This window comes from Streptomyces sp. NBC_00259 (assembly GCF_036181745.1).
Lineage (GTDB): Bacteria > Actinomycetota > Actinomycetes > Streptomycetales > Streptomycetaceae > Streptomyces > Streptomyces pratisoli.
In genome coordinates, this window is record NZ_CP108080.1 from 512040 (window position 1) to 569710 (window position 57671).

A 57671-nucleotide genomic window follows, 5' to 3' on the forward strand; every position below is an offset into this window, starting at 1 on the left:
CCGGCCTGCGCTCGGCCCCGTAGGACTCCAGCAGACCGGGGCCGGCGGAGCCGTTCAGGACGAGGGCGAGCTTCCAGGCCAGGTTGTGCGCGTCCTGGATACCGGTGTTGGAGCCGAACGCGCCGGTGGGGGACATCTCGTGGGCGGAGTCGCCGGCGAGGAAGACACGTCCCTGGCCGTACCGTTCCGCGACGCGTTCCGCGGCGTGCCAGGGCGCCTTGCCGGTGATCTCGACGTCGATGTCCCCGGCGCCGACGGCCCGGCGGATGTGGGCGATGCAGCGTTCGTCGGTGAAGTCCTCCAGCGTCTCGCCGGTGTCGGGCTGCCAGGGGGCGTGGAAGACCCAGTTCTCGGTGTTGTCCACCGGCAGCAGGGCGCCGTCCGCGTCTTCGCCGGTGAGGTAGCAGACGATGAAGCGGCGGTCGCCGACGACATCGGCGAGGGCACGCGAGCGGAAGGTGATGCTCACGTTGTGGAACAGGTCGCCGTGACCCGTCTGGCCGATTCCGAGGTGGCCGCGGATGGGGCTGCGGGGCCCGTCGGCCGCGATCAGATAGTCCGCGCGTACGGTCCTGCGCTTGCCCGTCTCACGGTCCTGGATGATCCCGGTGACACCGTCCGCGTCCTGCTCGAAGGAGAGCAGTTCGGTGGAGTAGCGCAGGTCGCCACCGAGCTTGAGGGCGCAGTCCAGCAGGACCGGCTCCAGGTCGTTCTGGCTGCACACGCACCAGCCGGAGGGACTGAACCGGGCCACACCGTTGCCGGGGTCGATGTCCTTGAGCAGCCACTCACCGGCGTCACCGGTGAGCGACGGAGTCTGGAAGATGCCGTGGTTGTCCGCGAGGAGGGAGGCGGCTTCGTGGATGAGCGATTCGGTGCCGGCCACCCGGAACAGCTCCATGGTGCGCACGTTGTTGCCGCGGCCCCGAGGATGCCTCGACGTGCCCGCGTGTCTCTCGACCAGCATGTGCTCTACGCCGAGCCGGCCCAGGAACAGCGACGCGGACAGTCCCACCAGGGAGCCGCCCGCGATGAGGACAGGTACGCGCTCGTCGATGTGTTCTTCCATCAGTAGCTCCAGCTCCAGCCGCCGGTAGGGGGGAATGGAGTTTCCATGCCCTGGCGGGAGGGCCTCGATCGCCCGTTCACCCACCTGGTTCACACATCTCGCGCCACCCGTGGTACCGGCACAGGATCGAAGCCTGAAACCCCCGAGCCGGCGTGCACCGCACGCGGCGGCCCCACCGTCTCGAAGGAGATGCGTGCATCATGACAACGCTTTCCGAACGTATATCCCAGTCGGCCTTTGACGGCTCCCGGCTGCGTGTCGTACTGCTGCTCGACCTTCACGACGGCGCTCAGCAGAACTTCCTGAAGGCGTACGAGCACATGCGCAACCAGGTGGCCTCGGTCCCCGGTCACATCAGCGACCAGCTCTGCCAGTCGATCGAGAACCCCTCGCAGTGGCTGATCACCAGTGAGTGGGAGAGCGCACCGCCCTTCCTCGCCTGGGTGAACAGCGAGGAGCACGTCGAGACGGTACGGCCGCTCCACAACTGCGTGCGGGACACCCGGTCGCTTCGCTTCAGCGTGCTGCGCGAGACGGGCAAGCTGCACACCGCTGCGGGCACCCAGGAGCTGGGCGGGCTGCAGCCGTTCCCCCGAGTGGGTGACAACGTGGTGCGCCACGCCCTCACCTTCACCGTCAAGCCGGGCAGCGAACCGGTCGTGGCGGAGATCCTCGCGGGTTACGACTCGCCGGCGGCGAAGGTCGACGAGCACACCCGGCTGCGGCGCACCTCGCTGTTCATGCACGGCAACCGCGTCGTGCGGGCCGTCGAGGTGGAGGGCGACCTGATGGCCGCGCTGCGCCATGTGTCCCGGCAGCCCGAGGTGCGGGCCGTCGAGGAGGCCATCAACCCCTACCTGGAGCAGGACCGGGACCTCAACGACCCGGATTCCGCACGGGTGTTCTTCACCCGGGCGGCGCTCCCTGCGGTGCACCGCCTCGCGTCCACCGGCAAGGAGGACGACGACGTCAAGCGGCACGCGCTGTTCTACCCGGCCAAGCCGGGCTGCGGCATGGCGCTGGCCCGGCTGCTCGCCGGGCAGGACGAGGCGGCGGCCGACGATCCCTCGGCACCGATCGACAGCAGCACGATCTTCCAGCGCGACGACATCGTCGTACGGCTCGTGGATGTGCGCGGTTCCATCGACGCGGCGCCCCTGCAGGTGATCGGCGCGCACGGCCCGCGCAAGGCGTCCATGCTGGCGCGCCTGCTCGACAACGAGGCGCTCGGCGCCGGCGCACCGGCGGATGACGAGGACATGTCCCGCTTCCTGGCCCGCGCCGACATGCGTCTGATCACCGATCGCCACGCCCCCTGAAACGTGCGTCAGGCCGCAGAAGGAAGGCCACGCACACACCGAACCGCCGGCACCACGCCGTACGGCCACGTGGAGGAACCAGTCATGACCACACCCCATCGCATCGTCGACCTGAGCGAGACCCAGCCCAATCGCAGGCGCGGAGGCGACTTGCGCGCCATGCTCACGCCCACCGCCGTGGGTGCCACGAGCGGCTTCATGGGCCTGGCGATCGTGGAGCCCGGCGACCGCATCGGTGAGCACTACCACCCGTACTCCGAGGAGTTCGTGTACGTCGTCCGCGGCGAGCTCGAGGTCGACCTGGACGACGAGACGTTCTCGATCCGGCCGGACCAGGGTCTGCTCATCCCGCCCTATGTGCGCCACCGGTTCCGCAACGTGGGCAGCGAGGAGGCCCGGATGGTCTTCCATCTCGGCCCGCTCGCCCCGCGTCCGGAACTGGGCCACGTCGACACGGAGGAGACTCCCGGCGCGGAGGCCGCCTCGGCGCACCGGCCGCCCGAACGGACCGGGACGGCTTCATGACCCGGCGCGTAGCGGTCACCGGCGTCGGCATAGTCGCGCCGGGAGGTGTCGGAATACCGGCGTTCTGGAACCTCCTGGCCAACGGCCGCACGGCGACGCGCGGCATCACGCTCTTCGACCCGACCGGGTTCCGCTCGCGGATCGCCGCCGAGTGCGACTTCGATCCGCAGGCCAACGGCCTCGGCCCCGAGGAGGTCCAGCGCGCCGACCGGTATGTGCAGTTCGCCATGGTCGCCGCGCGGGAAGCCCTGCGGGACGCCGGTCTCGACCCGGAGAAGGAGGATCCCTGGCGGATCGGAGTGTCGCTGGGCACCGCCGTTGGCGGCACCACCCGGCTTGAGCACGACTATGTCAAGGTCAGCAGTTCCGGCCGGCGCTGGGACGTGGAGCCCAGCGAGGCGGAGCCGCATCTGCACCGGGCGTTCTCGCCCAGTGCCCTCGCCTCCGAGGTCGCCGAACAGACCGGCGCCCACGGCCCGGTGCAGACCGTGTCCACGGGATGCACCTCCGGGCTGGACGCGATCGGATACGCCTTCCACGCGATAGAGGAGGGCAGGGTCGACGTCTGCATCACGGGCGCGTCGGACTCGCCCATCTCCCCGATCACGGTGGCCTGCTTCGACGCGATCAAGGCGACGTCCCCGAACAACGACGATCCGGCCCATGCCTCCCGCCCCTTCGACGCTCACCGCGACGGATTCGTCATGGGTGAGGGCGGAGCCGTGCTCGTCCTGGAGGAGCTCGAACACGCCCGTGCCCGCGGTGCCACGGTGTACTGCGAGATCGGCGGTTACGCGACGTTCGGCAACGCGTACCACATGACCGGTCTCACCCGGGAGGGTCTGGAGATGGCCCGTGCCATCGACAGCGCTCTCGGCCACGCCCGCATCGACGGGTCGGACATCGACTACGTGAACGCGCATGGTTCCGGAACGCAGCAGAACGACCGGCACGAGACCGCCGCCGTGAAGCAGTCGCTCGGGAACCACGCGTACAAGGTGCCGATGAGTTCCATCAAATCCATGGTGGGTCACTCGCTCGGCGCGATCGGGGCGATAGAGGTCGTGGCCTGTGTGCTGGCGCTGGCCCACCAGGTGGTGCCGCCGACGGCGAACTACGAGACCCCTGACCCCGAGTGCGATCTCGACTATGTGCCACGCACGGCGCGCGCTCTGAAGCTGCGCAACGTGCTCTCGGTCGGCAGCGGATTCGGCGGATTCCAGTCCGCCGTGGTCCTGACCCGACCAGGAGGGAGGACACGATGAGTCCTCGGCAGGACCGGCGTGCGGTTGTCACCGGAATCGGTGTCGTCGCCCCCAACGGGGTCGGTACCGATGCCTTCTGGAAATCCACTCGGGAGGGCATCAGCGTCCTCGACCACATCACACGTGAAGGCTGCGATCATCTGCCGGTCCGTGTCGCCGGGGAGGTCCGCGGCTTCGATCCCCAATCCCTGGTCGAGGAGCGGTTCCTCGTCCAGACCGACCGGTTCACGCACTTCGCGATGGCCGCCGCCGACATGGCACTGGCCGACGCGCGGATAGCGTCCGGCGACTACAGCGAGTCCCCTTTCGCCGTGGGCGTGGTCACGGCCGCCGGTTCCGGCGGCGGTGAGTTCGGCCAGCGTGAGCTTCAGCGGCTGTGGGGACAGGGTTCGCGCTATGTGGGCCCGTACCAGTCCATCGCCTGGTTCTACGCGGCGAGCACCGGCCAGATCTCGATCCGCGGTGGGTTCAAGGGCCCCTGCGGTGTGGTGGCGAGCGACGAGGCGGGCGGTCTGGACGCCCTGGCGCATGCCTCCCGGGTCATCGGCCGGGGCACGGACGCCGTGGTCATCGGCGCCGCCGAGGCACCACTGGCGCCGTACTCGCTCGTCTGCCAGCTCGGCTACCGGGAACTCAGCATGAGCGACGACCCGGACCGGGCCTACCGGCCCTTCACCAAGAGCGCGAACGGTTTCGTGCCCGCGGAGGGCGGAGCGATGCTCGTCGTCGAGGAGGAGGCGGTGGCACGCCGCCGCGGTGCGGAGATCCGTGCCGTGGTGGCCGGCCACGCGGCGACCTTCACCGGGGCAGGCCGGTGGGACCGGTCCCGTGAGGGGCTGGCCCAGGCGATCCGTGGAGCCCTGGCCGACGCCGGGTGTGCCCCCGAGGAGGTCGACGTCGTCTTCGCGGACGCGCTCGGCATCCCGGAGGCCGACCGGGCCGAGGCCCTGGCGATCGCCGACGCCCTGGGCGCGCACGGCGGCAGGGTGCCGGTGACGGCACCCAAGACCGGCACGGGGCGGGCGTACTGCGGAGCACCCGTGCTGGACACGGCCGCCGCGGTGCTCGCCCTGCAGGACGGTGTCGTCCCGCCCACGCCCAACGTCTTCGACGTGTGCCACGAGCTGCAGGTCGTGACCGGCGGGCCCCGTCCCGCCGAACTGCGCACGGCCCTGGTGCTGAGCCGAGGGCTCATGGGCTCGAACGCGGCGCTCGTGCTGCGGCACGGCGCCACCACCCTGTGAAGAACGCGCGAGAAGGAGCACTCCTCATGACCATGCAGATCTCCAAACTGACCATCGAAGAGCTGGCCGCTCTGATGAAGAAGGGCGCCGGTATCTCCGTCGACCCGAAGGAGATGGGTGGCCGGCCCGAAGCGCGGTTCGACGAGTACGGCCTCGACTCGCTCGGTCTCCTCGGCATCGTGGGCGAGCTCGAGAACCGGTACGGCCGCGCACTCCCCGCCGACGCGGACCGCTGCAAGACCCCGCGCGAATTCCTCGACCTCGTCAACACCTCTCTCATGGCAGGAGCATGAAGTGTCCGGGCACACAGAGAACAAGATCACCATTGACGCTCCCCTGGACCTCGTCTGGGACGTCACGAACGACATCGAGAACTGGCCCCAGCTGTTCAGCGAGTACGCGTCCGTCGAGATCCTGGAGCGCGAGCAGAACAGGACCAAGTTCCGTCTGACCATGCATCCGGACGAGAACGACAAGGTCTGGAGCTGGGTGTCGGAGCGCGTCACCGACCGCAAGGCGCTGACGGTCCGTGCCCGCCGGGTCGAGACGGGCCCCTTCCAGCACATGGACATCGAGTGGAAGTACACGAAGACGCCGCACGGCGTCCTCATGCACTGGACCCAGGACTTCGCGATGAAGCCGGACGCTCCCGTCGACGACGACTGGATGACCGACAACATCAACAAGAACTCCAAGGTCCAGATGGAGCTCATCAGGGACAAGATCGAGCAGCGCGCCCGCGAACGCCAGGCCGTCTCGGTCACCTCCGACTGACCACCGACCGAAGGGAATCCCCCTGATGCACCACGCGCTCATCGTCGCCCGCATGGCGCCGGATTCGGCGGCGGACATCGCCAAGGTGTTCGAGGCCTCCGACCGGGGCGAGCTGCCGGACCTCGTCGGGGTCACCCGACGCAGCCTGTTCCAGTTCGGCGACGTCTATCTCCATCTGATCGAGGCCGACCGGCCTCCGGGGCCGGCGGTCGCCAAGGTGGCGGACCACCCGGAGTTCCGGGGCATCAGCGAACAGCTGTCCGCCTTCGTCAGCGCGTACGACCCGAAGACCTGGCGGAGCCCCAAGGACGCCATGGCCCACGAGTTCTACCGCTGGGAGCGTGCGGCGAAAGCCTGATCCCGCCCACGACAGGTCGCCGGCTCCGCGTAAGGACGCGGAGCCGGCGACCGGTTGCGATCCCCCGGATGCGGCCGACGGGTCAGCCGCCGGGGGTGATGCTCTCGAACGCGTGCAGATACGCGTTGACGGGACGGACGTCGCCGACGATCAGGCCGGCGTCCCCCATCCGGCTGATCATGCTCTCCTGGGTGTGCTTCGCGCCACCGACGTTGAGGAGCAGCATCAGGTCCATCGACGTGGTGAACTTCATCGACGGGGTGTCGTCGACGAGGTTCTCGATGACCACCACCCTCGCTCCCGGGCGGGCGGCCTTGACGACGTTCCCCAGGGTTCTGCGGGTGCTGTCGTCGTCCCATTCGAGGATGTTCTTGATGATGTAGACGTCGGCCTCGACGGGAATGGCCTCCCGGCAGTCCCCGGGGACGATCCTGACGCGGTCGGCGAGCGCGCCGCCGTCGCGCAGCCGGGGGTCCGCCTTGGCCACGACCCGGGGCAGGTCGAGCAGCGTTCCCCGGATGCCGGGGTACTTCTCCAGCAGGCTCGCCAGGACGTGGCCCTGGCCGCCGCCGATGTCGGCGACGGTGGCCGCTCCCGTGAGGTCGAGCAGCTGCGCCACATCGCGGGCCGACTGCATGCTGGACGTGGTCATGGCCCGGTTGAAGACGTGCGCCGAGTCGTGCGCGTCCTCGTGGAGGTAGTCGAAGAACCCCTTGCCGTAGAGCCTGTCGAAGACGCTTCTGCCGGAGCGCACGGCCTCGTCGAGGAGCGGCCAGGCGTCCCAGGTCCAGGGCTCGGTGCACCAGAGGGAGATGTACTTCAGGCTGTTCGGGTCGTCCTCGCGCAGCAGCCGGGACATCTCGGTGTGCGCGAAGGTGCCGTCCTCGGTCTCGGTGAAGATCCCGTAGCAGGTGAGCGCGCGCAGCATCCGCCGCAGTGCCCGGGGGTCGGCCCGTACGGCCGCCGCCAGTTCCTCCGCGGTGGCGGGGGTGTCGCCCAGCGCGTCGGCGACACCGAGACGGGCCGCGGCCCGGACGGCGCCGGCGCATGCCGCGCCGAAGACGAGCTCCCTGAACCGCATGGACGGCGGGGTCGTGGTTTCCACGGTCGTGCGGGCGGTGGTCATGCGCACTTCCCTGCCTTCTCGGAGACCTGGCAGAGGTTGCCGGCGAAGGTGTTGCCCTTGCCGGTGTCACGGTTGGCGAGGTCCGAGGGCTTGTTGCTCGCCAGCGCGTTGTTCCTGATGACGTTCTGGCTGTTCGGGGCGCCCACGATGCTCTTGAAGAGGACGATCCCGCCGGAGAACGGGGAGGTGCCCGCGTTGCCCCAGATGGCGTTGGCCTCGACGGTGGCGCGCTCGACACCGGTGAGGACGATGCCGGCGCCCTGGATCCTGGGCAGCCGCGCGGTCTTCGGGCAGGACTTGTTGTTGTGGTGGACGCGGTTGCCGCGGACGGTCAGGTCGCCGGTCCGCGGAACGCCCTCGTCACCGACGACGAACATGCCCGCGCAGTTGGCGGTGACGACGTTGTTGTTGACGGTGAGGTTCCTGAGCCGCCGGACGGTGAGCCCGATACGGTTTCCGGCCAGGAGATTGTCCCGGATCACGGTGCGGCGGGTGTTCATGGCCCCGGCCTCGGTGTCGACGGTGTTCGACACGAAGATGCCCGACTCGGCGTTGTTACGGGCCGAGTTCCCGAGGATCTCGGAACGCAGGGACCGCTCCTGGGCGATGCCCCAGTTGCCGTTGCCCACCGAGGTCACGGCACGGATGCTCAGCTTGTTGGTGCGTGAGGCCCAGACGCCGTTCTTCTTGAACTCGGCCACGGTCAGGGAGCGGATGGCCACGTTCGTGGCGGGCTTGGCGTCCGTACCGAGGACACAGATCCCGTTCCCTCCCTGGGCGCAGACGTGCCGCGCCTTCCCCGTGGGCGGCAGGATGACGGTCCGTTCCCCGGCCCCGCGCAGCGTCAGGTCCGACTTCCGGATGAGGACGCTCTCCCGGTAGACGCCGGGTGCGACGTCGATGACGTCGCCCGGCTTCGCCGCGTCGACCGCGGCCTGGATCGACTCGCCCGGAAGTACGTCGTGGCTGGTCCGGGCACCGGCCGGCGCTGCCGCCGCCAGCCCCGAGGTGACCATGAGCGCGACGCATCCGAGGTATGTGAACTGTCGTTTCGTCATGAGGTCAAATTATGTGGCGATTAGGGTAAATCGCCACATATCTGACCCATCAGAAGCGTGTCGTGGAACGCCCGGTTCAGCAGGGGGCGTCACCCTCCAGCCTGCGCAGCCGTTCGGCGTCACCCGTCCGGGGGCAGGTGCCGCACGCCTCGGACGGACGGATCGTGTAGTAGAGGCAGCAGCCGGCCCGGGTACGGGTCGGGTACGACTGCCCGTCACGGCCCACGAGCCGGCGGAAGTCCGCACCACCGGGGAACGGCCGCTCGGGCCGCGGCAGCAGTTCACCGGCCTCCCGCACGCCCCGCTCCTCCTCCCCCAGCATGCGGCCGAGGTACCAGACGCCGGAGACCAGGTCGTCACCCACCATGCCCCACAACGCACGCGGCCCCCTGCGTACCGCCGGGCCGACGGCGGCCAGCAGCGGACGCACGTGGTCGGCGACCGCCGCACGCAGTTCGGCACGCAGCGCCTCCTCGTGCGCCACCACGCGCACCCCCGGCAGCGAGGCCGCCGGATCGCCGGGCAGGCACGCGAACCCGCCGGGCACGACCTCGAACGCCCCCGTGGTCAGGCTTATGCGGACGTCGTGCGGCCGGATCCTCGGCACCCGGCGCTCCAGGTACCAGGGGCCGCTCATCAGCAGCGCGACGGACCAGAGGTAGTCGTGCAGGGCACGCGAGGCGGCGACGTCGCGGCGCGCGGTGTGCGCGTGGTCGCGCCGGATCCGGAAGGTCTCGGCATCGAGGAGCGCGTCGAGGAACTCCGGCCGGGCGGCCAGTTCGGCACCGTCCGCCCAGCCCTGGCCGGCCCGTGAACCGGGTTCCGCGATGTCCGCCCGCAGGGCCGGACAGAGCGCGGTGAGCCGCCGGTGGGTGGAGGCGAGCAGGGCGGAGCAGCTCACGGGCAGGGCGCAGCGGCTCGGGGTCGGTCCGGCCAGTGGATATGCCGGGGCCAGGGTCACGGGCGCTCCTCAGCACAACAGCGAAGGGGGGTAGGTAAGGCGAGGCTCACCTTAACCACAGAAGTGATCGCGAACGCCAACCGGGGCCGTGTCGCGACGAATTGACAGACTTAGGTGTACCTAACCTAGGCTTTCTGCTCGTGATCCAGAACGTCACGGGTCACCCGGCTCTGTGCGCGGAAGTGACCCCTCATGCGGATGTACGTGCTTGCTCTGAACCCGACCGACTCGGTCACCGAGGGATTCCTCCCTGCCGCCCACCGGCTCGGCCTGGACGTCACGCTGCTCACCGACCGGCCCGAAGCGCACCGCGCCGCGCACCCCGACGTCGAGGTACTGGAATGCGACGTACGCGACTTCCGCGCCGTCGTCTCCCGGATCTCGGCCCACCACCCACCGGACGCGGTCTTCACCAACAGCGACCATCTGCAGACCCAGGCGGCGCTGGCCGCCGACTACTTCGGACTGCCCGCCAAGAGCTGGCGGTCCGCGCTGTGCACCAAGGACAAGGCGGAGATGCGCCGCCGGCTGGCCGCCGCGGGCGTGGACACCGTCCGTTGCGTGGAACTCGCCGCCGACCAGGATCCGGCCACCGCGGCCGTACCCGGCTTCCCGTACCCGTGCGTCGTCAAGCCCCGCGAGGGTGTGGCCAGCGAGGACGTCGTCCTGGCGGCGAGTGCGTGGGAACTGGTGCGGCTGTGTACGGAGATCCGGGCCCGCCGGCCGGATGCGGCGCTGGTGGTCGAGGAGTACCTGCCGGGCGAGCTGCACACCCTGGAGACACTCGGCGACGGGCGCGTACGTCATGTCCTGGGCGGGTTCCGCACCGAGCTGTCCCCTCCCCCGCACTTCATCGAGGAGCGATTGACGTATGCCGGGGAGCTTCCCGGCGATGTGACCGAGCAGGTTCTGGCGCAGCTGGACGTCCTCGGCGTCGGGTTCGGCGCCTGCCACACCGAGTTCGTCGTGCACGAGGGACGCGCACGGATCATCGAGGTCAACTACCGCGCCATCGGCGACCAGTGCGATCTGCTCCTGGCCGGGCTGCTGGACATACCGCTGTTCGAGCACATCCTCCGCACCCATCTGGGTGAGCCGCTTCCCGCGGACCTGGGGGCGCGTACCGGCGGTGCGGCGCGGCTCGACTACCCGTGCGCGGACCGCGCCGGGACGCTGACCGCCGCGCCGGAGGCGGCCGAGGTGGAGGCGGACGGGGTGCGGCTGACGTACCGGCCGCTGCGCGGCATCGGCGAACGGCACCCGCTCCACCGCACCAACCGCGACTTCCTCGGCGTCGTCCGGGCAACCGGCGGCGACCGGGCGGCCGTGGACCGGGCCGTGACCGGATTCCTGGCGGCCCACCGCTGGGAGATCACGCCGTGACGGTGGCCGGGGCGGCCGAGGCGGAAGTGCTCCTGCGGGTGCTGAGCGCCCTGCTGCGTGAGGACGTCGTGGGCCTGCGCAGCCTGAGCACCGCGATCGAGCGCGCCGACGGGACCTGGCTGCGGCGGGAGATCCCGGGCCCTGACGCACTGCTGCTGCCCGTGCGCGAGGACGGGTTCCAGAGCGCGTGGGCGGCCCGGAAGCCGCTGCTGCGCCGGGAGTCCACCGGAGCCGAGCTGACCGACCACGAAGGGGTACTCGCCGAGCTGAGGGCTCTCGCCGCGCCCGAGGACCGCGGCGGCTTCGACGCGTTCGCCGAGGAGTGCCGCCGGACACGGGACACGGTGCGGCTGCACGCCGGGACGCAGGACGAGGTGCTCCGGACGCTCGCGGCGCGGCGCGGCCCCGATCCCGCGCACTGGACCGGGCTCGACGGCGGGCTCGCCCTGGACACCCTCGCCGCCCGGCACGACCACCCCGTCTATCCCACCGCACGCGGCCGGTCCGGGCTCGGCGCCGGTGAACTGCGCGCCTACGCACCGGAGTTCCACCCCCGTTTCGCCCTGCGCTGGCTCGCACTGCCGAGGGAGGCGGTCACCGTCGAGGGCGCGCTCACGGGCCCGCCTCCCTCGGCGCTCGGGCTGCCCGGCCTCGACGGCAGCCATGTCGCGCTCCCCGTGCATCCGCTCACCGTGGCCGGGCCGCTGGCGGACGCCGTGCGCGCCGCCGGCCTCGGCGGCCGGGCGGTACTGGCGGGCCGCCCGTACCTGGACGTCGTGCCGACCCTGTCCATGCGGACCGTGGCCCTCGCCGGCCGGCCGGATGTGCACCTCAAACTGCCGCTGGCCACCTCCACCCTGGGCAGGCTCAACCGGCGCACCATCAAGCCGGGGACCCTCGTCGACGGCTCTGCCGTCCAGCGTCTGCTGGCGTCCGTGACCGCCCGCGAGCCCCGCTTCCGGGACACGGTCCTGCACGCCGACGAGACCCGCTTCGCCCATGCCGGCCATGAGCTCCTCGCCGTACTGCTGCGCCGCTGCCCCACGGGGCTGGACAGCTGTGTCGTCGTACCGATGGCGGCCCTGCTGAGCCCGGCACCCGGCGGCCGGCTGGTCCTCGACCATCTCGCCGACCGCTTCTACGGCGGCGATCCGCTCACCCTGCTCGACGCCGTGCTGACGCTGCTCTTCGACTGGCAGACCACGCTCTTCGGCTACGGGATCGCCCTGGAGTCCCACCAGCAGAACGTGTCGCTGGTGCTGGACGGGGCCTCGGACGGCCCACGGCTGCGGCTGCTCCTCAAGGACAACGACGGCCCCCGCATCAACGGCGACCGGCTGCGGGCGGCACTCGGCGCGGACGCACCGGACCCCGACGAGTTCGACGACCGGCGCATATTCACCGACGGCGACGGACCGGTCGCCGACCTGTTCACCACCATCACCGTCCATCTGTGCGCGGGCGCGTACGCGTTCGCGCTCGCCCGGCACGGCCGCGCCCCGCTGGACCGGCTGCTCAGGCTCGTACGCGACCGGCTGGCCGAGGCCGTGGAGCGGCTCGGGACCCGGCCGGGTGAGCCCGGCGCCGTGCTGCGCGCACGGGTGCTGGACGCGGACCGGCTGCCGGTGAAGGCGATGGTGACCGCGGGAACCCTGCTGGCCAAGGAACGTTCGGGAGCGTCCGACATCAACAAGCACTACACCACCGGCCCCAACTATCTGCTGCGGGGAGTGTGACCGGCGATGACCTCCACCCATCCCTCCGCGCACCACTCCGCCCTGGCCCCACTGCCCACCGCGGACGGGGCGGTGGCACACACACTCCTCAACTGTCTGCTCCGTGAGATGTCGGGTCCCGAGCACCGGACGGCCGTCATCGACGGGCATCTGCTGCTGCGGCTGCCACGCCGCGGGGCACTGCTGCGGGTGGCGCTGCGCCGCACCTCCCTCCTCGGCGCCCACCGCTTCAGCGGGCCGGTCACGGAGGAGACACCCGGCGGCTGGTCCGCGATCGGCTGGCAGCGGCTCGCGGAGCACATCCACGCGGAGCTCTCGCTGCGTACGGGAGTGCGCAACGACGAGTTCCTGGGCCAGATCGCCTCCAGCCACCAGGGCGTCGCCGCGGGCCTGGCCGCCGTACCCCGCAGGCCCGCGGACACCGGGGCGCCCGTCCGCGACAGGGACCCGCTCGCCGCCTACCTCGCGTCCGAGCAGTCCCTCGTTCTGGGGCACCGCTTCCATCCCGCGCCCAAGGCCCGGGACGGCGGCCTCGCGGCCTGGTCCGCGTACGCGCCCGAGAACGCCGCCTCGTTCCCGCTGCGGCTGCTGGCCGTACGCGACGCGCTGATCGCCGAGGAGTCGGCGGAGCCGGGCGCCGCCGGCCCGCTGGACCGGCTGGGTCAGGTGCCGGAGGGCTACCGGCTGCTGCCCTGCCATCCGTGGCAGTACGAACTGCTGCGGGACCACCCGGAACTGCGCGCGGCTCTCGGCCGAGGCGATGTGCTCGACCTCGGCCCCGGCCGCACTCCCTTCGCCGCCACCGCCTCCGTGCGCACGCTCTACGACGGCGACAGCTTCCTCAAGTTCAGCCTCAACGTCCGCATCACCAACTGCCTGCGGAAGAACGCCGGTTACGAACTGTCCGGCGCCGTTGCCCTCACCCGTCTGCTCACCCCGGCCCTCGCCGATCTGAGCGCCCGATTCCCCGGCAGCGGCATGCTGCGCGAGCCCGCGTACCGCAGTCTCGCCCTGCCCGGCCCGGACGGGCGACCGGTGCGCGCCGTGCTCGAGGGCTTCGGTGTGATCGTCCGCGAAGGGCTCGCCGGCCGGCTGCGCCCCGGCGTCACCCCGCTGCTGGCGGCCGCCGTCGCCGACGAGTACCCCACCGGGCCCGCGCATGTCTCACGGCTTCTCGCCGACACGGACCCGCGCACCGCGCTGTCGTGGTGGCGGACCTATCTGGAGCTGCTGATCCCGCCGGTCCTGGCCGCCTACTTCGAGCACGGACTGGTGCTCGAACCGCATCTGCAGAACGTCGTCGTCTGCGTCGGTGCCGACGGCCGACCCGAGCAGGTCCTCTTCCGCGATCTGGAGGGCACCAAGCTGCTCCGGGGGCATCACGCCGCCGCGCTCGCCGCACTGCCCCCGGAGGTCGCCGGCCCCATGACGTACGACGACGGGCGAGGCTGGGACCGGGTGGTCTACTGCCTGCTGGTCAACCACGTGGCCGAGATGCTCGCCGCGCTCGCCGATCTGCACCCGCACGCCGAGACCGCGCTGTGGGGCGAGGTGCGCCGTACGCTCCGGCGCTGCGCCGACGCGCACGGCCACCCGCCGCGCCTGAGCGGCCTGCTCGCGGGCGTGCCACTGCCGGCCAAGGCCAATCTGCTCACGCGCTGGGCACGTTCGGCCGACCGCGAGGCGGGCTATGTCCGGCTGCCCTCTCCGCTCGCCGAGGACGTGCTGTCCGGGGCGGTACGCACCGACGACATCTGGAGCGCCCGATGACGCACCCGGCTTCCGTGACCAACTCTGCGACGGTCCCCGCCCCGGTGGCCGACGTGACGCCGCGGGTACGCGAGCACGCCCTGTCCCTCCCGTCCGAGGAACTGCCCGCCTATCTGTACGACCTGGCCGCACTGCGCGAGCACGCCGCGGCCGTGCGGTCGGCGCTGCCCGGGAGCGTAGAGCTGTACTACGCCGTCAAGGCCAATCCGGAACCGGAGATCCTCACGGCACTCTCGCCGTACGTGGACGGGTTCGAGGTCTCCTCGGGCGGCGAACTGGCCCACACCGGACGGGTCGTGCCGGATCGTCCGCTCGCGTTCGGAGGTCCCGGCAAGACACCCGCGGAGACGGCGGCGGCGCTGGCCGCGGGCGTGGCGCGGTTCCATGTCGAGAGCGTCCACGACCTGCGTATGCTGGCGGACCTCGCCGCACGGGTCGTGCCGGACTCACGGGTCGAGGTCCTGCTGCGCTTCAATCTTCCCCTCGCGGACGGGTCGTTGAGGACGAGCGCCCTGTCCATGGGTGGCAGGCCCACGCCGTTCGGCATGGATCCCTCCGAGGCCGACGACGTCATGCGGTTCCTCACCGACGGTTCGTGTCCGCGGCTGGAGCCGCGCGGTGTCCATGCCCATCTGGCGAGCGGCCTCGGTGCCGAGGCCCAGCTGGCGGTCGCCGAGTCCGTGCTGACCTGGTCCGTACGGCTCTTCGAGCGCCATCGCGTCCGGCTCCACGAGGTGAACGTCGGTGGCGGCATGACGGTCGACTACGCCGAGCCCGCCGCCCGGTTCGACTGGGCCGGCTACGGGGCCGGGCTCGCCCGTCTCGCCGCCGCCCACCCCGGCCCGCGGCTCCGCATCGAGCCGGGGCGCGCGCTCACCGCGTACTGCGGCTGGTACGCCACCGAGGTCCTGGATGTGAAGCGCAGCCACGGCGAGGAGTTCGCCGTGGTCCGCGGCGGTACGCACCATCTGCGCACGCCCGCGACGAAGGGCCATGACCAGCCCTGTGCGCTGCTGCCGGTGGCGGCCTGGCCCCACCCGTGGCCACGGCCGACGGCCCGGGGCGAACTGGTCACGCTGGCCGGCCAGTTGTGCACCCCGAAGGACGCGCTTGCCCGCGGCGTCACGGCGAGCGGCCTGCGGGCCGGGGACCGTGTGCTGTTCGGGCTCGCGGGGGCCTACGCGTGGAACATCTCCCACCACGACTTCCTCATGCACCCTCGGCCCGGTTTCCACTTCCTCGGCCGGTGAGCGTGTGGCGGGGGCGCGGCGCGGGTGAACTCCGTACGGGCGTGTCCGGTGCGGTGGGCGGGTCCGGTGCGGGCGGGTCCGGGGGCGTGCAGATGGCCGCCGCCCTCGGCGCCGCGCGGATGATCGCCGCGACCTGGTCGTAACCGCCCGGCGGGGTGCGGGGCACCCGGTGCGCGACGGCCGGTTCCGCGGTCACGGCCGGCTCGGCAGCCGGCTGCCCCGGCGGCAGGCACGGGCGGCGGCGAGGAGTTCCTGGACCCGGTCCCCGGCCTCGGCGGGTTCGCGCAGGGGCGAAGGGAAGGGCAGGTGGACGTCCTGGTGGGTGTGCGCGTGCTCGAGACGGAGGATCAGACCGTTCCGGTTCATGGCCAGCGGCCAGACCCGGATCACGCCCTGGAGCAGCCGCCCCTCGATCAGGCGCGTGAGCAGGGCGACGACGTCGCCGTGGTCGTCGACGAGATGGGTGAGCATGACGGCCTCGCAGCGGGCGAGCACGTCCGGCCTGGCCAGGGCGAGTTCGTCGAGGCCGACGGTGGTGGTGCCCGCGTCCGTTTCCAGGGCGTTGTGCGCGGTGTCCATGCGCAGCTCGGCGGTTCCGCACGGCCCCGGTGCCGTCCCGGCCGATGTCAGCCAGCCGGCGAGAGTGACGCGGGCGCGCACTCGATCGCGTACGGCCACCGGAGCGACATCGGTGAACTTCAGCACCGCGGCCAGCGCGCCACGCGGGGCCACCGCGGCCTCGACGGCCAGCCGGGAGTCGGCGGGCAGGTGCAGCAGGACCCGGCCGTCGTCGTCGACGCCGTGGAGTCCGCTGCCGATCAGCTCGCAGCTGAACGTGTCCGTGACCACGGTGAGCGATTCAGCGGCGGCCAGCACGGTGCGGACCTGCTCGCGCGCGCAGGCGTCGTCTGCAGTCATCCCGGAACCCCTCCGACGGTAAGGTAAGGCATACCTAACTTACCTCATCGCCCGGTACCCGGACGCATCAGCGGCACCCGGCTCGCGCTGCGGAGCGGGACCCGGCTCTCTAGGGTCATAGCGGAAGAGGACAGAGGCGCTCTGGGACGCCCTCCCACCCGAACCCGGAGGTCCCCATGCCTGAGCTGTTCATCGGCGGCAACTGGACCGCCGCGGTCGGCGGACAGCTGCGGGAGATCCGCTGTCCGGCCGACGGCACACTGGTGGCGTCCGTCGACGAGGCGGGACCCGAGGACGTCGCCGCGGCGATCGCCGCCGCCCGCGACGCCTTCGACCGCGGACCCTGGCCCGGCACCCCGGCCGCCGAGCGCGGCGCGCTGCTGCTGCGCGTCGGCGCCCTCCTGGAACGCGACCAGGACGCGCTCGCCCGGGCCGAATCACTCGACACGGGGAAACGGCTGGTCGAGAGCGAATACGACATGGCCGACATCGCCCGGTGCTTCCGCTACTTCGGAAGTCTCGTGGCGGCGGGCGGCGGTGACCGGATCGTCGACACCGGTCTCCCGGACGTCGACAGCCGGGTGGTGCACGAACCGGTCGGCGTGTGCTCCCTGATCACCCCGTGGAACTATCCGCTGCTGCAGACCGCGTGGAAGGTCGCTCCGGCCCTCGGCGCGGGCAACACCTTCGTCCTCAAGCCGAGTGAGCTGACCCCGCACACCGCCGTACTGCTGATGCGTCTGCTCGCCGAGGCGGGACTGCCCGACGGCGCCGCCAATCTGGTGCTCGGCGCGGGAGGCACCGTCGGCGCCCCGCTCACCGAGGACCCCCGGGTCGACCTCGTGTCGTTCACCGGCGGGCTCGTCACCGGCCGCCGCATCATGGCGGCAGCCGCGCCCACCGTGAAGAAGGTGGCCCTGGAACTCGGCGGCAAGAACCCGAACATCGTCTTCGCCGACGCCTCGTTCGACGCGGCCGTGGACTACGCGCTGACGGCCGTGTTCCTGCACTCCGGCCAGGTCTGCTCGGCCGGGGCACGGCTGCTGGTGCAGGACGAACTGCACGACGCGTTCGTCGCGGAGCTGGTCAAGCAGGCGGAGGCCATCGCGCTCGGCGGCCCCTTCGACGAGAACGCCCGCGCGGGCCCGCTGATCTCCGCCGCGCACCGCGACAAGATCGAGGCGTACGTCGAGGCCGGGCTCGCCGAGGGCGCGGTGCTGCGCTGCGGCGGCTCGCGTCCCGACGATCCGGCGCTCGCGGACGGCTTCTACTACCTGCCGACGGTGCTGGACGACTGCACGCCCGACATGTCGGTCGTACGCGACGAGTCGTTCGGGCCGGTGCTCACCGTGGAGACGTTCCGCGACGAGGACGAGGCGGTCGCGCTCGCCAACGACACGGTGTACGGACTGGCCGGAGCCGTCTGGACGGCGGACCCCGGCCGGGCGCACCGGGTCGCCTCGCGGCTGCGGGCCGGGACCGTGTGGATCAACGACTTCCATCCGTACGTACCGCAGGCGGAATGGGGCGGGATGAAGCAGTCCGGATTCGGCCGTGAGCTGGGCCCGGCCGGACTCGCCGAGTACCAGGAGGCCAAACACGTCTGGCGCAATCTCGCGCCGAGTCCACAGAGGTGGTTCGCATGACCACGAGTGCCGGGCGGGCGCCCTACGCGAAGGACCCGTCGCACGGCGGCGGCCACGACGACGACTCGTCGCTCGCGGAACTCGGCTACAAGCCGGAACTCAAGCGCACCCTCGGCAACTTCCACACCTTCGCCGCCGGGATCAGCTACATCTCGATCCTCACCGGCACCTTCCAGCTCTTCTACTTCGGTGTCGCGTTCGGCGGCCCGGCCTACTGGTGGTCCTGGCCGATGGTCTTCACCGGCCAGCTGATGGTGGCGCTGTGCTTCTGCGAGCTGGCCGCCCGGTACCCGGTCGCCGGTTCGGTCTACAACTGGGCGAAGAAGATGGGCGGCCCGCACGTCGGCTGGCTCGGCGGCTGGATGATGATGACGGCGACCATGGTGACGCTGTCGGCCGTGGCGCTGGCGTACCAGGTCACGCTGCCCCAGATCGACAGCTGGTTCCAGTTCGTCGGCGACGGCAGCGGCCCGTCCGACGCGGCGGCCAACGCCGTACTCCTCGGCACGGTCCTCATCGTCTTCTCGACCCTCGTCAACGCCTTCGGCGTCCAGCTCATGGCGCGCATCAACTCCGCGGGCGTCTTCATCGAACTGGTCGCCGCCGTCGCGCTGATCATCTGTCTCGGGGCGCACATCACCCGCGGCCCCAGCACGGTCCTCACCGACACCAACGGGCTCGGCGCGGGACAGCCCTGGGGCTACTTCGGCGCGTTCCTGACCGCGTCACTGGCGTCCGCGTACGTGATGTACGGATTCGACACGGCCTCCTCGCTCGGCGAGGAGTCCCACAACCCGGGGCGCAACTGCCCCCGCGCCATCCTCCGCGCGCTGGTCGCGTCCTTCCTCATCGGCGGACTGATCCTGCTCTTCGCCCTGATGTCCGTTCCGGATCTGAACGCGAAGGAACTGTCCACGGTCGGCCTGCAGTACGTGGTGCTCACCACGCTCGGCCCGACCGTCGGCGAGATCTTCCTGTGGTGCGTCGTCGTGGCGATCACCGTGTGCGTACTGGCCGTGCACGCCGCCGGTATCCGGCTGATGTTCGCCATGGCCCGGGACAACAACCTCCCCGCGGGCTCGGTGCTCGCCCGGGTCAGCCCGCGCTTCCGGACACCCGTCGTACCCGCGGTGGTGATCGGGCTGGTGGGTGTCGTCATCCTCGTCATCAACATCAACCAGCCACAGATCTTCTCGGTGATCACCAGCATCGCGATCATCATGATCTACATCGCCTATCTGCTGGTCACCACGCCCATGCTGATCCAGCGGCTGCGCGGCGACTGGAAGCCCGCCGAGGGCGCCTTCTCGCTCGGCAGGTTCGGGCTGCCCATCAACATCCTGGCCGTGCTGTGGGGCGCGGCCATGTCCCTGAACCTGGCCTGGCCGCGTGCCGAGGTCTACAACGCGACCGGGCCGCAGCACTGGTATCTGCGCTGGGGCGCCTTCCTGTTCATCGGCGTCGTCGCGCTCGGCGGGTTCACCTACTACTGGTTCGTGCAGCGGCACCGTACGGGCGTGCTCTCCGAGCACGCGTCCGAGGCCGTACGGACCGGTGATCCGACCACTCCGTGACGCCTCTCCGTGACGCCCGCGTGGCGTCCCTGACGACCTCCCTGACGCCTCCCTGACGACTCTGGAGTTCCGATGACCTCAGACACGCCCCGGCCGGAGTTCGACTACGTCGTGGTCGGGGGCGGCACGGCGGGAGCCGTTGTCGCCGCGCGGCTCTCCGAGGACCCGGACGTCAGCGTCTGTGTGGTGGAGGCAGGCCCCTCGGACGCCGGCGACGACAACATCCTCCGGCTGGACCGCTGGATGGCCCTGCTGGAGTCGGGCTACGACTGGGACTACCCCGTCGAACCGCAGGCGAACGGCAACAGCTTCCTGCGCCACGCCCGCGCCAAGGTCCTCGGCGGCTGTTCCTCGCACAACTCCTGCATCGCGTTCTGGGCGCCCGCCGAGGATCTGGACGAGTGGGCCGCGATGGGCTGCGCCGGCTGGCGCGCCGCGGACTGCTTCCCGCTCTACCGACGGCTGGAGAACAACGACGCGCCCGGCGACCACCACGGCCGCTCCGGCCCGGTGACGCTGCGCACGGTGCCCCCGAAGGACCCGTGCGGGCGGGCGCTGCTGGAGGCCTGCGCGGCGGCCGGCATTCCGACGACGCCGTTCAACACGGGTACGACGGTGGTGCGGGGCGCGCACTGGTTCCAGATCAACGCCCGCCCGGACGGCACCCGTTCGTCCGCGTCGGTGTCGTATCTGCATCCCGTCCTCGGCAAGCGGCCCAATCTGGAGGTACGGACCGGCATCCAGGCGCGGCGACTGCTCTTCGCCGACGACGGGCGCTGCACGGGGGTGGAGTACCTGGAGCCGGACACGATCCACACCGGTGTGGTCGGCGCCCGCCGCGAGGTGATCGTGTCCTGCGGGGCCATCGACTCACCGAAGCTGCTGATGCTGTCGGGCATCGGCCCGGCCGGGCACCTGCGGGACGTCGGGATCGACGTACGGGTCGACGCACCCGGGGTCGGTTCGCATCTGCAGGACCATCCCGAGGGCGTGATCATGTGGGAGGCGAAGCAGCCCATGGTCACGTCGTCCACGCAGTGGTGGGAGATCGGCGTCTTCGCCGGCACCGAGCCGGGTCTGGACCGGCCGGACCTGATGTTCCACTACGGCTCGGTGCCCTTCGACATGAACACCTACCGGCGCGGCTATCCGACGTCCGACAACGCCTTCTGCCTCACGCCGAACGTCACCCGGGCCCGCTCGACCGGTACGGTGCGCCTGCGCACCCGCGACTTCCGGGACAAGCCGAAGGTGGACCCCCGCTATTTCACGCACGAGCACGACATCCGCGTGATGACGTACGGGCTGCGGCTGGCGAGGGAGATCGTCGCCCAGGCCCCGATGACCGACTGGGCCGGTGCGGAGCTGGCTCCGGGTCCCGGGGCCACGAGCGACAACGAGTTGTTCGCGTACATCCGCGAGACGCACAACACGGTGTACCACCCGGCAGGCACGGTGCGGATGGGCGCGGACAGCGCCCCGGACGCACCGCTCGACGCGCGGCTGCGGGTCAAGGGGGTCCGGGGGCTGAGGGTGGCGGACGCGTCGGTGATGCCGTTCCTCACGGCGGTCAATCCGTGCATCACGACGATGATGATCGGCGAGAAGTGCGCGGAGCTGATCAGGGAGGGGTGACGCGTCCTCAGGACGACGTCGTCACGACGTCGTCAGGGCGTCGTCAGGGCGTGGCTGTCAGTTGCGACCGCCGCCGCCGCCACCACCGCCACCACCGCCGCCGCCGAAGCCGCCGCGGTCACCGCCGCCACCGCCACCGCCACCGCCACCGCGGTCGCCACCGCGGTCGCCACCGCGGTCGCCGCCGAAGCCGCCACGGTCACCGCCTCGGTCACCGCCCCGGTCGCCGCCGAAGCCGCCGCGGTCGTAGTCCCGGTAGTAGCCGCCGTAGCCGCGGTCGTCCCAGCCCCGGCCGCGGTCGTCGTAGTAGTAGCCGTAGTAGCCGCCGCGGCCGTAGTCGTCGCAGTAGCCGTCGTAGTAGTAGCCGTAGTAGTACCCGTAGTCGTAGCACCCGCGGTGATTGTCCGGCGAGGCCTGCGCCACCCCCGCACCGCCCAGGGACAGAACGAGAGCTGCGGACAGGCCGGCGAACACGCGGAATACCCTCGAGGTCGTTACGCGCATGATGAAGTCCCTTCCCGGGGACTTCGGCACGGTGAGCGGCTGCGGGCCGCGGCGAGGGGCCAGCACATCGGCTTTGAACAGGCAGCACTTCCCACCCGCTCGGCCTGGCGAACCCTGCCGGCGTCGACCGGGGCGTTGAAGTTCTGACCGCCTCCCCCACAACACAAGGAGGCGGACATTTCCCTGCAATTAAGACAAACGTAGGCACGCGCCCATCCGAAAGTCAACCGCTGGCGACCGGCCAGTCAACCGTCCCGGGCCCGCCACGCGGACATCACGATTCCGATTCCGGTCGGGCAAGGGCCGTGCACACGCCACCGTGAAGCGGGACCACTCCGTCCATCCCGGTGAGCCGGTACTTCTTCTCCAGCGTCGACGAGAGACCTGCGAGGGCGACCCAGGCGCCGACGCGGGCCGCCCTGCGGTAGACGGACGCGACGGCGCCCATGCCGCTCGAGTCCCAGAAGGGCATGGCGGAAAGGTCCAGCACCAATTGACGCGCACCCGTCTCGATCTCCTGATGAGCGGTGGCTCGCAGTACGTCGACGGTCGACAGGTCCAGAGCGCCCGTCACGGAGATGACCACGCGACCGCCGCGCATGCGCGTGACGTGGATACCGAACCGCCCAGCGCCCGATGGCCGGTTCGGTGGAGGACCGGCGCCGTGATCGCCGTCGGACGGATGGGCGGACGAGTCGTGACGACAGGTGGTCATCGGCTTCACCCTTCGCTTGCCGCTGGGCGTTTGCTTCCAAGAGAAGACCGGCCGGCCCCACGGTTCGTGACAAGGTCGTCGTTCGCCCCGGATCCGGTCCGGCCGCGCGGTGACAGGTTGGGCCCACCCGCCGTGCGAGGACACCGCGACTTGATAGGCAAGTGAGAAGTTGCCTATTGTGTGGTCGTGGCCGACGACCTGTTCAAAGCCTTGGCCGACCCCACCCGCCGCACCATCCTCGACGAGCTCACGGAGAAGTCCGGACAGACACTGTTCGAGATCTGCTCGCGACTGAGCATGAAGCATCAGCTCGGCATCTCCCGCCAGGCGGTCTCCCAGCACCTCGCCGTGCTGGAGGCCGCCGGGCTCGTCGAGACCAGGCGGGAGGGGCGCTACAAGTTCCACGACCTGAACACGGACCCGCTGAGGCAGATCGCCGAGCGATGGCTCGTGCCCGAGACATCCGGACCGGAGGAGAACACCCCATGAGGATCCATCTGACCAGCGTCTTCGTCGACGACCAGGCCAAAGCCCTGCACTTCTACACCGAGATCCTCGGCTTCGTGAAGAAGTACGACGTCCCGGTGGGCGAGAAGGACCGGTGGCTCACCGTCGTCTCGCCCGACGAGCCCGGCGGCACCGAACTCCTCCTGGAGCCCGCCGGCCACCCCGCCGTCAAGACCTACCGCGACGCGCTCGCCCAGGACGGCATCCCGCTCGCCCAGTTCGCCGTCGACGACGTGAAGGCGGAGTACGAGCGCCTGCGCGGCCTCGGCGTCCGCTTCATCCAGGAGCCCCTGGAGATGGGCCCCGTCACCACCGCCGTCTTCGACGACACCTGCGGCAACCTGATCCAGATCGCGACACAGCCGGCGTAGGCGCTCGGCCGCCCGCGGGGCACCGCCGCGGCGGCACCGGTCCCGGAGCCGGCCCGGGGCCGGACGGGCCGAATCGGGGCGGCCCGCGGCGAGCGCCGACCGTTCAGGCGACCCAGTGCGGCGGCCGGCGGGTGGCCTTCGAGGGGGAGCGGCCGTCGGCGAAGGCGGCGGCCATGCGGTGGACGGCCTCGCGCAGCGTCTGAGGGGGTGTGGTGTAGGGGATGCGGAGCCGGTGCTCGAAGATGCCGGGGTCCGTGGCGAAGAAGGCGCCGCTCTCGATGCGCACGCCGTGGTCCAGCGCCCGTTCGGCGAGCGTCGAGGCGACGGGCTCGCCGAGGTCGACCCACAGCGAGAGCCCGCCGGGCGGAAGCCGCCAGGTCCAGTGCGGGAAGTGCTCGGCCAGGGCCTCGGCCAGGACGGCGCGCTGTGTGCGCAGCTGTTCCAGGCGGGACGGGACCGGTTCTCCGCCCATGGCCAGCAGTTCGAGGGCCAGGAGCTGGTCCAGCACGGGCCCGCCGATGTCGGTGGCGACCCGCTGCCCGGCGAGTTCGGTGACGAGCCGCGCGGGGGCCCGTAGCCATCCGATGCGCAGGCCCGCCCAGTGGGTCTTGCTCATCGATCCGATCGTGATGACCTGGCCGGACCCACCGGGCGCGGCATGGGAGGCGAACGGCGGCGGCGCGGGGACATCGAGCGCGAGGCCGGCCAGGGTCTCGTCGATGACCAGCCAGGACCCGGCACGCGCCGCGGCCCGCAGGACGCGTGCGCGCTCGCGCTCGGGCATGAGGCAGCCGGTCGGATTGTGGAAGTCGGGAATCAGATAGGCCAGTTGGGGCACCGCCTGGCGCAGGGTCGATTCGACGATCTCGACGTCCCAGCCGGTGTCCGTCACCGGGACCGACACGTTGCGCAGGCGGGCCCGGCGCATGGCCTCGAGTGCGTTCGGGTAGGAGGGGTTCTCGGTCATGACCCGGTCGCCCGGGCCGGACAGCAAGCCGATGACGAGCGTGAGTGCGTGCTGGGCACCCGAGGTCACCAGGATCTGCTCGGGCACGGTGGCCAGGCCCCGCCGGGTGAAGCGCTCGGCGATGGCGGCGCGTAGTTCCGGCAGGCCGTAGGGGTGGTATCCGGGGGTGTGCGCATGCCCGGCCACCTGCAGGGTGACGTGGGCGAGGGCGTCGAGGAGTGTCTGCTCCGGCAGCCCGGGCGCGGCCCTGGCCAGGTCGATCGCCGTGTCCTCGGGCGCGAGGAGCCGTGTGATGCCACTGGGGGCCCGGCCTTCGGGCAGCGTCGTCCAGGTGCCCGAGCCCTGGCGGCTGTGTGCGTAGCCGCTCTCGCGCAGCAGGTCGTACACGGCGGTGATGGTGGTCCTGCTGGTGCCGAGGGCGGCGGCCAGCTCCCTTTCGGCGGGGAGCCTGACGTGCAACGCGACGCGTCCGTCCAGGATCAGGGTGCTGATCGCCTGGGCGAGATGACGGTAGGCGGGCCTCGCCTCCGCCGGGTCGGGCAGCATCGCGGCGAGCTGCCCGCTCCCCAGGGTCCGGCCCGTTCGACCCGCCCCGTCCGTCAGCGGGGGCCGATTCGTGTCCGCCATACCATTCCCTTGCGATTGGCCACGCCACCCGAGCCAATAACTGTATCAGGGCACGCCAATGGCCTGGACGATATGCGTCGCGGGCTTCCGCCCTCGTCCTCCGGTCCGTACCGCGGCACCGCAGAAACCCGCCGATTTCCTGGCCAATCGGACACAAGGCGGCGCGCCGGGGCCGATGACATTCGGCTTGATCCCCACCCTCGATCCACCTTTCCTGTGAAGCACTCGTGAATTCGGCTTCATATTCGATCGGCGACATTCCGCTGACCACGTCGGATGATCTCCATCAACCCTCACAACGGAGATCGCCGGTTGACCGAAAGGGTCCCTTGACCATTCATTCGAACGCGAACGAGACTCGCCAGTGGCACTCATGCATCAGGAGCCACAAGCACACGCGCATGCTGACGGCCCTGCGAGACCGATATCGCACGGGGTGTGTGACGGGGGATCATTGAAGGGTGCGGCGTGCGCATTCGGCGCGCGTCCGCTTTGCTCTGGCCTCCCCTCCTCATCTCTTGGTGCGCGAAGGGAATGGAGGGGGAATGCCGACGCACATGGGCTATCCCGGCGTATACATCGAAGAACTCCCCAGCAGCGTCCGCACCATCGCCTCGGTCACCACCTCGGTAACCGCGTTCGTGGGCCACACCCGCCGGGGTCCGCTCAATCAGCCGGTGCGGGTGACGAGTTTCGCGGACTTCGAGCGGCGCTTCGGCGGGCTCACCTCACGTAGCGCCGTCGGCTACGCGGTGCACCAGTTCTTCGGCAACGGCGGGACGGTCGCGGTGATCGTCCGTGTCGCGAAGGCCGGCACCGGCGAGGAAGCCTGCGTCACGCTCAACTCCACCGAGGGGCACAGCGACTGCCCGGTGCTCGAGGTGCACGCCAAGGAGCCCGGGGTCTGGGGTTCGGGGCTGCGGGTGGCCGTCGACCACGACACGCCCACCCCGGACAAGACCTTCAACCTCCACGTCCTCGACGCGCGCGGCGGAGCCCGCGAGTCCTTCACGGGACTGTCGATGAACTCCGGTCACGGCCGCTTCGTCGAGACCGTCGTCAACTCCGGCTCCTCCCTGGTCCGCGTGAAGGCGCTGGACGAGGACCGGCCCGACCCCTCCGGCACGGTCTCCAAGCCGTTCGCCGCCGCTCTGCCGGACCTGAACGTCGAGCTGAAGGTCAAGATCGGTGATGTGGAGCGGGAGTTCACGCTCCACGAGCCCGACCAGGACGGCGAACCGCCGGCCGACGTCACCGAGCTCGCCCTGCTGCTGGAGCGCAAGCTGCGCGCCCTGCCCGACGCCCCGGGCAAGCACGCCTACGCCGGCGCCGAGGTCACCGCCTTCGGCCGGCGGCTCCAGGTCGTCGCCGGGTCCCTCGACCCCGACGACGTGGTGCGCTTCGTCGGCGAGTGCGCCAACGACCTCGGGCTGGAGGCCTCCGTCAATCCGCCCGTCTTCCCGCTCCAGGGCGGCAAGGACGGCGACCCGCCGGGACCGCGCGACCTCATCGGCAGCGAGGCCCGCAAGACGGGCGTACAGGCGCTGCGGGACGTCGACGACGTCAATCTGCTGTCCCTGCCGGAGCTTTCGGCGTACGAGTCCACCGAGGACATGGTCACGGTGCTCTCCGCGGCCGAGCAGCTCTGCCGCGAGCGGCGGATCTTCCTGCTCGTCGACGCCCCGTCGGCGTGGGGCAGCGTGGACGCCGCCCGGGCCGGAATCGGCGCGTTCGACGCCGTACGCAGCAACCACGCCGCGCTCTACTTCCCGCATCTGCAGCTCACCGACCCGCTCACGGGCCGGCTGCGCGCCTTCCCGCCCTCGGGTGCCCTCGCGGGTGTCATCGCCCGTACGGACGGCGAACGCGGTGTGTGGAAGGCCCCCGCCGGGACCGAGGCGCGGCTGGCCGGGGTGCGCTCGCTGACGGTCAAACTCACCGACCGGGAGAACGGACTGCTCAACCCGCTCGGCGTGAACTGTCTGCGCACCTTCCCGGTGGTCGGCCCGCTCGTGTGGGGCGCGCGCACGCTGGAAGGCGCGGACCCGCTCGACAGCGAGTGGAAGTACGTGCCGGTGCGCCGGCTCGCGCTCCATGTCGAGGAGAGCCTCCACCGCGGTCTGCAGTGGGTCGTCTTCGAACCCAACGACGAGCAGCTGTGGCAGCAGATCCGGCTGAAGGCTTCGGCGTATCTCAACGATCTGTTCCGCCAGGGCGCCTTCAAGGGCGGCACGCCCCGCGAGGCGTACTTCGTCAAATGCGACAAGGACACCACGACCGACGCGGACATCGAACGCGGAGTGGTCAACGTCGTGATCGGCATCGCGCCGGTCAGGCCCGCGGAGTTCGTCATCGTGAAGATCCAGCAGATGGCCGGGCAGTTCGACCTCTCGTAACCAAAGGACCCACGAAAAGGAACACGAAGGAAACCGATGGCTGAGTTCCAGATAAACGCCCATCGCTTCGACCCGTACAAGAATTTCAAGTTCCTGGTCCTCTGGGACGGTCGTACGGTCGCGGGCATCAGCAAGATCAGTCCTCTGAAGCGCACCACCGAGGTGGTCAAGCACCGGCACGGCGGTGACCCGAGTTCGCCGCGCAAGTCGCCCGGCCGCTCGGAGTTCGAAGGGGTCACGCTGGAGCGCGGCGTGACGCACGACCCCGAATTCGACCGCTGGGCCAACAAGGTCTGGCAGGTGGGCGCCGGGCTCGGCTCCGAGGTGTCGCTGCGGGACTTCCGCAAGGACATCATCATCCAGGTCCTGAACGAGGCCGGTCAGGTGGCCGTCTCGCACAAGCTCTACCGGGCCTGGGTGAGCGAGTACCAGGTGCTCGGCGAGCTGGACGCCAACGCCAACGCCGTCGCCATCCAGAGCGTCAAGCTCGAATGCGAGGGCTGGGAGCGGGACTACGAGGTGGAGGAGCCGGTCGAGCCCTCGTTCACCCATCCCGCCTGAACACCGCCAGAGCACCGAAGGGTTGAGGGATGACGCTTCCCGGCGAGCGTGCCGAACGCGCCGAGCGCGGCACCGTCACGCCCGCCGGCCCCGCCGAGCTGCTCGCCACCTGGGAGGCCGGGCTGGTGCAGCACGACGCGGGACGGTCGCTGCTGCTGCACCGTGCGGCCCGCCCGGACGCCGGCACCGACGAACTGCTGTCGGTGCCGGTGGGCGAGCGCGAGGCGGACCTGCTCGCGCTGCGCCGGGCGCTGTTCGGCGAGCGGATGCAGGTACGTGTCGAATGCGAGTCGTGCGGGGAAGCGATGGAGTTCGACCTCGACGCGACACTGCTCGGCGACCGGACACGGACGCCGGACGGGCCGCTGCGGGTGACGGAAGGCGAGTGGGTGGTCGACTTCCGGCTGCCCACCGTCGCCGACCTCGCCGCGGCCGGCACGGCGTCCGGTCCGGACGAGGCGCGGCGTCTGCTGCTGGCGCGCTGCACGGTCTCGGCGGTACGGGACGGACGGACCGTACCCGCGGACCGGCTGGCCGAGTCGCTCCCGGAGCCGGTGCAGCGGCGGCTCGCCGAGGCGGCCGGACAGGCCGACCCGGCGGCCGATGTGACGCTGAACGTGGCGTGCCCCGAGTGCGGTGAGGCCACCCCGGCCGAGCTGGACATCTCCTCCTACCTCTGGACCGAACTGGACAACTGGGCGCGGGACGTCCTGCTCGACGTCCATCTGCTCGCCACCGCCTACGGGTGGAGCGAGCCGGAGATCCTGGCGCTCAGCCCGCTGCGGCGTCGCTACTACCTGGAGCTGTGCGCAGATGCCTGACGTGCCCGTGCCCGACCACTTCGACCGGCTGCTCGCCCGGTACACGGCTCCCGGCGCGGCGCGGGTACGGCCCCGGCTGCCGGGCCCGTTCGAGCGGGTCGAGGCGCTGCGGACCGCTCCCCCCGAGCCCGGCGACCCGGCCGCGCTGGTCCCGGCCGCGCCGCCGGCCTCCGGGCCGGCCGGGGAACAGCCGCGCCCCGTGCGTGAGGTACGGACCGAGCGGCACACCGTCGTACGGACCGAGGGGGCGCGGCCGGGCGAGCCCGAGCCGGCCCCGGCCGGCCTCGTCCCGTCCACCCCGCTGTTGCCGCCCCGGGCGGCGGCCGCTCCGGGGCCGCGTGAGGTGGCCGCGGCGAGTCCGCCCGCGTCCCGTGGAGCGCCGTCGTCGGCGACGGCGCCCGGCACACGGCGGCAGTCGCCCGGCGTCGTGGCGCGTGCCGCCGATCCGGCGCCCGCGTCCGCGCCCCTCGCACCGGCACGGCCGCGCGGGGCCGACACCGCGGCCGCCCGTGGTGCGACGCAGAGCGGCATCGGCAGGCGGGCGCCCCGGCCGGCGGAACGCGTCGTACACGTACAGATCGGCCGGCTCGAAGTGAGCGCGGCGCCGCCGCCGGGCGCGAGCCGTCCGGCCGGGGACCGGCCCGACCACACCGGACGGCGCGGGCCCGCGCTGACCCTGGACGACTATCTGGCGCGTGGCGAGACGAGGGACTGAGGACTGAACCCATGAGCAACGCACTTGCCTTCGCGACGGTCACCCAGGCACTGGCCCTGCTGATCGAGAGCAATCTGAGCCCGGAGATGGACATCGCGGTGAAGGTCGAGACCCGCAGACCGCCGGCCGAGCCACCCACCGAGCCGACCATCAACGTCTTTCTGTACCAGGTCACTCCGAACCCCTCGATGCGCCACACCGACCTGCCGACGCGTGCCGCCGACGGCACGCTGGTCAAGCGCCCTGCCGCACCACTGGATCTGCACTATCTGATCAGCGCGTACGGCGAAGAGGCGGAGCTCGTCGGGCAGCGGCTCATCGGGTGTGTGGTGCGGACGCTGCACGAGATACCGGTGCTGCCGCGGGAGTTGATCGAGCTCGCGGCGGAACGTCCTTATCTGGCCGGCAGCGATCTGGCGCAGTCGCCGCAGAAGGTGCGGTTCACCCCGACGGTGATGGACGTCGACGAGACGTCGAAGCTGTGGGGGATGCTCCACCAGACCCCGTACTCGCTGTCGGTGGCGTACCAGGCGTCGCTGGTCCTGATCGAGGGCCGCGAGAAGCCGGTCCCGGCGAAGCCGGTGGAGACCCGGACGGTACGGGTACTGCCGTTCGGGGCGCCGGGCGCGCCGGTGCCGCCCGGGACGGACAACCCCGGTGCGGACGAGCCGAGTACGGACGTTCCCGCGTCGGACGAGGCGGGCACGGAGGCCCCGGCCGGCGGAGCCGAGCCGGATCCCGAGTCCTCGGAGCCCGCGCCCGCGAGGAAGCGTGCCGCGGCCAAACGTTCGGCGCCCGCCCGCACCCGCAAGGCCACTGGCAAGCCGTCCGGCCGGGCGCCGGGCGGGAAGTCCGACGCGGACAACGGCGCGGACGCGGACGGCAAGGAGCGCTGAGACAGGGTGCGTGACACGGGGGTGGGTGAGGACATGAGCGCGTACGAGGACACGGGCCGGGGCACGGGAACGAGCGCCGGCGCGGACGGCCGCGCGCTGACGACGGCGATCCGCTCGGTCCTCGCCCGCGTCGACGCGCACGCGGCGCGGGCACGGCGACGGCCGGGCGGCACGGCGGCCGGCGACACACGCCCCGGTGCCGCCGCGCCCGACACACAGGACCCGGGACACCTCACCGGCCCGCCCGCCGGCGAGCGACGGGAGTCCGCCGCACGTACGACGGCGCGGCACGACGACACCGCCGGTGCCGGCCGGCCCCTCGTACCGACGGGTGACGCCGCAGCCACGTCCGGATCGGGCCGGCCGGCGACGGAGGCGGACGCGCACGCCGGCGGGCTCGCCGTCCCCGACGGGCCGGCCACTCTCGACGCGCTCGTCACGTGCTTCGGGCTCACGTCCTTCGAGCGTGACGTCGTTCTCCTTGCCGCCGCCGCGGAGCTCGACCCCACCACCGGCAGCCGCTGCGCCGCCGCGAGCGGCGACCCGGAGCGGACGCATCCGACCTTCTCGCTCGCCCTCGCCGCACTCGGCGACGCGCACTGGAGTGCCCTGACGCCCGTCGCCCCACTGCGTCGCTGGCGACTCGTCGAGCTGGACGACGAGACCCGGCTGACCGCCTCCCGGCTCCGCCTCGACGAGCGGATCCTGCACTTCCTGGTCGGCTCGCCGTATCTGGACGCCCGGCTGCACGGGCTGCTCCGCCGCACGAGCGTGCCGGACACCCTCCCCTCCTCGTACGACCTCGCCGCGAGCCGGGTCGCCGCCGGGTGGGCGGGGGCCGGGCGGCGCGCCCCGCTCCGGGTCGAGCTGGTCGGCGGCGATCTGCGGTCCCGCGTCGACATCGCCGCCGCGGCCGCCCGCCGTTCCGGTCTCGGTCTGTACGCGATGGCCGCCGAGGACATCCCCACCGACCCCGCAGAACGGGACCGTCTGGCCAGGCTCTGGCAGCGCGAGGCGATCCTGCTGCCCGCGGCGCTCCTGGTGGAGGTCGGGGATCTGGAGCGCGACCAGGCCGCCGCCACCGACGCGTTCCTGGAGAGCGCTGCCGTCCCTCTCGTCGTGTCGAGTCCTGATCCGCGGCAGACCGCGCGGCAGCGCGGCGAGCGGGTCACCGTACCGGCCCTCGACACCGACGAGCAGCTGGGGGTGTGGGCGGATGCCTTCGAGGAGGTGCCCGAGGTGTCCGACGCGGACCTCCGCGACCTCGTCGCGCAGTTCTCGCTCCCACCGCATCTCATCCGCTCCGCCGGCGCGACCGTCGTACGGGACCTGCAGGACGAGAACGAGCTGGACGCCACCGGACTGGCCTGGAAGGCGGGGCTCACCGAGGCCCGCATGGGCATGGACGAGCTGGGCCGGCGGATCGAGCCGCAGGCGTCCTGGGGCGATCTGGTGCTCGCGGAGCGGCAGTTGAAGATCCTGCGGGAGATCGTCGCGCATGTACGGCAGCGGTCCACCGTCTACCAGGAGTGGGGATTCGCGGCGACACTGCGCCGCGGACTCGGCGTCACCGCGCTCTTCGCCGGGGGCTCCGGCACCGGGAAGACGCTCGCCGCCGAGGTGATGGCGCGGGAGCTGGGGCTCGATCTGTTCGTCATCGACCTGTCCCAGGTGGTCAGCAAGTACATCGGTGAGACGGAGAAGAACCTGCGCAAGGTCTTCGACGCCGCCGAACGCGGCGGCGCGCTGCTGCTGTTCGACGAGGCGGACGCGCTGTTCGGCAAGCGCAGCGAGGTCAAGGACAGCCATGACCGGTACGCGAACCTCGAGGTCAGCTATCTGCTGATGCGCATGGAGGCGTACCGGGGCCTGGCGATCCTCACGACCAACATGAAGCAGGCACTGGACACGGCGTTCATGCGCCGTATCCGCTTCGTCGTGGACTTCCCCTTCCCCGGGGAGAGCGAGCGCGCCGAGATCTGGCGGCGGGTACTGCCCGCGCGTGCGCCGATGAAGGGCATCGATCCGGAACTGCTCGCGCGGCTGACCGTGGCGGGCGGCTCGATCCGCAACATCGCCCTGTCCGGCGCCTTCCTCGCCGCGGAGGAGGGGGACCGGCTCCAGATGCGGCACATGCTGGAGGCGGCGCGCACCGAATACCTCAAGCTGGACCGCTCCTTGACGCCGTCGGAGGTCCACGGATGGGTCTGAACGAGGTTCCTCGCACCGTACGCGTGGACATCGGCGAGCTGGTGCTGGACGGCTTCGACCGGCTGGACCCGGACCGGGTGTCGGCCGCCTTCCAGGCCGAACTGGCCCGGCTCGTACGGGAGCGGGGCGTGCCGCTGGCCACGGACGGCGGCCGGGCACTGGACGGGCTGGCGGGGCTGCCGCCGCTGCCCGCGACGGCCTCGCCGCACCGGCTGGGCGAGGCGCTGGCGCGCGCGGTCCACGCGGGACTCTCGGGACGGGGTGAGCCGCGATGAGTACGTCCCACGCCTCGGCCCAGGACGCCCGGGCGGCGCAGGCCGAGCGGCGCCGCAAGCGCAAGGAGCGGGCCGGGTCCCGTACCCCGGAGCCGAAGAACATCGTCAGCGGCGCAGGGCAGCCGCTCGATCTCAGCGTACGGCGTGAGCTGGAGGAGCAGCTCGGTCACGACTTCAGCCGGGTACGGCTGCACACCGACCGGGACGCGGGCGCGCTCACCGAGATGCTGGGCGCGGACGCGGTCGCGGTCGGCCAGGACATCTTCTTCCGCGAGGGCGCGTACCGGCCGGGCACGGCGGACGGGCAGCGGCTGCTCGCGCACGAACTGCTGCACACGGTGCAGAACCCGGACGGTCTGGGCGCGCTGCGCGCGGGCCGTGACCTGGGGGCGGTGAGTCTGCCGCAGCAGGCGATGGAGCGCGAGGCGGAGTCGGCCGCGCAGGCTCTCGTACGGGACGGGGAACAGGCCCCGGAGGTGGAGCCGGACCAGGCGACGCCCGGCTGGCTGCGGTACGCCACGGTCGACGCCGACCGGACCCGGATGGAGCAGCTGGACCCGGCCACGCTGGTGGACCGTCTCGCGAACGGCGTGCTGCGGTCGCTGCGCGGCGACCCGGCGGACCTGTCGGGCCGGGTGCGGCTGGAACTGTCCAGGCTCTCCCCGCAGTTGCAGGACTCGGTTCTGGACCGGCTGGAGCCGCGGCTGCTCACGCCCGAGTACGACCGGCTGCTCGATCTGGTCGAGCGGGCCGAAACCGGTCCGCCGGAGAGCCGGCCGGCCGAGGTGCCGGGGCCGGAGATCGACCTCTTCGCCGAGCTGGGCGTGGAGCGCGCCCGGTGGCAGCGCGCGGAGGAGGCCGACCGGGGCTCGCGGGACAAGCGGGACGAGGACGCCCGCGAGGAGCGGCAGGACGCCAGGGCGCGCGACGAGAAGCGCGGCGGCGACCGGAGCAGGGCGCGGTCGGACGCCGCGGCGGAGCAGGAGGAGGCCGCCCGTCGCACGGACCAGGAGGACGAGCGCGCCCGCTCCCGGCAACACGCCGCGCAGGAGCAGCGGCAGGAAGAGGAGAAGCAGGGCCAGGACCGCCAACGGGTCGACGAGGCCGCGGACGAGCGTGCCCAGAGCCAGGCCGACGGCTCGGAGCAGGCCAAGGAGGAGCGCAAGGAACAGCGCGACCGGGAGGAGCGCGACCTCGAACAGGCGAACGCCCCCGGTGCGGACAAGCGCACACGCAAGGACGACGCGAAGAAGCCGGCCGACGGGTCCAGGCAGGAGAACCTCGACCCGAAGGCGAAGGCGCAACCCGGCCCCGTACGCCCGGAGAAGGTGGACGAGCGGGCCGAGCAGGCGGACAGCGCCCTGTCCGAACACGGCCTGCACGAGAAGGACGAGGACGAGCCGGACGAGGCGGAGAAGCCGCTCGGTCTCGAAGCGGGCGCGGACAAGGAGATCAGCGGTACGGAGGACCGCGACGGAGCGGGTGGCGCCCACGGTCGCGAGCCCGAGCTGAAGCCGGAGGACCATCTGCCGGCTACCGACCTCGACGTGTCGGCGGTGCCGACCGCGGACAACCCTCAGGCGTCGCTGCCCACGTTCCCCGCTCCCCCGCCGACGAAGGCCGAACAGGTCCTGGAGCAGCGGGAGAACGATGCCGAGGAGGAAGAGGACGAGGACGCCCCCGAGGCCGAGGCCAAGCCGCCGGGCGCGGAGATGGGCCCGGTCGAGGGCGAGGCTCCGCAGCCGGAGGGTGGCCCCGCGGCCGAGGCCGGGGACCGCGGCGAGAGGGATCTCCAGCCGGAGAAGCCGGTACAGCAGGAGGTCGGCCCCGACCCGGAGACCGAGGACAGGCAGGATCCTGAACCCGAGGCGGAGAAGCAGGATCCCGAGCAGCGGCAGGAACGGGCGTCCGCCGAGGGCGAAGCGGACGACAGGGACACCGACGGCGGCGACGGCCAGGAGGAACCGGACGCCAAGGGGGCCGCGGAACAGCAGCAGGAACGCAAGGAACGCGACGGGCGGGCGGCGAAGGAGGAGTCGTCGGGGCAGCCGCGGGGCGCCGCCCCGGACAAGCCTTCGCTCGCGCCGTCCGGATCCGCGGGGTCCGGTCCCGGCTCGTCCCTCGTACCACCGGCGGGCGCGCACACCTCGCGGTCCTCCGTCGAGGACCGCAGGCCCTCCCCCGCCGCGCGCCGCGTCGCGGACTCCGCGAAGGGCGATCACGAAGCCCCCGCGCCCAAGAGCCGGATCCCGAAGGAGAGCGGGCCGGGAGCCGCACCCAGCGGGACGGTCGGCGGCAGTGGGACGGCGGGGCCGAGCGCGGCGACCGGCCCCGGCGGGGCACCACCGGTGGCGCAGGCCGCGGTGAGCCCGGCGGCCGAACAGGCCGCGAGTCCCGGCAAGCTGGGCGCTCCCGCGCCGGAGGGTGCACAGGCCGCTCCGGAGGCATCGCTGGAGAAGGACGGCGGCGGTTGCGCCCCGCCGGAGCCCGCGGCGGAGAAGGAGGAGCCGGGCGGCAGCTGCGGAGGCGGGGGCGGCGGCGCCGCTCCCGAGGAGAAGCGGCAGGAGCCGCCGGACGTCTCGGCCCAGGACCCGAAGGCCGCCGTCGGCACGGTCAGCAAGCTGGCTCCGGACCAGGCACTGGCCGCGATGCCCGGTGTGGACGCCGCCGCGGACAAGAAGGTCGGCGAGGAGCAGCAGCGGCTCGACGCCAACCCGCCGAAGCGGGAGCGGCCTTCGGGCGCGCCCCGCACTCGGTCGGGTCCGCCCGAGGCGGCCGCCCCTGCCGCCCAGGTGACGGGCCGGGTCGAGAAGCTCGGGCCCGAGGAGCAGGTCGAGAAGCAGAAGGCCAAGGGCAGCGACAAGGCGCAGGGCGCGAAGCCCACCGACAACACGCCACCGCCGCCCGCGCCGGTGGCGGACAAGCTGACCGAGGAGGAGGCGAAGAACGTCGACGCCGCGGCCGACGCCGTCCCCACCGTCGACCCGGAGCTGCGGAACAAGACGGTCGGCCCCGCCCCCAAGATCAGGCTCGAGGGCGAGAGCGACCCGAAGCGTACGGACGACCAGGCCAAGGCGCTCAAGGAGAAGCAGTCCGACATCCAGGGCAGGGGCCGTGAGGACGCGGCCAAGCCGATGGGCGAGGACCAGATCTTCCCCGACGCTCCTCAGGAGCAGCTGGTCGGCAAGGCCACGGGCGGTCGTCGGCGGGGCGGCGGAGGCGAGTCGAGGGCCGGGGCCGGGGCCGCGCCCAGGCCCGGCATGGGAGCGGTCGCCAAGCAGGAGCGCGGCAGCGAGATCCGGGGAGCCGCGGGGCAGGCACAGGGCGACCTGGTCGCCAAGGAGAAGGAACAGCGGCAGGGCGAGCAGCAGGCCAAGCAGGAGAAGCAGACCGAGATCGACCGCGAGGTCACCCGGAACGCGGAGAAGCAGACGGCCGAACGTGGCCGCGCGGCCGACGACGCCCAGCGCGAGCGCGAGAACTGGCGCGGCGAGCAGGACAAGAAGATCGAGGACGCGGACAAGAAGTCCGAGAAGGAGCACACCGACAAGAACAAGGAGATCGTCAAGGCCCGCGACGACAAGGACAAGGAGGTCAACGACCGGAAGGACAAGGACAACCAGCAGATCGACTCGGAGCGCGAGAAGGCGGAGAAGGAAGCCGAGCGGAAGAAGGAGGAGGAGAAGCCCTCGGGAGGCTTCTTCGGCTGGGTCGCCGACAAGGTGAAGAGCGCCTTCAACGCCATCCTCGACGCGGTCACCAAGGTCTTCGACGCCGCGCGTGCGGCGGTCAACGGCATCATCGACACGTTCAAGGACTGGGCCGACAAGGCCATCGACTTCGTACGTGACCTCGCCGTCAAGGCGATCAACGTACTGGCGGACGCGCTGATCGCGATCGGGGACGTGCTGCTCGCGGCGTTCCCTGAGCTGCGGGACAAGTTCCGCAAGGCCATCGAGGGCCTGCGGGACAAGGCGATCTCGGCGGTCAACGCCCTGGCGGACGGCCTGAAGAAGGCGGTCAACGCCCTGCTGGACGCCCTGGCGGCCGGGCTGAACGCGCTGCTGGACGTGCTCGAAGCGGGCATCAAGGCCGTCATCAAGATCTACCAGGCGGTGATTCTCGGCGCGATCAAGTTCGCCCAGGCTGCGATCGAGGCGCTGGGCAAGTTCGCGGCCCTCGTCGCGGACATCGCGCCGGACCCGGGCGGCTGGCTGGGCAAGGCGGGCAGCTCGGCGAAGTCCGGTATCCAGGACCACTTGTGGGGCGCGATCAAGACCGGCGTCAAGCGGTGGTTCGACACGAAGGTCGAGGGCATCCTCGGACTGGGCAAGGCCGTGATCGACGTGCTGGTCAAGGGCTGCGTCTCGGTCAAGCAGATCGGGAAGATGACGTGGGACGCGATCGTCGCGTCGCTGCCGATGATGATCGCCTCGATCGTGATCGAGAAGGTCGTCTCGATGCTGGTGCCGGCGGCGGGAGCGATCCTCACGATCGTGCAGGGCCTGATGGCGGCCTGGCAGAGCCTCAGCTCGATCCTGACGGCGTTCGGCAAGTTCTGGGCGTACCTGAAGGCGGTCAAGGCGGGCCCGGCGGCGTGCCTGTTCGCTGAGGCGGTGGCGGCGGGGATCGTGGCGCTGCTGGACTTCATCGCCAACTTCCTGATGATCCGCCTCGCGGGCGCGACGAAGGGAGTGGGCAAACGCCTCAAGGCCATGGCCGAGAAGATCATGCGGGGCCTGAAGAAGACGGGCAAGGGCGCGAAGCAGGCCGCGGGCGACGCGGTCAACAAGGCCCGGGGCGCGGTGCGCAGCGCCCAGGAGGCCCTGGCCCGCCCCACGGCCCCGGCCCGCCCGAAGGGACCGCGCGTCCCCAAGAACCGCTCGGCGTCGACGGACCGGGGCCAAGGGGCGAACCGGGTCCCGAAGGACACGGTGCGCGACCGGCCGACGAGCCGTACGCCGGACAGGGAACGGGACCGCAGGCGTGAGGAGAGCGAGGCCCAACGCGAGCAGCAGCGGCCGGAGTCACGGCCGGACCAGCAGCCCGGGACCAGGCCCGACAGGGCTGCGGACCAGAAGCCCGACACCCGCAAGGACAAGTCGCCCGACACGGCGGCTCCCAAGAAGAAGAAGGAGACCGAGGCCCCCAAGCGCCAGAAGCCGCGCAAGCCGAAGTCCGCGCTGGGCAGGGCACTCCAGAAGATCAAGGGCAAGGTCAAGTCGGCCCTGAAGAAGGTCCGCAACGCCGGCAAGGCGCTGGGCAGGAAGCTCCGCAAGAGCAAGGTGGGCCAGGCGCTCAAGAACAGCGGCAGGAAGATGCGTGACTTCTTCAAGAAGAAGCGCGACCGGATGCGCGACGACAAGAAGCGGCGTGCCGACACCCGCAAGACCGACCGCAGTGAGCGCAGGAAGAAGGAGAACTCCTCGGATTCGAAGCGTGATCGGCTGCGGGATGCTGTCGCCCGTATCCGCCCCCGGCTCAAGGACCGCCTGGACCGCGGGATGACCGTGGGCAATCATCAGGCACTCCTCGAAGAGCTGCGCAAGTGGTACCGCCTCAGCGGCCTGCGCAAGAACGGGGGCGAGGACTTCCGGGTGTGGGCCTCGCTCAACCCGCGGCTCCCGACCAACAACGGCGTCAGCCAGAACGGAATCGACCGGAGCGAGCCTCTGCGGCTGCCCGACCCCGATCCCCTGCCCTTCAGCAACGACACGACCAAGGAGCCCACGGGCTTCACCATGCAGTTCATCAACAGCGAATGGGCTGAGAAAAACGGTCAGTACCCGCCGTCGGGGCGCTCCACCAAGGTCCGCATGCTCGCCGGATTCAGGTACATCGACAGGCACTCCCTGTGGGAACCGCAGGGGAACCTCCAGTGGGACCTCATGCACCTGTTGCCCAGGGAACTGGGCGGTCCCAGCCAAGCGACCAACTTCGTACCGGCACCGAACTTCAAGAACCGCGGCTTCTACAACCAAATCGAAGGAGAAGCGGCGGGAAAGTTCGGCGACAACGCCGCCAACAATTCCAAGATGCCGGGTGACTACAAACTCAACCTCGACCTCTACAAGGGGAATGCGTCAGGCTACCCCGGAAACGTCTATCCGGACTTCTTCCCACGCAGCATCACGGCGACATACCGAACACACGATCACAAGGGTACGGGGAACGGCAGGAGTCGCTCCGAATGGAAGCCCTCCGCCTGGCGCGCACCCGAGACGGTCCGCTTCGACCCGCCGCCGACGAAGAGCGTCGGGGCCATTGACATCAATACGGTCAACTTCGCCCATGCGACGAGCCTGGCGCGCGTTCGAAGCCTTCTCGGGAACCACGACATCACCGTCCTCGCAGTACGGAAGATGCGCCCGTTCACCGATATCGACGACATGCACGACAAGCTGGCCGGATACGTGCACACCACAGGCCGCCCTCTCTACAGTTTCGAGGAGAAGATATGGCCGCAAATCCAGGAGAACTACGACAACGGTCTCTTCACCATCTAGGAAGGCACCGCAATGAGTACGCTCAATCGGCTGGAAGAGCAGCACCTCGCGTCACTTGACAGCATCCGCCGGGCGGCAGGGATCGAGGTGGTCGATGAATCTCTGGGAGAGCCGGGAAGTTCCTTCTCCGAACTCCTGCCGCTGTCCGAGTTCAATGCCGACTGGGCGCATCTGATCCTCGACAAGGACATGCTCGACGGGGCGATCCGGATCCCGGGCCTCGCCGTCAACTGGGTCACCGCCGACCCGTTGCCAGAATTCTTCGGCGAGTACCGCATCCCCGACCCCTTCGAAATCCTGATGCAGGCACCCGACCCAGCGGCCGACACGATCCCGGACGGTTTTCAGCGGGAGTTCGTCCAACAACTGCGTTACATCGACTCGGCCTACCGCTCCGGTGTCGGTTCGATGACGTATCTGCGCATGGCACCGGACGTCTCCCCGCTGGAGGTCTGGCACTTCGACCTGGCACGCACCGGTCAGGCTCCCCACCCCCCGGGGTACGTCCGGCTCGACCTCACCTTTCAGCAGTACATGGAGACGCTCCTGGTCACCAAGGGAACACGCGGCTGGCAGTACCTCTTTGCCGATGTGTCGTTCCGGGACCGCGCACTCGGCGACATCGGTGACCACGTCAAGAAGATGCTCGACGTATTTCCCGGACTCTTTCCCGGACATGACTACTCACCGCTCGCCCAGCGACTGGAGGCCCGCCTGTGACCCGCTACGCCGACATACCCAAGCCCATCCGCTCCGGCATCGTCATCGTCGACCCCGAGCGCGGCACCCCCCAGCGCATCATCGTCCTCCAGTTCAATCCCGACACCCTGGAGCGCTCCGTCGCGCCGCAGTCCTCCGGAGGGAGCGGTGATGCCGGCGGAGGGGGCAGTGGGAGCGGGGACCGGAACGAGGCGTTGCGGCTGAAGGGGCCCGCGGAGGAGACGTGGAAGTTCACCGCGGAGATCGACGCGACCGATCAGTTCGAGGTCGCCGCACCCGACGGGATCCATCCGCAGCTCGCCGTGCTGGAGATGCTCGTGCAGCCGACCACCGCACAGCTGAGGGAGGCCACCCGCCTCAGCAAGAAGGGCACGATCGAGATCAGTCCCATCGAGACGCCGCTCACCCTGTTCACCTGGGGGAGCAAGCGCGTCATGCCGGTGCGGCTCACGGAGCTGTCGGTCAACGAGTCGGCGTTCGACGTGCAGCTGAATCCGATCCGGGCCTCGCTGGGCATCGGGATGAAGGTGCTCACCGTGAGCGATCTGCCGGCCGGGCACCGGGGCGCGGACCTGTATCTGGCGCATCTGGCGCAGAAGGAGCGGCTGGCCGCGGCCGCGCGTGGCGGGCGGCTGGCCGAGCTCGGTCTGGCACGGGGGGTGTGAGGAAGATGATCGAACCGTACGAGAACGCGCTGGACGCGATACCGGGCTCGCACCCGTATCCGCGGACGAGCCGTTACCACGACGCCGAGATCGGGGTGCACACACAGCCGGACGGCACCGAGGTCCGGTACACCAGGCGGAGGCTGCTGCCGCCGCTGCCCGACGCCGAGGACACCGTCCCGCACACCGTCAGCAGCGGTGAGCGGCCCGACCACCTCGGGCAGCGGTACGTCGGCGACCCCGGGCAGTGGTGGCAGATCGCGGACGCCAATCCCGTGCTCGACCCCGGTGAGCTGACCGCGGAGCCGGGGCGGGAGATCCGGATTCCGCTGCCGGGCGGCTTCCATGGCTGACGAGCCGATCGGCAACGGGCCGGTCCATCTCACCCTGCACATGGGGCCGAAGCTGACCCGGCCGGTTCCGGCCGAGGTGACGGAGGCGTTGCTGTCGGCGCAGATCACCAGCACCGCCGGGGAGCGCAGTGGGTTCCAGCTCGCGTTCGATCTCACCAAGAAGGGGCTGATCGCGCGGCGGCTGCTGCCGGAGGGGTTCTTCGATCCCAAGACCAGGGTGATCGTCACGACCTCGGTGAGGGGCATTCCGACGGTGGTCCTGGACGGCCTGATCGTCCGTCAGGAGGTGGGGGCCAGCAACCAGCCGGGGCAGACCACGCTCACCGTCACCGGTGAGGACCTCACCCTGCTCATGGACCTGGAGGAGCGGACCGACCGCTACCCCAATCTCGCGCCCTCGCAGCGGGTGGAACGGATCCTCGCCAAGTACGCCGACTACGGCATCGACACCCGCATCATCCGTGAGCAGGTGCAGCAACCGCCCCGCGAGCAGCTGCGCGTCGACTACCAGACCGGCACCGATCTGCAGTACCTCAACGATCTGGCCAGGGCGAACGGATACACCTTCTATCTCGACCCCGGCCCGGTGCCCGGCCGCTCCACCGCCTTCTGGGGCCCCGAGCAGCGGCTGGGCCGCCGTCAGCACGCGCTCAACGTCAACATGGACAGCAACTCCACCGTCGACCAGCTGACCTTCGCCTACGACGGCACGGCCAGGGAGGAGCCGCAGGCGCGCGTGCAGGACCCGCGGACCCGCGACGTGCGGCTGCTGGCCCAGCCCGACATCAGTCCGCTGCGGCCGCCGCTCGGGCGCAGGGCGTCGCCGGCGCTCAAGCGCAGGACGCTGTCCGGTACGGCGAAGAAGGAGCTCGGACAGGCCGAGGCCGAGGCGCTGGCCCGGGCGGCGACCTCCGCGGACGCGATCTCCGGGTCCGGTTCGCTCGACGTCACCCGGTACGGCTATGTGCTGCGGCCGCGCGAGCTGGTGGGGGTGCGCGGCTCCGGTGTCACGTACGACGGCGACTACTACGTCAAGTCGGTCACGCACAACCTCCGCCCCGGCTCGTACCAGCAGAACTTCACGCTGTCCCGCGAGGGCCTCATCGCCCGCAGCGGGACGGTGCGTCCGTAGGGCGGCAGAGAGCCGTACGGCCGTAAAGCCCCGAAGACCAGGAGAACTTCGTATGGCGGCACCGAACAACCGCTTCCTCGGCAAGTTCCGGGGCCGGGTGATCGACAACAGGGATCCGCTCCGGCTGGGCCGCATCACGGCCCAGGTGCCGGACGTGCTGGGTGACGAGGCGTCCACGTGGGCGCTGCCGTGTCTGCCGTTCACCGGGCGCCGGGCGGGCCACTACGCCGTCCCGGAGGTCGGGGCGGGCGTGTGGATCGAGTTCGAGCAGGGGGATCCCAGCTTCCCCGTCTGGACGGGGAGTTGGTACGGCGACGCGTCCGAACTGCCGCCGCGGGTGAGTGCCGAGGTGCCCGCGTCGCAGCCGGTCGTCATCCAGACGCCCGGCGACCACAAGCTGGTGATGTCGGACGTGCCGGGCGGTACGGGGATTCTGCTGGAGGCCCGGGGCGGCGCGTACATCCGGATCGACGAGAAGGGCGTGACCATCGGCAACGGCAAGGGGGCGTCGATCGTGCTGATCGGCGACGAGGTCAGCATCAACGAGGGCCGGCTGATCGTGCCCGGGAAGCGCTAGCGGAGAACGGGGAGTTACGTGTTGTCGGGGAATCTCGTGAACGGCGTTACGCCGATCAGCTGTCCGCACGGTGGCCGGGTCGCGCCCGCCGCCTCCGCCCCGTCGTCCGGGGTCCGGATCGACGGCCACCCGGTGGCCACCGCGACCGCGGTCTTCACGGTCGTCGGCTGCCGGCACCTGGTCGACGGGGTGCCGCACCCCTGCGCGACGGTGCGCTGGACGCCGGACCGCGGCGGTGTGCTGGTCGACGGCGCTCCGGTGCTGCTCGACCGTACGTCCGCGCTGTGCTTCAGCACCGGCCTGGTGCCGCAGGGCCCGCCGGTCGTCACTTCGGCCGCGGGGGAGGTCGCGTCGCGATGAGGACCGTACGTACGGACGTCGCCTTCCCGTTCCGCGTCGACGGCCGCGGCCGCACCGCGCACGCGGCTGACGACGCGCATGTGCGCGATCTGATCGAGCAGTTGCTGTTCACCAGCCCGGGTGAGCGGGTGATGCGGCCGGACTTCGGCTGTGGGCTGCTGGATCTGGTCTTCACGCCCAACAGCCCGGAGCTGGCGTCCGCGCTGGAGCTGTCGGTGCAGGCAGCGCTGCAGCGCTGGCTGGGTGAGCTGATCGAGGTGGAAGCCCTGGACGTGGTGAGCGAGGAGAACGTGGTCCGGGTGTATCTGCGGTACGTGGTGCGCTCCACCGGGAGCCGGCGCGACGAGGTCTTCGAGGGGAGCGGGCCGGCGTGAGGGAACGGATGATCTGCCGAACCGACGGCAGGCGCGCGAAGGTACGCGCCGCGCGGCTCGGCGGCGTGGACGCCGTCGAAGTCGGTGACGACGGGCTGACGCTCACGGTCACCTTTCTCGGGAAGGCCCCGGAGGGCCTCTGCCCGGAGAACGTCCGCATCGACGGGGGTCGCCGGATCACCGGCATCGAGGCCGTCGAGGTGTCCGTGGAGCGCGAGGAGGACCCCGAACTCGACGACCGGTTGTTCGTCACGCTCGACCGGACCGGGGACACCTCCGCCTACCGGCTCTCGATCGTGGACACCGATCCGTACGGACGACCCGGCACGGAGCCCTTCCCCGGTTTCGACCAGCGTTACCACTCGGCCGAGTTCGTCTTCCTGCCGGACTGTCCGAGCCCGTTCGACTGCGTGGACGAGCAGCCGGAGGTGCCCGCCGCCGGACCGCCGGCGCCGGTCGTCGACTACACGGCGCGCGACTACGACTCGATCCGGGCCCTGATCCTGGACCGGCTGGCGCTGACGACCCCGGGCTGGGTCGAGCGCAACGCCGCCGACCTCGGCACGACCCTGGTCGAGATCCTCGCCCACACCGCCGACCGGATCAGCTACCAGCAGGACGCCGTGGCCACGGAGGCGTACCTCGACACGGCCCGCAGGCGGGTGTCAGTACGGCGCCATGTACGGCTCATCGACTACCCGATGCACGACGGGGTCAACGCCCGCGCCTTCGTCGCGGTCGAGGCCGTACGCGAACTGACGCTGCTGCCCGGCACGTTCCGCTTCGCCGCCGTCGACGTGCGCTCGCTGAGGCCGCGTGACCGGCCGGAGATCGGCACCGTCGTCGACGACCGGGATCTCGCCGTGCTGGACGAGCGTGGCTCGGTGGAGGTGTTCGAGCCGGTGGTGGCGGCCGAGCCGCTGGTGCTGCGGCCCGCGCACAACACCGTCCGCTTCTGGACCTGGGGCGACGAGCTGTGCTCGCTGCCCAGGGGCGCGACCTCCGCCACCCTGCGGGACGAGTGGGTGGACGAGGAGTGCTCGGTGCGGGCGCTGGACCTGGCGCCGGGCGACCTGCTGCTCATCGAGGAGGTACGGGGGCCGCGGTCCGGCACTCCCGGCGACGCCGATCCGGCGCACCGGCAGGCGGTGCGCCTCATCTCGGTCACCCCGGTCGTGGACCGGCTGGCCGGCCGGCCGGTGCTGGAGGTCACCTGGGCGCAGGAGGACGCGCTCACGTTCCCCGTCTGTCTCTCGACGCGCGGTGGCCCGGGCTGCGAGCCCGTCGAGGATGTGAGCGTGGCGCGCGGGAACGTCGTCCTCGTCGACCACGGCCGCTCCCTGGCCTTCGGCGGCGCGGCGCCGGAGACGGTGACCGTGCCTCCCGCGCCCGCCGTCGTCGGGTCGTGCGATCCGTCCGGCTTCGGTTGCTGGGACGGCGACGCGGGCAATGCCACGGCCGCGCTCATCGACGCCCGGCTGGACCAGACGCGGTGCGGCCGTCTGCTGACCGCGGATCAGATACGGGAGCTGTTCACCGTCGTCGGCGAGGACGCCACCACTCGCGCCGGTCTGGGTCTGGAACTGGCGGGCCGGCGGCGCGAGAAGGTGGTGCCCGGCACCGCGTACGCCCAGGCGGAGGCACTGCGCACGCTCCTCGCGCAGGTCGTCCATCCGGGCATCGCGCCACGGTTCCGGCCGGTGCTGCAGCGCTCCCCCGTGACCCAGTCCGTACCGTTCCCCGAGCCCCGTCATGTCTCGGCGGGTCAGGCCGGCCGGCTGGCCGCGATTCCGGGCCGGGTCAGGGGGCGTCTGGTCGAGCTGTGGCGCAGTGCCCGTGACCGCGACGGGCTCGACGAGCCGGAGATCGCGGAGCTGACCGTGCTGTTCGGGCTGCGGGCGCTGGAGCGTCTGGAGCTGCGCCGGCATCCGGTGCGGGCGCTGCGTGAGCTGTTGCACCGAGGCGAGCGGCTGCTGGCGGCGAAGCTGCGCCGGCTGGACGTGCTGACGGCCAGGGCGCGCGCGGGCGCGGTGCTCGACGGTTCCGTCGCCTGGGAGATCGCGCACAGCTGGGGGCCGGCCTACGCGGCCGGGCTGCATCCGGACGAGCCGGTGCTGCGGGGTCCCGCCACGGCGCTCGTCCAGGATCCGCGTGCCGCGCTGCCCGCGGTGACGATCACGGACGACGGCGGAGGATCGTGGCTGCCGAGGCGGGATCTGCTGGAGAGCGGTCCGCGCGATCGGCACTTCGTCGGCGAGCTGGAGGACGACGGGCGGATCGCGCTGCGCTTCGGTGACGGACGGCACGGCGCGCGTCCACGGCCCGGGGCCCGGCTGGAGCTGCGCCACCGGCTCGGCGGTGGTGTCGCGGGCAATGTCGGCGCGGAGGCCATCAACCATCTGGTGCTGCTCCGTGATCCCTCGGAGTCCGACGCGGGCGACCCGATGCCGGTGGCGGGAGTACGCAATCCGCTCCCGGCCGTCGGCGGCATCGAGCCCGAACCCCTGGAACAGGTACGCCAGTTGGCCCCGCTGGATCTGAGGCGTTCTCGGCTGCGGGCCGTCACCGCGGAGGACTACGCGGCGCTGGCGGCGGGGCTGCCGGGGGTGCAGCGGGCGGCCGCGGAGATCCGCTGGACGGGCAGCGTGCAGGAGGCGCACGTCGCCGTCGACGCGCTGGGGACCGCCGATCCGTCGCCCGAGTTGCTCGACTCGGTGGCGTACGGCCTGGAGAGCTACCGCAGGATCGGCCACGATCTGGTGGTCGGCCCGGCCCGGAACGTACCGCTGGACATCGCGCTCGCGGTGTGCGCGGCGCCCGGCCACCAGCACGGGCAGATCCTCGCCGAGCTGTACCGGGTCCTCGGCAGCCGCCGGCTGCCCGGCGGGCGGCTCGGCTTCTTCCACCCGGACGCGCTGACGTTCGGCGAGCCGGTGCGGCTGAGCCGGCTGGTGGCCGTGGCCGCGGCCGTGCAGGGCGTGGAGAGCGTGCGGGTGATCCGGCTGGCCCGGCTGTTCCACGCCTCCCCCGCCGAAGACAGGAACGACATGGACGACAGTGCACTGGAGGCAGGCGTGCTGCGGCTCGGTCCGCTGGAGATCGCGCGTTGCGACAACGACCCCGACCGGCCCGAACTGGGCCGGCTGTCGATCGAGCTCGGTGGAGGTGTCCGATGAGCGGCTCCCGCGACTGCGGTTGCGGCTGCGGCGGTCACGACGAGCGCCGAGCGCCGCGTGCCCCGTTCAATCCGCCGGGCCGTACCGCCCTGGAGTACCGGGTCGGTGAGTACGGCTCGTTCCTGGCGGCCATGCTCGACCGGCTCGCCTCGCCCGCCTACCCGGCGCTGCGCGGTCTCACCGTCCGCACCCCCGACGATCCGTCGATCGGGCTGCTGGACGCCTGGGCCGTCGTGGGTGACCTGCTGACGTTCCACTCCGAGCGGATCGCGGACGAGGCGTATCTGCGCACCGCGGACGAGTACCGTTCGCTGGCGCTCCTGGGGCGGCTCGTGGGGCACCGGCCGCGGCCCGGCATCGCGGCGGACACCCATCTCGCGTACACGCTGGACCGTGATCCGCGGGCGGAGGACACGCCGGTGCTGATTCCGCGTGGCGCGCGTGGCAACAGCGTGCCCGCCTCCGCCGGCGAGGAGTCGCAGACGTTCGAGACCAGCGAGGACCTCACGGCCCGCTGGGCGTGGAACGAGCTGGCCGTACGCAGGCGCCGCCCGGGGCTGCTCACGGCGGACGATCTGCGCGGACGCCCGGAGATATTCGTGTCCGGTACGGACACGTCGCTGCGGACCGGGGACAAGCTGCTGTTCGTCTTCGGCGGTGACGGACCGGGCGGCCGGGAGACGTCCGGTGACCATCAGGCGCCGGGGCAGCGGCTGTTGCTGCCGGTGGCGCGGGTCCGGATCGACCGGGACGACGAGGTGACGGCGATCGGGCTGCCGCAGTCCGCGCCGCCGTCGTTGACCGAGCTGATCGCCGAGCTGCGCCGGTGGATCACCGAGGACGCTCCGGAGACCGAGGACGGACCGGCCACTCCCGACAACCCCAATCCCCGCCCCGTCAGCATGATCATCGAGGATTTCGACGTCCAGGTGCTGGCGCCGCTGCGAGCCGATCTGGACGGGATCGGGAGCCCCGGGGAGTTCGCGCGCCGGCTCGTCGATCCCCACGAGCGGCTCGCCGAGGCGCAGGCGGTCGCCGCCGCGTACGAGGAGGTCGCCGCCTGGTTCGAGCAGTTGGAGACGGTGGTCGGTGAACTGCGCGAGCGGGCCGCCGACCTGGAACCCTCCCGGCCGGCGCCGCCCGACCCCGTTGCCGGTGCCGGGGGCTCCGCGGCGCTGCGGGCCCTCGGTGCCGTACTGCCCGCGCTGCGCACCCGGGTCGTGAAGCCGCCGTCGCGGAACCTGACGCGCCCCGCGGGGGGCCTGTTCGCACCCGGCTCCGACCTGGGCGCACAGCTGCTGTCGGCGCTCGACCCGAGGGTCGCGGACGGGATGTACGCGGCGTGGCGCCATGCGGCCCCTGCCGTACCGCCGTTGCTGCGTGAGCTGCAGGCGCTTCGGGTGACGGCCGCGCCGTTCGGGGCGACGGCCCCGCTCAAGGCGGTCCAGGACGAGCGCGGACGGGTGATCCGGCAGACGGACTGGCCGCTCGGCGGTTCGGCGCTGACCACGATGCGGGTGGTGTACGACACGGCGGGCCGGCTGCCGGTGCGTGCCGAGTTCCAGCATGTGGAGACCGGTGGGTCGGTACAGCTGTCGGAGAACCTGCCCGCGGAGAAGACCCTCCGGCTGGGTCCCGGTCAGGTGGTGCTGCAGACCCGGGTGGGCCAGGACCACGATCTGAGCTGGCTGACGAGGCGCCCTTCCGACTCCCAGGAGCCGGGGGTGACGGCCCGGTTCATGTCCGGGCTGCCCGAGCGGACCGTCTTCGTGTCCCGGCCCGCCGAGGACGGACGGGTCCATGTGGCCGTGCACAACGGCGAACCGCTCAACTGGCTGCTGGCTCCCGGTGAGCACCGTCAGGTCACGCACGGCGGCTTCGAGGTGACCGTGCGGTACGCGCCCGCCGGTGAGCCGCCGAACGTCGAGGTCGGCATCGCGACCGTCCCGGAGCAGGCCGACCGGCACGTCCTGCCGCTCGATTCCGTGCACGACGGGATCGCCGTCGGCAGCTGGGTCGCGATCGAGCGCCCGCGCAAGGGCGCGGAGGGCGGCGTCCCCGGCGACCCGAAGCTCGCCTTCGTCACCACCCGCGTGACCGGCGTACGCACCGCCGCCTACACCGACTTCGGCATCACGGGCCGCGGGAGCGAGCTCACGCTCGCCGACCCGTGGCTCGACGAGCACGACGTGCTGCTCTCCACGATCCGGGACGCCACCGTGCACGCGGGCGGCGAGCCGCTGCGTCCGGCAGGCGAGCCGCTCGGCGAGGACGTGCACGGCAACGAGCTCGAACTGGCCGAGCTGTACGACGGGTTGCGGCCAGGACGCCATCTGATCGTGTCGGGCGAACGCACCGACGTGCCGCACACCGCGGGCGTCCGCGGCACCGAACTGGCCGTGATCGCCGCGGTGGAACAGCGGATCGACCCGCTGCTGCCGGGCGACCACGTCCATACGAGGCTGACGCTGACCGCGGACCTCGCCTACCGCTACCGCCGTGACTCCGTCCGTGTCCAGGGCAATGTGGTCCCGGCCACGCACGGCGAGAGCCGCGACGAGGCGATCGGCAGTGGCGACTCGGCCCGGACCAACCAGGCGTTCACGCTCTGGCAGTCCCCGCTGACCTGGCTGCCCGCGGCCAATCCGCTGGGGGCGACGCCCACGCTGGAGATCCGTGTCGACGGGCTGCTGTGGCACGAGGTGGACAGCCTGGCCGGGCGTGGTCCCGGCGAGCGCGTGTACGTGTCGGGGACCGCCGGGGACGGGCGTACGACGGTGACGTTCGGGGACGGGGTGCACGGTGCCCGGCTGCCCACCGGGCACGAGAACGTCCGGGCACGGTACCGCTTCGGCACCGGGCGGGCCGCCAATGTCGCGGCGGACCGCATCACCCAGGCGGTCACCCGGCCGCTGGGCGTCACCGCGGTCACCAATCCCCAGCCGGCCACGGGCGGTGCGGACGCCGACGGCCCCGGGCTGACCAGGCGCACCATTCCGCTCGCGGTCTCCGCGCTCGACCGGCTCGTGTCGGTCAAGGACTACGAGGACTTCGCCCGCTCCCGGGCGGGCATCGGGCGGGCCTCGGCCCGCGAGGTGTTCGACGGGCGCCGGCGGGTGCTGCATGTGACGGTCGCCGGTGTGGACGACATCGCGATCGGGGCCGGTTCGGAGGTGCTGCGTGCGCTGCGCTCCTCGCTCGCCGAGTACGGCGACGCGCGGCTCCCGGTGCGGGTGGACGTACGGGAGTTGGTGCTGTTGCTGCTCTCGGCGCGGGTGAAGGTGGCCCCCGACCACACCTGGACGGTCGTCGAGCCCCGGCTGCGGCAGGCACTGCTGCGGCGCTTCGGCGCCGGGCGCAGGGAGCTGGGGGCTCCGGTCCGGCTGTCGGAGGTGCTGGCGACGGCGCATTCGGTACCGGGCGTGGACTACGTGGACGTGGACGTGTTCACCGGCATTCCGGCGTCGGTCACGCCGGAGGAGCTGAGCCGCTTCGGCGCGCCGGAGGCGGCACGGACCGACACGGTCCCGGCGAGGCTCGCCCAGTACGACGAGGTGGTGCACCGCGTCACCGCCGACGGCGGGGAGACGCTCACGGAGGTCGCCACCCGGTACGGCGTCTCCCTGGCCGAACTGCTGCGGCTGAACGCCGACATCACGGACACCAGGCGGCTTGCGAAGGGCCGGGCGGTGTGCGTGTTCCGCGGGATCAGGCCCGCGCAGCTCGCCCTGCTGTCGCCGCAGGTCGCGGACACACTGATGCTGACGGAGGTCATCTCATGAGCAGGGAACCGGACGGGCTCGCGGAGCTGCTTCCGCAGTGGCACCGGCTGCGCGACGCCGAGGAAGGAGAGCCACTGCGGGCGCTGCTCGCGGTGATCGCCGAACAGGCCGACCGGGTACGGGACGGTGTCGAGCAGGGCTACGAGGACCTGTTCGTGGAGACCGCGGCTCCGTGGGTGCTGCCGTATCTCGGCGATCTGGTCGGCTACACGCCGTTGCCCGGCTACGAGCGGGTCCAGGCCGCGGGTCTCGTGGCCGGGGGCGGCGACGACTCCCGCGGCCGGCTCGCGGAGGCGCTCGCACCGCGTCGCGACGTCGCCGCGACCGTCGCCGACCGCAGGCGCAAGGGAACCCTCGCGCTGCTGGAGGAACTGGCGGAGTCGGTCGCCGGCTGGCCGTCGCGGGCCGTGGAGTTCTCCCGGCTCGTGGCCGCGAACCAGCCTGTCGGGCTGTACGGTTCGGGCACGGCGGCCGTCAACGCGCGGCGGCTGGAGCGCGGCCGCCTCGCCGACGTACGCGAAGGGGCGGCGCTGGATCTGGCGGGCGGGCCGTTCGGGGCGGTCGCCCGGTCGGTGGATGTGCGGCGGGCCGGCTCCGCCCGTACGCAGGGCGGCCACACGCCCGCCGGTGTCGGGCTGTTCGTCTGGCGGCTGAAGCCGTACCGGGTGACCCGGGCGCCCGCGTACTGCATCGACCGGGCCCGCAGCCTCTACACCTTCTCCATCCTCGGCAACGACGGACCGCTGGTGACCAGGCCGGTGCCCGAGCCGTCCGCCACGCATGTCGCGACGATCGACAACGTGCCCGCGTACGTCCGCCGCCGGCAACTCGCCGACCGGCTCGCGGACCACTACGGCCCCGGCAGGTCGTTCACCATCTGGCGCGACGGCCAGGACGAACCGGTGCCGATGTCGGACATCGTGGTGGCGGACCTGACGGACTGGCGCTACCGCCCCAAGCGGGGGCAGGTCGCGGTCGATCCGGCCCTCGGCCGGATCGCCTTCGGCTCGCGATCGGCGCCGCGGCAGGGCGTATGGGTCACGTACCACTACGCGTTCGCGGACGACATGGGCGGCGGCGAGTACCCGCGCGACCGTGAGACGCCGGCGTCGGCGAAGGCCTACCGGGTCGGCCCCGGCCAGACCTACCAGCGGATCATGGACGCGTACGGGGACTGGCGGGGCGACCGACGGGCCGGGCGCTGCGGCCCGGACGGCATCATCGAGATCACGCACAGCGGCGCCTACCAGGAGCAACTGGACTTCGACCTGGATCCCGGCGACCGGCTCCAGGTGCGTGCGGCCGAGGGCACCAGGCCCGTGGTCAGGCTGCTCGACTGGTACAGCAACCGGCCCGACGCGCTCAACATCCGCGCCCCGCAGGAGTGTTCGGACGACGCGCCGCGGATCGTCCTGGACGGACTGCTGATCGCCGGGCGCGGCCTCAACGTGACGGGCCCCGTGGGCGCGGTCGTGCTGCGGCACTGCACGCTCGTACCGGGCTGGTCACTGGAGCCGGAGTGCGATCCGCACTCCCCCGAGGAACCGAGTCTGGTGCTGGAGCGGACCACCGCGTGCGTCCAGATCGAACGGAGCGTCCTCGGCACGATCGAGGTGATCGGCGACGAGGTGGGCGACGACCCGCTGGACATCCACATCCGCGACAGCGTCCTGGACGCCACCGGCCACGACCGGGCGGCACTGTCCGCCCCGGACTGCCGCCACGCGCACGCCGTGCTGCACGCGCACCGCACCACCGTCATCGGCGAGGTCCACACCCATGCGGTGGAGATCGCCGAGAACACCGTCTTCACCGGGCAGTTGCAGGTCGCCCGGCGTGGCATCGGCTGTCTGCGGTTCTCGTACGTGCCGCCCGGCTCGCGCACTCCGCGCCGGCACCGCTGCCAGCCGGACCTGGCGGGCCGTGAGAACGACCCGCTGGTGCGCCCGCTGTTCACCAGCGAGCGGTACGGCACTCCCGCGTACGGCCAGCTCGCGCACGGCTGCCACGACGCGATCCGGCGGGGTGCCGAGGACGCCTCCGAGATGGGCGCCTTCCACGATCTGTACCAGCCGCAGCGCCTGGACAGTCTGCGGGCGCGGCTCGCGGAGTACTCCCCGGCGGGCGCCGATGCCGGGATCTTCCCCGTCACCTGACACCACCCCACCGACTGCCCGACCTGCCCGATCTTCGAGGGGGAACCCTTCCCATGCACGCAGACATCTCCCGCAGCACCTTCCGTCCCGACCGGCACTACGCGGCGGTCATCGCCCAGCAGGGCCGCGTCCAGCTGGACGCGGACGCCAACGAGCAGACGGCGATCCAGCTGGCGCGGGCCCGCGCCGTCGCGGCCGATCTGATCGGACAGCACGGCGGCCCGGCCGGCGCGACCGGCTTCGCGCTGGGCTTCGAGGGCCGCGGTATCGAGCTCGACGATCTGACCATCGGGGGCGGCCGCTACTACGTGGACGGCATCGCGCTGGACGCGACCCGCCCCGCGCCCGGCACCCCGGTCGACGACGGGCCGCCGGCCGACGGCGGCGACAAGGACGCGCCGCCGGCTCCCGCGCCCGCGGCCACCTGGACGTACTGGGACCAGCCGGACGGCTACCGGGATCCGGAGCGGCCCGGGGACCGGCTGCCCACCCAGTTCCCGTATCTGGCCTATCTGAAGGTGTGGGAGCGTTCGGTCACCGCGGCCGAGGATCCGCTGCTGCGTGAGGTGGCGCTGGGCTCCGCCATGCCCGACACCGCGGCCCGGCTGAAGACCGTCTGGCAGGTGCTGCCGCTGGCCGGCTCGCAGCTGGAGCTGGACCTGGAGGACGGGGCGGACCAGGACAAGGGCAGGATCCGGGCGGCGTTCGCCAAGTGGGCGGCGGCGCAGGCCTCGACCGCGCGGATGGCGGCGCGGAGCGAACGCCCCGACCACGCGGACGAGGACCCGTGCGTGCTCCGGCCCGACGCCCGCTACCGGGGCCCGGAGAACCAGCTGTACCGCGTGGAGATCCACGAGGGCGGCCAGGCCGACGGCGCGACGTTCAAGTGGTCGCGGGAGAACGGCTCCGTGACCTTCGCGGTCGACGCACTCGACGGCACCTGGGTGGAGCTGGCCTCGCTCGGCAGCGACGACAAGCTCGATCTGAACGTGGGCGACCAGGTCGAGTTCGCCGACACCGCGTACATCAGCCGCGGTGAGCCGCTGCCGCTGCTGCGGGTGGAGGAGGTCGACCTGCCGGGCCGGCGGGTGCGGCTGTCCGCCGAGCCCGACCCGTCGGTCGGCCGGCGGCCCGAGCTCCATCCCTTCCTGCGGCGCTGGGACCATCGCGCGGGCTCCCGGCAGACGGCGGGAGCGGGCCGGGGCAAGCAGGGCGCGAAGGCGCGAGGCGGTGCGCTGCGCGTCGAGGAAGGCGGCTGGCTGTCGCTGGAGGACGGTGTCCAGGTGTACTTCGAGCCGGGCAGGACGTACCGCGCCGGCGACTTCTGGCTGGTCGCCGCGCGGACGGCGACGGGCGATGTGGAGTGGCCGACGGACGCGGCGCGCCGGCCGCTGCTGCAGTCCCCGGCCGGGGTCCGGGTGCACCACGCCCCGCTCGCCTGGGTGTGGGGCGAGGGCTCGGTCGCCGACCTGCGCCTCGCGTTCGGTCCGCTGGCGGGCCCGATTCCCGCGGCGAACGAGGAGGAGCTGGCGGCCGAGGCCGCGGCCGAGGAGGAGGCGGTCGCCGCGGAACGGGCCGCGACGGCCGGAGGGTCGCCCGCCCTGCCGCCGGCGGGGAACGACCGTACACAGCCCGAGAACTGAGGCACCCGCCGGGAAGGGAGCACCACGATGGCAACGCCGCTGACCGCCTCCACACTGCTCAAGGTCCTCCGTGACGAGGGCCTGCGTGTCGTCGAGCACCGGAGCTGGCGCACGCACAACCGCAATCACAAGGGCCCGTGGGGTCCTGTGCACGGGGTGATGATCCATCACACCGTGACGTCGGGGACGCAGAACTCCGTGGACATCTGCTACAACGGCCATTCGAGCCTGCCGGGGCCGCTGTGCCACGGCGTGATCGCCAAGGACGGCTCGGTCCATCTGGTCGGGAACGGGCGGGCCAACCATGCCGGGCTCGGCGACGACGACGTACTGCGCGCGGTGATCAACGAGTCCGCGCTGCCCGCCGACAACGAGGCGAACACGGACGGCAATCGCTACTTCTACGGCTTCGAGTGCGTCAACCTCGGCAACGGCAGCGATCCTTGGCCGGCCGCCCAGCTGGAGGCGATCGAGAAGGCGGCCGCCGCGATCTGCCGGGCGCACGGCTGGTCGCACCGCTCGGTGATCGGGCACAAGGAATGGCAGCCGGGGAAGATCGATCCGCGTGGTTTCACGATGGACTCGATGCGGGGCAGGATCCGCGAACGCCTCGGCGGCAGGCCGGACGGCCCGCCGAAGCCGCCGCCCCCGAAGCCGTCGACGCCCCACGAGCCGTTCCCCGGGGCCGCGTTCTTCGCGCCGGGCCGGCGCAGCGCCGTCATCACGGCGATGGGCAAGCGGCTGGTGGCGGAGGGCTGCGGTCGGTACGAGGTGGGTCCGGGGCCGGAGTGGACCGAGGCCGACCGGGCGTCGTACGCGGCCTGGCAGCGCAAGCTCGGCTACTCGGGGAGCGCCGCCGACGGCATTCCCGGGAAGGCGAGCTGGGACAGGCTGAAGGTGCCCAACGTCTGAGCCGTGACGGGCGCCGCGGGCGCGCGAACGGGTCCGCCCCGGCCGGTGGTGAACCGGCCGGGGCGGAACGCGTACGGACGCCGGACGTCCCGCCCGCGCGGGCGGGACGTCCTGTCGGGACCCCGGCCTCGGCCGAGGGTCGCGAGCGGACCTCAGCCGAGGGTCGCGAGCGCCTGGTTGAGGGTCTTCGACGGACGCATGACCGCCGCCGCCTTGGTCACGTCGGGCTGGTAGTAGCCGCCGATGTCGACCGGCGAGCCCTGCACCGCGAGCAGCTCGTCGACGATCGTCTTCTCCTGCTCGGTCAGCGTCTCGGCCAGCGGCCCGAACGCCTCGGCGAGCTGGGCGTCGTCGGTCTGCTTCGCCAGCTCCTGCGCCCAGTACAGCGCCAGGTAGAAGTGGCTGCCGCGGTTGTCGATGCCGCCCACGCGGCGCGTCGGCGACTTGTCCTCGTTGAGGAAGGTGGCCGTCGCGCGGTCGAGCGTGTCGGCGAGGACCTGGGCGCGCGCGTTGCCCGTGGTCGTCGCGAGGTGCTCGAAGCTGGCCGCCAGCGCGAAGAACTCGCCGAGGCTGTCCCAGCGCAGGTAGTTCTCCTTGACGAGCTGCTGGACGTGCTTGGGCGCGGAGCCGCCGGCGCCGGTCTCGAACAGTCCGCCGCCGTTCATGAGCGGGACGACGGAGAGCATCTTGGCGCTGGTGCCCAGCTCCAGGATGGGGAACAGGTCCGTCAGGTAGTCACGCAGCACGTTGCCGGTGACGGAGATCGTGTTCTCACCGCGGCGGATGCGCTCCAGGGAGAAGCGGGTCGCCTCGACCGGCGACTTGATCTCGATCTGCAGACCCTCGGTGTCGTGCTCCCGCAGGTACTCCCTGACCTTGGCGATGAGCTTCGCGTCGTGGGCGCGCTCCTCGTCCAGCCAGAAGACGGCCGGGTCGCCGGTGGCGCGGGCACGGGTGACGGCGAGCTTGACCCAGTCGCGGATCGGCGCGTCCTTGGTCTGGCAGGCGCGGAAGATGTCGCCCGCGGAGACGGCCTGCTCCAGCACGGTGTTGCCGTCCTGGTCGACCAGGCGGACGGTGCCGGTGTGCTGGATCTCGAAGGTCTTGTCGTGGCTGCCGTACTCCTCGGCCTTCTGCGCCATGAGTCCGACGTTCGGCACCGAGCCCATCGTGGCGGGGTCGAAGGCGCCGTTGGCGCGGCAGTCGTCGAGGACGACCTGGTAGACGCCGGCGTAGCTGCTGTCGGGCAGCACGGCGAGGGTGTCGGCCTCCTGGCCGTCGGGGCCCCACATGTGGCCGGAGGTGCGGATCATGGCCGGCATGGAGGCGTCGACGATGACATCGCTCGGGACGTGCAGGTTGGTGATGCCGCGGTCGGAGTCGACCATGGCCAGCGCCGGGCCCTCGGCCAGCTCGGCCTCGAAGGACGCCTTGATCGCGGCGCCCTCGGGCAGGGACTCGGCGCCCTTGAGGATGCCGCCGAGGCCGTCGTTCGGGGTGAGGCCGGCCGCCGCGAAGGTCTCGCCGAACCGGGCGAAGGTCTTCGGGAAGAAGGCGCGGACCACGTGGCCGAAGACGATCGGGTCGGAGACCTTCATCATCGTGGCCTTCAGGTGGACCGAGAAGAGCACGTCCTCGGCCTTGGCCCGCGCGACCTGCTCGCTGAGGAACTCGCGCAGCACGGCGACGCGCATGACGGAGGCGTCCACGACCTCGCCGGCGAGCACGGGCACGGACTCACGCAGCACGGTGGTGGTGCCGTCGTCGCCGACCAGCTCGATGCGCAGGGCGCCGTCCTCGGCGATGACGGCGGACTTCTCGGTGGAACGGAAGTCGTCGGCCGTCATGTGCGCGACGTTGGTCTTCGAGTCGGCCGACCAGGCGCCCATGCGGTGCGGGTGCGTCTTGGCGTAGTTCTTGACCGACGCGGGGGCGCGGCGGTCGGAGTTGCCCTCACGCAGGACCGGGTTGACGGCGCTGCCCTTGACCTTGTCGTAGCGGGCGCGGATGTCGCGCTCCTCGTCGGTCCTGGGGTCGTCCGGGTAGTCCGGCAGCGCGTAGCCCTGCTGCTGCAGCTCGGCGATCGCGGCCTTCAGCTGCGGGATCGAGGCCGAGATGTTCGGCAGCTTGATGATGTT

At 71.6% G+C, this 57671-nt stretch carries 46 protein-coding genes (2 of these 46 cut by a window edge); 37 read left to right on the forward strand and 9 right to left on the reverse strand.

The window, feature by feature from the left end; all coding sequences use genetic code 11:
• Positions 1–1069, reverse strand: partial view of an FAD-dependent oxidoreductase gene (locus OG766_RS02310; protein ID WP_266377015.1) — the 5' portion only. Its footprint begins 572 nt before the window's first position; 1069 of the gene's 1641 nt are visible here — the first part of the coding sequence; it begins with the start codon at positions 1067–1069; its stop codon lies off the left edge, out of view.
• A gap of 200 nt (positions 1070–1269) precedes the next feature.
• On the opposite strand from OG766_RS02310, the gene OG766_RS02315 reads away from it, so the two are divergent.
• From OG766_RS02315 to OG766_RS02345, 7 genes are all read left to right on the forward strand, one after another.
• Positions 1270–2388 carry a SchA/CurD-like domain-containing protein gene (locus OG766_RS02315; protein ID WP_328724420.1) on the forward strand — a complete coding sequence of 373 codons (1119 nt, stop codon included), beginning with the start codon at positions 1270–1272 and terminating at the stop codon, positions 2386–2388.
• A gap of 84 nt (positions 2389–2472) precedes the next feature.
• Positions 2473–2913, forward strand: a complete 441-nt coding sequence (locus tag OG766_RS02320) for a cupin domain-containing protein (protein WP_266377009.1) — start codon at positions 2473–2475, stop codon at positions 2911–2913.
• A complete protein-coding gene (locus tag OG766_RS02325) occupies positions 2910–4178 on the forward strand; it encodes a beta-ketoacyl-[acyl-carrier-protein] synthase family protein (protein ID WP_328724421.1) in 1269 nt (422 codons plus the stop codon). The genes OG766_RS02320 and OG766_RS02325 overlap by 4 nt, the downstream gene beginning before the upstream one ends.
• Positions 4175–5422, forward strand: a complete 1248-nt coding sequence (locus OG766_RS02330; protein WP_328724422.1) for a ketosynthase chain-length factor — start codon at positions 4175–4177, stop codon at positions 5420–5422. The genes OG766_RS02325 and OG766_RS02330 overlap by 4 nt, the downstream gene beginning before the upstream one ends.
• A gap of 26 nt (positions 5423–5448) precedes the next feature.
• Positions 5449–5715: an acyl carrier protein gene (locus OG766_RS02335; RefSeq protein ID WP_266376998.1), complete on the forward strand. Its 267-nt coding sequence runs from the start codon at positions 5449–5451 to the stop codon at positions 5713–5715.
• A 1-nt stretch (position 5716) separates the two neighbouring features.
• A complete protein-coding gene (locus OG766_RS02340) occupies positions 5717–6196 on the forward strand; it encodes an SRPBCC family protein (protein WP_266376996.1) in 480 nt (159 codons plus the stop codon).
• A 25-nt stretch (positions 6197–6221) separates the two neighbouring features.
• Entirely contained in the window at positions 6222–6554 is a 333-nt protein-coding gene (locus OG766_RS02345; RefSeq protein WP_266376994.1) for a TcmI family type II polyketide cyclase, read from the forward strand.
• Positions 6555–6636: 82 nt separating this feature from the next.
• Here the strand turns inward: OG766_RS02345 and OG766_RS02350 are convergent, their stop codons facing one another.
• The 3 genes from OG766_RS02350 to OG766_RS02360 form a co-directional block, all read right to left on the reverse strand.
• Complete coding sequence (locus tag OG766_RS02350; RefSeq protein WP_328724423.1) at positions 6637–7680, reverse strand: methyltransferase; 1044 nt, start codon at positions 7678–7680, stop codon at positions 6637–6639.
• On the reverse strand, positions 7677–8738 hold the full coding sequence (locus OG766_RS02355; RefSeq protein WP_266376986.1) for a right-handed parallel beta-helix repeat-containing protein: 1062 nt from the start codon (positions 8736–8738) through the stop codon (positions 7677–7679). Before OG766_RS02355 ends, OG766_RS02350 begins: the two co-directional genes overlap by 4 nt.
• Positions 8739–8814: 76 nt before the next feature.
• Complete coding sequence (locus OG766_RS02360) at positions 8815–9699, reverse strand: (2Fe-2S)-binding protein (RefSeq protein ID WP_328724424.1); 885 nt, start codon at positions 9697–9699, stop codon at positions 8815–8817.
• Between the two features lie 192 nt (positions 9700–9891).
• On the opposite strand from OG766_RS02360, the gene OG766_RS02365 reads away from it, so the two are divergent.
• The 5 genes from OG766_RS02365 to OG766_RS02385 are packed head-to-tail and all read left to right on the forward strand — an operon-like array spanning position 9892 to position 15981.
• Entirely contained in the window at positions 9892–11082 is a 1191-nt protein-coding gene (locus OG766_RS02365; RefSeq protein ID WP_328724425.1) for an ATP-grasp domain-containing protein, read from the forward strand.
• The gene (locus tag OG766_RS02370) at positions 11079–12818 is read left to right on the forward strand and encodes an IucA/IucC family protein (protein ID WP_328724426.1); all 1740 of its coding nucleotides are present in this window, start codon (positions 11079–11081) and stop codon (positions 12816–12818) included. Before OG766_RS02365 ends, OG766_RS02370 begins: the two co-directional genes overlap by 4 nt.
• Positions 12819–12824: 6 nt before the next feature.
• Entirely contained in the window at positions 12825–14588 is a 1764-nt protein-coding gene (locus tag OG766_RS02375) for an IucA/IucC family protein (RefSeq protein WP_266376974.1), read from the forward strand.
• A 14-nt stretch (positions 14589–14602) separates the two neighbouring features.
• Entirely contained in the window at positions 14603–15838 is a 1236-nt protein-coding gene (locus OG766_RS02380) for a type III PLP-dependent enzyme (RefSeq protein WP_443045438.1), read from the forward strand.
• Positions 15835–15981: a hypothetical protein gene (locus OG766_RS02385; protein WP_266376970.1), complete on the forward strand. Its 147-nt coding sequence runs from the start codon at positions 15835–15837 to the stop codon at positions 15979–15981. Before OG766_RS02380 ends, OG766_RS02385 begins: the two co-directional genes overlap by 4 nt.
• 49 nt (positions 15982–16030) lie before the next feature.
• On the opposite strand, the gene OG766_RS02390 is transcribed toward OG766_RS02385, so the two are convergent.
• The gene (locus tag OG766_RS02390) at positions 16031–16756 is read right to left on the reverse strand and encodes a DUF2470 domain-containing protein (protein WP_328724428.1); all 726 of its coding nucleotides are present in this window, start codon (positions 16754–16756) and stop codon (positions 16031–16033) included.
• A 176-nt stretch (positions 16757–16932) separates the two neighbouring features.
• Here OG766_RS02390 and OG766_RS02395 point away from each other — a divergent pair, with 176 nt between their 5' ends.
• The 3 genes from OG766_RS02395 (at position 16933) to OG766_RS02405 (ending at position 21611) form a co-directional block, all read left to right on the forward strand.
• Positions 16933–18402 (forward strand): aldehyde dehydrogenase family protein, encoded by a 1470-nt coding sequence (locus OG766_RS02395; RefSeq protein ID WP_328724429.1) that lies wholly within the window; start codon positions 16933–16935, stop codon positions 18400–18402.
• Positions 18399–19976 (forward strand): APC family permease, encoded by a 1578-nt coding sequence (locus tag OG766_RS02400; protein ID WP_266376963.1) that lies wholly within the window; start codon positions 18399–18401, stop codon positions 19974–19976. The genes OG766_RS02395 and OG766_RS02400 overlap by 4 nt, the downstream gene beginning before the upstream one ends.
• Before the next feature lie 72 nt (positions 19977–20048).
• Positions 20049–21611, forward strand: a complete 1563-nt coding sequence (locus OG766_RS02405) for a GMC family oxidoreductase (RefSeq protein WP_328724430.1) — start codon at positions 20049–20051, stop codon at positions 21609–21611.
• A 57-nt stretch (positions 21612–21668) separates the two neighbouring features.
• Here the strand turns inward: OG766_RS02405 and OG766_RS02410 are convergent, their stop codons facing one another.
• Positions 21669–22085, reverse strand: coding sequence for a hypothetical protein (locus tag OG766_RS02410; protein WP_328724431.1), 417 nt, complete (start codon positions 22083–22085; stop codon positions 21669–21671).
• Positions 22086–22389: 304 nt separating this feature from the next.
• Positions 22390–22716, reverse strand: coding sequence for an STAS domain-containing protein (locus tag OG766_RS02415; protein ID WP_328724432.1), 327 nt, complete (start codon positions 22714–22716; stop codon positions 22390–22392).
• A gap of 300 nt (positions 22717–23016) precedes the next feature.
• Here OG766_RS02415 and OG766_RS02420 point away from each other — a divergent pair, with 300 nt between their 5' ends.
• Positions 23017–23319, forward strand: coding sequence for an ArsR/SmtB family transcription factor (locus OG766_RS02420; protein WP_266376951.1), 303 nt, complete (start codon positions 23017–23019; stop codon positions 23317–23319).
• Positions 23316–23708: a VOC family protein gene (locus OG766_RS02425; protein WP_328724433.1), complete on the forward strand. Its 393-nt coding sequence runs from the start codon at positions 23316–23318 to the stop codon at positions 23706–23708. The genes OG766_RS02420 and OG766_RS02425 overlap by 4 nt, the downstream gene beginning before the upstream one ends.
• Positions 23709–23811: 103 nt before the next feature.
• Here the strand turns inward: OG766_RS02425 and yczR are convergent, their stop codons facing one another.
• The gene (gene yczR / locus OG766_RS02430; protein ID WP_328724434.1) at positions 23812–25302 is read right to left on the reverse strand and encodes a MocR-like transcription factor YczR; all 1491 of its coding nucleotides are present in this window, start codon (positions 25300–25302) and stop codon (positions 23812–23814) included.
• Positions 25303–25847: 545 nt separating this feature from the next.
• Here yczR and OG766_RS02435 point away from each other — a divergent pair.
• The 20 genes from OG766_RS02435 to OG766_RS02530 are packed head-to-tail and all read left to right on the forward strand — an operon-like array spanning position 25848 to position 55533.
• Complete coding sequence (locus OG766_RS02435; RefSeq protein WP_266376943.1) at positions 25848–27698, forward strand: phage tail sheath C-terminal domain-containing protein; 1851 nt, start codon at positions 25848–25850, stop codon at positions 27696–27698.
• Positions 27699–27734: 36 nt separating this feature from the next.
• Positions 27735–28259 (forward strand): phage tail protein, encoded by a 525-nt coding sequence (locus OG766_RS02440; protein WP_030352235.1) that lies wholly within the window; start codon positions 27735–27737, stop codon positions 28257–28259.
• A gap of 29 nt (positions 28260–28288) precedes the next feature.
• Positions 28289–29080 (forward strand): T4 family baseplate hub assembly chaperone, encoded by a 792-nt coding sequence (locus OG766_RS02445; protein WP_328724435.1) that lies wholly within the window; start codon positions 28289–28291, stop codon positions 29078–29080.
• Positions 29073–29795, forward strand: a complete 723-nt coding sequence (locus OG766_RS02450) for a hypothetical protein (RefSeq protein WP_328724436.1) — start codon at positions 29073–29075, stop codon at positions 29793–29795. The genes OG766_RS02445 and OG766_RS02450 overlap by 8 nt, the downstream gene beginning before the upstream one ends.
• 11 nt (positions 29796–29806) lie before the next feature.
• On the forward strand, positions 29807–30691 hold the full coding sequence (locus tag OG766_RS02455) for a DUF4255 domain-containing protein (protein WP_328724437.1): 885 nt from the start codon (positions 29807–29809) through the stop codon (positions 30689–30691).
• 33 nt (positions 30692–30724) lie between these two features.
• Positions 30725–32902, forward strand: a complete 2178-nt coding sequence (locus tag OG766_RS02460) for an AAA family ATPase (protein WP_328727416.1) — start codon at positions 30725–30727, stop codon at positions 32900–32902.
• Positions 32893–33177: a hypothetical protein gene (locus OG766_RS02465; RefSeq protein WP_328724438.1), complete on the forward strand. Its 285-nt coding sequence runs from the start codon at positions 32893–32895 to the stop codon at positions 33175–33177. Before OG766_RS02460 ends, OG766_RS02465 begins: the two co-directional genes overlap by 10 nt.
• Complete coding sequence (locus OG766_RS02470) at positions 33174–39683, forward strand: eCIS core domain-containing protein (RefSeq protein WP_328724439.1); 6510 nt, start codon at positions 33174–33176, stop codon at positions 39681–39683. The genes OG766_RS02465 and OG766_RS02470 overlap by 4 nt, the downstream gene beginning before the upstream one ends.
• Before the next feature lie 12 nt (positions 39684–39695).
• Positions 39696–40403 (forward strand): hypothetical protein, encoded by a 708-nt coding sequence (locus OG766_RS02475; RefSeq protein ID WP_266376928.1) that lies wholly within the window; start codon positions 39696–39698, stop codon positions 40401–40403.
• A complete protein-coding gene (locus OG766_RS02480; RefSeq protein ID WP_328724440.1) occupies positions 40400–41068 on the forward strand; it encodes a hypothetical protein in 669 nt (222 codons plus the stop codon). The genes OG766_RS02475 and OG766_RS02480 overlap by 4 nt, the downstream gene beginning before the upstream one ends.
• Positions 41069–41073: 5 nt before the next feature.
• Positions 41074–41421, forward strand: coding sequence for a hypothetical protein (locus OG766_RS02485; RefSeq protein WP_266376923.1), 348 nt, complete (start codon positions 41074–41076; stop codon positions 41419–41421).
• Positions 41414–42553, forward strand: coding sequence for a hypothetical protein (locus OG766_RS02490; RefSeq protein WP_266376921.1), 1140 nt, complete (start codon positions 41414–41416; stop codon positions 42551–42553). The genes OG766_RS02485 and OG766_RS02490 overlap by 8 nt, the downstream gene beginning before the upstream one ends.
• Before the next feature lie 52 nt (positions 42554–42605).
• Positions 42606–43130, forward strand: coding sequence for a phage baseplate assembly protein V (locus tag OG766_RS02495; protein ID WP_328724441.1), 525 nt, complete (start codon positions 42606–42608; stop codon positions 43128–43130).
• 36 nt (positions 43131–43166) lie between these two features.
• Complete coding sequence (locus OG766_RS02500) at positions 43167–43490, forward strand: hypothetical protein (protein ID WP_266376917.1); 324 nt, start codon at positions 43167–43169, stop codon at positions 43488–43490.
• Positions 43487–43864 (forward strand): GPW/gp25 family protein, encoded by a 378-nt coding sequence (locus OG766_RS02505; RefSeq protein ID WP_266376914.1) that lies wholly within the window; start codon positions 43487–43489, stop codon positions 43862–43864. Before OG766_RS02500 ends, OG766_RS02505 begins: the two co-directional genes overlap by 4 nt.
• A gap of 8 nt (positions 43865–43872) precedes the next feature.
• Positions 43873–47040 (forward strand): putative baseplate assembly protein, encoded by a 3168-nt coding sequence (locus OG766_RS02510; RefSeq protein ID WP_328724442.1) that lies wholly within the window; start codon positions 43873–43875, stop codon positions 47038–47040.
• On the forward strand, positions 47037–50822 hold the full coding sequence (locus tag OG766_RS02515) for a putative baseplate assembly protein (protein WP_328724443.1): 3786 nt from the start codon (positions 47037–47039) through the stop codon (positions 50820–50822). The genes OG766_RS02510 and OG766_RS02515 overlap by 4 nt, the downstream gene beginning before the upstream one ends.
• Positions 50819–52978, forward strand: a complete 2160-nt coding sequence (locus OG766_RS02520) for a hypothetical protein (RefSeq protein WP_328724444.1) — start codon at positions 50819–50821, stop codon at positions 52976–52978. The genes OG766_RS02515 and OG766_RS02520 overlap by 4 nt, the downstream gene beginning before the upstream one ends.
• Positions 52979–53031: 53 nt before the next feature.
• Positions 53032–54621, forward strand: coding sequence for a DUF6519 domain-containing protein (locus OG766_RS02525; protein WP_328724445.1), 1590 nt, complete (start codon positions 53032–53034; stop codon positions 54619–54621).
• A 27-nt stretch (positions 54622–54648) separates the two neighbouring features.
• Positions 54649–55533, forward strand: a complete 885-nt coding sequence (locus OG766_RS02530; RefSeq protein WP_266376902.1) for a peptidoglycan-binding protein — start codon at positions 54649–54651, stop codon at positions 55531–55533.
• Positions 55534–55685: 152 nt separating this feature from the next.
• On the opposite strand, the gene OG766_RS02535 is transcribed toward OG766_RS02530, so the two are convergent.
• Positions 55686–57671: the 3' portion of an NADP-dependent isocitrate dehydrogenase gene (locus tag OG766_RS02535; protein WP_266376900.1), read on the reverse strand. It continues 234 nt past the right edge of the window; 1986 of the gene's 2220 nt are visible here — the last part of the coding sequence; its start codon lies off the right edge, out of view; the stop codon is at positions 55686–55688.

Bases quoted from the DNA above. Each gene is read 5' to 3' on its own strand.
- OG766_RS02315 (WP_328724420.1), top strand. From the start codon at position 1,270: ATGACAACGCTTTCCGAACGTATATCCCAGTCGGCCTTTGACGGCTCC.
- OG766_RS02320 (WP_266377009.1), top strand. From the start codon at position 2,473: ATGACCACACCCCATCGCATCGTCGACCTGAGCGAGACCCAGCCCAAT.
- OG766_RS02325 (WP_328724421.1), top strand. From the start codon at position 2,910: ATGACCCGGCGCGTAGCGGTCACCGGCGTCGGCATAGTCGCGCCGGGA.
- OG766_RS02330 (WP_328724422.1), top strand. From the start codon at position 4,175: ATGAGTCCTCGGCAGGACCGGCGTGCGGTTGTCACCGGAATCGGTGTC.
- OG766_RS02335 (WP_266376998.1), top strand. From the start codon at position 5,449: ATGACCATGCAGATCTCCAAACTGACCATCGAAGAGCTGGCCGCTCTG.
- OG766_RS02345 (WP_266376994.1), top strand. From the start codon at position 6,222: ATGCACCACGCGCTCATCGTCGCCCGCATGGCGCCGGATTCGGCGGCG.
- OG766_RS02350 (WP_328724423.1), bottom strand. From the start codon at position 7,680: ATGACCACCGCCCGCACGACCGTGGAAACCACGACCCCGCCGTCCATG.
- OG766_RS02355 (WP_266376986.1), bottom strand. From the start codon at position 8,738: ATGACGAAACGACAGTTCACATACCTCGGATGCGTCGCGCTCATGGTC.
- OG766_RS02365 (WP_328724425.1), top strand. From the start codon at position 9,892: ATGCGGATGTACGTGCTTGCTCTGAACCCGACCGACTCGGTCACCGAG.
- OG766_RS02375 (WP_266376974.1), top strand. From the start codon at position 12,825: ATGACCTCCACCCATCCCTCCGCGCACCACTCCGCCCTGGCCCCACTG.
- OG766_RS02390 (WP_328724428.1), bottom strand. From the start codon at position 16,756: ATGACTGCAGACGACGCCTGCGCGCGCGAGCAGGTCCGCACCGTGCTG.
- OG766_RS02395 (WP_328724429.1), top strand. From the start codon at position 16,933: ATGCCTGAGCTGTTCATCGGCGGCAACTGGACCGCCGCGGTCGGCGGA.
- OG766_RS02400 (WP_266376963.1), top strand. From the start codon at position 18,399: ATGACCACGAGTGCCGGGCGGGCGCCCTACGCGAAGGACCCGTCGCAC.
- OG766_RS02405 (WP_328724430.1), top strand. From the start codon at position 20,049: ATGACCTCAGACACGCCCCGGCCGGAGTTCGACTACGTCGTGGTCGGG.
- OG766_RS02415 (WP_328724432.1), bottom strand. From the start codon at position 22,716: ATGCGCGGCGGTCGCGTGGTCATCTCCGTGACGGGCGCTCTGGACCTG.
- OG766_RS02425 (WP_328724433.1), top strand. From the start codon at position 23,316: ATGAGGATCCATCTGACCAGCGTCTTCGTCGACGACCAGGCCAAAGCC.
- yczR (WP_328724434.1), bottom strand. From the start codon at position 25,302: ATGGCGGACACGAATCGGCCCCCGCTGACGGACGGGGCGGGTCGAACG.
- OG766_RS02435 (WP_266376943.1), top strand. From the start codon at position 25,848: ATGCCGACGCACATGGGCTATCCCGGCGTATACATCGAAGAACTCCCC.
- OG766_RS02440 (WP_030352235.1), top strand. From the start codon at position 27,735: ATGGCTGAGTTCCAGATAAACGCCCATCGCTTCGACCCGTACAAGAAT.
- OG766_RS02445 (WP_328724435.1), top strand. From the start codon at position 28,289: ATGACGCTTCCCGGCGAGCGTGCCGAACGCGCCGAGCGCGGCACCGTC.
- OG766_RS02450 (WP_328724436.1), top strand. From the start codon at position 29,073: ATGCCTGACGTGCCCGTGCCCGACCACTTCGACCGGCTGCTCGCCCGG.
- OG766_RS02455 (WP_328724437.1), top strand. From the start codon at position 29,807: ATGAGCAACGCACTTGCCTTCGCGACGGTCACCCAGGCACTGGCCCTG.
- OG766_RS02460 (WP_328727416.1), top strand. From the start codon at position 30,725: ATGAGCGCGTACGAGGACACGGGCCGGGGCACGGGAACGAGCGCCGGC.
- OG766_RS02465 (WP_328724438.1), top strand. From the start codon at position 32,893: ATGGGTCTGAACGAGGTTCCTCGCACCGTACGCGTGGACATCGGCGAG.
- OG766_RS02470 (WP_328724439.1), top strand. From the start codon at position 33,174: ATGAGTACGTCCCACGCCTCGGCCCAGGACGCCCGGGCGGCGCAGGCC.
- OG766_RS02475 (WP_266376928.1), top strand. From the start codon at position 39,696: ATGAGTACGCTCAATCGGCTGGAAGAGCAGCACCTCGCGTCACTTGAC.
- OG766_RS02485 (WP_266376923.1), top strand. From the start codon at position 41,074: ATGATCGAACCGTACGAGAACGCGCTGGACGCGATACCGGGCTCGCAC.
- OG766_RS02490 (WP_266376921.1), top strand. From the start codon at position 41,414: ATGGCTGACGAGCCGATCGGCAACGGGCCGGTCCATCTCACCCTGCAC.
- OG766_RS02495 (WP_328724441.1), top strand. From the start codon at position 42,606: ATGGCGGCACCGAACAACCGCTTCCTCGGCAAGTTCCGGGGCCGGGTG.
- OG766_RS02505 (WP_266376914.1), top strand. From the start codon at position 43,487: ATGAGGACCGTACGTACGGACGTCGCCTTCCCGTTCCGCGTCGACGGC.
- OG766_RS02510 (WP_328724442.1), top strand. From the start codon at position 43,873: ATGATCTGCCGAACCGACGGCAGGCGCGCGAAGGTACGCGCCGCGCGG.
- OG766_RS02515 (WP_328724443.1), top strand. From the start codon at position 47,037: ATGAGCGGCTCCCGCGACTGCGGTTGCGGCTGCGGCGGTCACGACGAG.
- OG766_RS02520 (WP_328724444.1), top strand. From the start codon at position 50,819: ATGAGCAGGGAACCGGACGGGCTCGCGGAGCTGCTTCCGCAGTGGCAC.
- OG766_RS02525 (WP_328724445.1), top strand. From the start codon at position 53,032: ATGCACGCAGACATCTCCCGCAGCACCTTCCGTCCCGACCGGCACTAC.
- OG766_RS02530 (WP_266376902.1), top strand. From the start codon at position 54,649: ATGGCAACGCCGCTGACCGCCTCCACACTGCTCAAGGTCCTCCGTGAC.